Here is a 57,671-nt window from a genome sequence, read left to right on the forward strand (position 1 = left end):
CGTTTTCGCATCGGTTTTGCTATTCTTCAAATCACAGAAGACGTTGGATGAATCAAGGAACATCATTGTATTAATAATTCTTGGATTTTGTCTTCTCATATCAATTATATCACAATTTGTACAATAATGGCTATCTCATATAAATCACAAGACGAAGGAGTTCATAATGGATGGAAATACAATATCTCCTTAGACTGGAAAGACGATCTTGTCATAAGTATATCTCCATCATATTTTATTCAACTACCTCCGCAGGGTTCACCAAATTACGAGACAATTTCTGCGTTGAGGAACAAGATGATTAATATCAACATGGATAATACGCACAGGTTTACGAAGAAAATTAGATTTCTAGGAATTTTTTCTTCACCAGTTCCACAAACGCACAAAGGTCATGAATTTGCGAGGGAATACATCGATTCTAAATTGGGCAGATTTAATTTCGACCAAGTATATAGAGCGATACTGGACGACCTTAAAAAATACACTTAGTCAATAAATAGCCTTTTCATTTACGGGAAGGCTATTTTATCCCAAGCTTATGGCAGTTTATCAATCTGAAATTGTTTACTACAACAGAAGTTGCTTTTGGTCAATATATCAAGAGGACATAACAACGTCTGCAATTGCTGAAAATATAAAGGAATATTATCCAAATGTAAGTACTAGATGCTGGAAGAGATTCTCCGCCACTTGGGTCATTGAAGGACAAAAGCTCAATATTTTCAAATTGAGTGGTATTATCAATTATTCTGATTTCAATAGTTGTTCTCCTACAAATCAAGATGAGATTATAGATATTGATTTATCACATTGTCTGAATAACTGCAGGATGCATGCTAACTGGTATACAGGAAAAATTTACTTAGTTAAAAATCGGTCTCAAATAGAGCACATGGATAAAGATCGTATTCGGGTCTATGTCTTGACCTTTGTTAAAGGCCGATTGATAAACGAAGTAATCCGAGTAACTAGAGGTAAGAAGTCTTTTATTGCACGGCTATTCGATAAATTCCGTTTTCCATTGACCAATTAAAATAACAGATATGACAGCACAAACACCCGAAGAATTCATTTATAAAGGGAAAAGGTATCAAGGTCTCTATGCCGAACCATTGGATCAATACTTACAAACGCAGAATATTGAATTTTCACCCATAGCATCTAGTTGTTGGAGAGGTTATACATGTCTATGGATCATATCAGACAACAGGTTATATCTTACTGGTTTTTCAGGAACAATCAGAATTTATCAAATTGAAAAAAATGAATTCAGCCCTGAATTATGCTACGAGACCAAAAGTATTAGCCTTAATCATCTGTTCCCAAATCAGCAAAACATTTTTGCTGAATGGTTTTCAGGAGAGATAAGATTAGTACAGCGTGTAAAGCTTACTGGTGAGGATTATTGCGATACAGTGTACAAGAAAGTGATCCATTTAACCTTTGAAAAAGGAATTGTGATCAACGAAGAGATAATAAGAAATACAAAATCTTTTTTTTTCGAAATGGCTCCGTTTTTGGTAAGAGAAGATTTCGAGCATCCTACATCTACCTTTATAACTCGTCCTACATCTAACTAAAAATCCCACTCAATTGAAACTTGGAGGGTTTCGTGAGTGGGATTTATTAAATCAGTTGCTAATCTAGATACTTTTCTTCGTATCTTTTTAAGTCAGACTTTGTTTTCAAAAATTCAGATATCTCAAAAAAATTATAATTAGAATAAATTTCACGAATTAAATTCCCCTCTTTTGACGCTTTGTTTAAATAATGATTTTTGTAATTTTCCTTTAACTCTGAAGAACATTCTGAGGAAAAAATTTCTTGCAACTTATCAGACTTCGCCTTTTTAACGACTGGTTTCATAAACATTAGAACAACATTTTCCAATATGGAATGTCCATTTACATATAAATAGCAATTATCTGGAGTAACTCCCTTGTGAGTTAAATAATCTTTAAAGTCTTCCTTTTCTTTAATCAAATCCGAGAAGAGCTCGTTTAATTCTTCCATTTTTTTATTGATTCTTTCTCCTAGACATGAAAATGCTGATTCAAAACCATTATCAATATCACTATTATTATTCAATACTTTTATAGTATCAGAAAAATCTGAAATCGTAAAATATTTCTCTTTTTCTAAATGGTATAAAAAAACATTCCAGCAAAACAATTCATAAATCAAGTTAGAATACTTTAAAAGTAAAGTATTTAAATCAATACAGATATCTGTTTTTTTTACACACTGGATACAGAAGTTATTTAAACTTTCATGATAGCTATGTAAATTTTCAATCGAATACGCATAAGTATGAAAAATAAAATCACTGTCATTAAGCAATTTAGTGTTCTCTGTACGATTTGGCAGCAAGTAATCATAATCACTATCTAAACAGAGAATTAAGTGCTTACCTAAGTTCGATTTAAATAAATTTAATGCGCTTTGCTTACCTCTTTCATTTCCATTTTTAATTGGGAGGTCAACTTCAAATTTAAATTTTTTGGAGTTTTTGATGATAGATGTTAAAACCGTATTCCAATATGCTATATCGTCATCCGACTCGACATATACTTTTATAACTTTTGGCTCTCTATTACTTTTCATAAAATTCTGAGCTTCAATAAAGTCAGAATTTAAATTTTCTATTAGTGAGCTCGCTGTTAGCTTATTAATCGGTGAGCTCATTCGTTGTGTTGTTTTTATTTCCTAATGTTTTAATATCATCAATATTAACAATTTTATCAACCCAGCCGTTCATTACCATAGCAGGAGAATGTGTTGCAATAATTAATTGGGCATTAGGATTTAATGACCTCATTACCTCAATTAGTCTTTTTTGCCAATCAAAATGTAATGATATTTCAGGTTCATCTAAAAATACCACACTCGGCTTGCGATCTTGCAATAAGAAGACAAGTAATATTAACAGTAATTGCTTTTCTCCAGACGACAGGCTATAAATGTCCAGCTTTTTATTATTTGAGATCAATACAAAAGAAATATCATTTTTTTCTTCATCAAGCTTTTTACCGTAAAAAAAATCCTTCACGTAAGATTTAAACAAATTAAGCGAACTATACATCTCGTCATAGCTTTTTTGAATATTTTCACGATTATCTTTAAGTATTTCCTGAAAACCTTTAGCCAAATTTAATTGATAATCGAGATATTTTTTTTGGAGAAAATACAATTCCCTATCCAAATCAGTTCGAACTTTTTCATTAAATGTTTCTTCTTCGATAGTTATCGCCGTATCAAAGGTGCTTATCACATCAATATTTACTTTTCCTTTAAACTTGGATATACCGTTTTGATTCAGAAAATTAAACTTTACCGATGTTATTTTTTCTCTTTTTAATAACTCATTTTCTTCGATATCCTTTAAAATATCCCTGTATAATTCAGCATTTTTACCATCTTCCCCAGCAAGAAATCTTAATTTACTTATCGACTGTCTAAATTCTTCATAATGAAAAATCATTCCGTCATTGGAAAAGATTCTTATCTGTTTCATCCTGTCAGTCAAAAATTCTTTAGAATCTTTGTTTACGAAAGATGCCGCTAGACAGTCTAAAATTGTGGATTTTCCACTTCCATTAATTCCCGATAATATATTTACGTCTTCATTCAATTCCCAAAGAACATTATATTGTCCCCACAATTGATCTATCTCTAATTTTCTTATTTTGCAATCCATTTATTAATACTCCGTTATTGAAAAGTTTAATCTTGTTATGAATAGAACAAGATGGAAAAATGGCATTCCGTTTCGGAATCACTAGCATAAAGATATGCCAAACCAAGTTAAAAAAGAAATCGGATTACATCCCATTCTTTTTTAATGCTCCGCAGTTTGTCATACTTGATGCTTTCGTAATCCCTCCACTTCATAAAAGCACCTGAATCTTTTTAATACGTGCTGCGCACCTATTAAAAATCTTCAAGCTTTTAGAGTTTGGCTCGCCTGCTGTTCTCTCAGGCTTCGCTCTTGTCACTATTTTTGATAAGCCCAAGTCACAAGCCCCTATTTCAAAAATACCGCCAAGAAGCTTCGTCTATTTCATAGATATCGTTGAATCATGCTTCGCACTTTTCTTCAACGACCTTCGTTCAACTCGCAGGACGGCGAGCGAATAAGTTAGCTATGATATTCGTATTTTTGAGTATAACATTAGCAGGTTATTGATGCAAGAAAAAAATATAAACTCTCAGATTCAGGTTTTAATCGACTATTTTAATAAGTTGGCACCATTACTTAATGAAGATAAAATATTGATTTCAAAATTTTTTAAATCACGATTTTATCGAAAAAGACAATATATACTTCAACAGGGAGATATATGTAATTCCTTTAGTTTTGTGGTAAAAGGTTGCTTACGTATGTATAAAGCTGATCAAAAAGGAGATATTCATATAATTCAATTTGCGACCGAGAACTGGTGGATGATAGACTTAGGCAGTTTCCAAAACAAAGAAAAATCTGAATTAAATATTGAAGCTATTGAGGACACATGGACATTACAAATTGATTCCGATGATTTGATTAGACTTTATGAAATCGCACCAAAATTTAATTTTATTTTTAGAATACTAATTGAAAAGAGCTTTGTATCCCTACAGAAACGTTTATTACAAAATATCAGCTCAACTGCGGAAGAACGTTACAAAGGATTCGCAGAGTCTTATCCTCATCTAATTAATAGGCTTCCACAAGTTCAAATAGCATCCTTCCTTGGTATTACTCCCGAATTTTTAAGCCGTTTAAAAAGCAAGCTAAGCAAACGCACTTCTTAAACTAGATCAACGTTATTTCTTGATCTAGTTCATTGGTAAACGATTACCTTTTTGCGGACATTTGTATTGCAAAACTTATCTTAAAATTAAAGTGTCATTTCAATGAAAAAACTTCAAATCACATTCCTCATTATGCTTTTGGTAACAATTACCCAAGGGCAGGATATAATCTTTAAAAAACAAAAATTTGAATTAAAGAATGTTAAAGCATCAATAACCACAATGAACAAGGAGAAGGTTCTAAAAATTGAAAGGGATTTAAACCTTTTGCCTTTTGATATAAACAATATGAGTTCAACCGTGGATGAACCTACATATGCTAAATTGAAAAATTTTAATTTTCAAAATGGGGTTATTGAAGTAAAGGTAATGAGCCGTCTTCTAAAAAATGCTCCAGAACTTTCAAGGGGGTTTATTGGGCTTGCTTTTAGAATTGATAATGATGATACTAAATTTGAATCTATCTATCTCAGACCTACAAATGGCAGAGATGAAAATCAATTTCGCAGAAATCATAGTGTTCAATATTTCTCATACCCAACGTTTAAGTTTGATAGGTTAAGAAAGGAATATCCAGAAACATATGAAACTTACGCTGACATTGGATTAAATGAATGGATTCAGCTTCGAATTGAAATAAAAAATAAAACAGCTAAACTTTATATCAACAATCAAAAATATCCTTCATTTATTGTTAATGAGATGAAAGGTGGTTTACAAAATGGTGCAATAGGTTTATGGGTGGATATCGGTACCGAAGGATATTTCAAAGATTTAAATATTACTAATCTTTAAAGGAAATCTTTCGTCCCTCCAAAAGCTTTGACTTCATCACATATAGTGACTTAAAAATTATTTGGGGTGATTACATATCAAATTTGCAAGGAAGTATACTAGAATCCCTAAATTCTATTTAAGAAGAATGTTGAAGATAGAAAACCTTTGGATAATTTTGCCATGAGGTAAGAGAATAAGTTAGCTATGACTTAGAGGGTATTTATATAACGAAAAGCTTTCTAATAGAATAGGGGATATTACCCGATGGATTACGTATCCATATTATTTTTGAGGACTATTGAGAACTCATTTCTATATTTTATACCCCTTAAAAATTTTGGGTTCTCACAACTTTCTTGTCTTATTCAATTAGAGAGCATTTGGTTCGCTACTCGTTAAAATTAAAAAAAATAAAAAACCTCCTTAACTTTATACAAAGAGAAAGGAGGATATATCATGTAAACTAGCGAGAACAGTTGCGAGAACAGAAGCCTGTTTAAGGCTCAAAAAACAAGGTTAATTAACAATATTTTTAAACTACTGTTCTAACAATAGATTTGTCTATACATTTTGAAGTTTTAAGTATCCCAAAAGAAGTTCAATATTGATTTTTCACTATTTTGCGAGACAAAAGTGAGACAAAGTGAGACACTTTGCGAGACAAAAAGGCCCTAAAATGACCATTTTTTAGTATCTTTGAACAAAGAAGTAATTAATAGATTTTATAACTTCTCGGCATGGCATAAATGCAAAAAACCGCTTTAAAGGCACTATAAGGGCACAAAAAAGCCATCCTACATTTGTAAAACGGCTTTTTTCTAAGGTGACCCCGCTGAGGCTCGAACTCAGGACCCACAGATTAAGAGTCTGTTGCTCTACCAACTGAGCTACGAAGTCATTCGATAATCCAAATGTAAGGTTCACCGTAGAAAAAGTCAAGTGGAAAAGAATATTTTTTTGACTTTTATGACATTCAAGCGAGATTTTTGGCAGTTGATCGATAAAAAAACTGAGCAAAATAAGACCATCAAACTATTTATTCTTTCGCCCTATATTGCCTTGGGTTCCCACCACAGCGATCTTTCCCATAATCATTGGCTTAACTTCCATTTCTATTGGTTTATCCAGTTGCATTTTACTCCCTTTTTTGAATGGAATCACAACAGTTTTATAGCCAAACATCTGTGCACGGAGCTCTTGGTTTACCCGAAACAAAGATTGCGGTACCCAAAGCTGAAAATTTCCATTTTCATCCACTTTCGTACGATAATTTCCTAAGGATACCTCTGTGCCCACCATGCTTACATCGCTTCCAGCACAAACAACTTTACCTTTTATACTTACTTTAGTACTATCACGGCTTCCCTTTAACGCTGAATTATCATTTGTTGATGAGTTGCCCCAATCTTGCTTCTTTATCTGATCATTTTTCGTTTTTGTTTGGACAACGACAACTTCTCCAGTCAGTTTGTTTTGTGCTTGAGCAGCATGAAAACTCAAGGATCCAACCAATAGGAGGCCCGCAGCAATGCCTGTCCATCTACCTTGCCAAATGGGGTTTTTAGAAAAAGAAATAGTGGCATCCAATTCGCGCATCAACTGATCTTCATAAAATCGACCACATAACCCCCTACTGGCTTTTTTTATTTGATCCACAATTTCCTGATCATTCATCTGTGAAAAATCAACAACCATCTTCTCACATTGACCACAGAAACGGCCTTGTTCTTGTGGCGTCATCTTACCCCAATCTGCAGAGCAAGATTCTTTTACCTGTAATACAATCTTTTCCATATTGCCTTATATTTTCAGAAGGGATGCAGGAAAATCGCCAATTTCATAACGAAACAGTGCACAAAACCATTAAATACTGATAAACAGGAGATTAAAAAAAATGAAACCATTTAAAACCGTCTATTAACTTCCACAGAGCAAAGGGTGGGACCAAATGAAGTAAATGAACCGAATGAGGTAAATCATACGCTGAAGGGTAATAAATAGCAAAAATTAGAAGATCGTATTCATAAAAACATGAGACGTTAAAAAAATAGGCTGTCCAACAAAAGTTGGACAGCCTATTTTCAGTAAGTAATTCTAACTGTTACTTCCCTATTTGATATTGTCAAGAATTTCCTTTATTGCTCTTTCCAATTGCGGATCTTTATTTTCCATCCGATCTTGTACTGTATTTTTTACAAGAATATCGGGGGCAACTCCGGTTTGCTCGAGATCCTGACCATCAAGCGTATAACATCCCCAAGACGGAAGTCGATAGTTTGATCCGTCGACTAAGCCTTTAGCAGAAGTAAAAATAATCCAACGATAGGTCTCATTACCGATGATTTTCCCCAATTTAAGGGCTTTAAAGCCCGCAGCGGTCATTTCAGCATCGCTCAGCGATTGCTCATTAATCAATAAAACAATAGGTTTGGCAGATGGTGCAAAATTACTTTGTGGAGCAAGTTTACCACCTCGGTATTGCCATTGTAAGTAAGGGCGTTGTGACAGGAATCGTAAAACTTCGTCGTGCACATTTCCGCCTGTATTATACCGTAAATCTAAAATAATCCCTTGTTTGTTATTCTCCTGTTCAGCCATGTCGATCAAGAACCGCTGTAACTCAGTATCCGACATATTTTTCATGTGTGAATACGCTATCTTATTGCTACTCAACTGATCAACTCGGCTTCGGCTATCTCTAATCCATTGGTCGTAGAGGAGGTCTCTAAACACAGCGCTTGATACCGGACGAATGTTTGTCTGAATTTCCTTGCCATTACGATTCAAGGTCAATTGGATTTCTTCTTCCAGTGAAGGCCAAGTAAAATAACTATCGCGGTCTGCCTGCGTATTCAATTTTGTTCCATTAATCGCCATGAGAATATCACCCGCGTGAATATCAGCCTCTTTCTTTGCTGCGGGGCCATTCGGAACAATATAGCTAATCTGATAAGGGTTGCTTGTATCATAGATCACACCGATTTCATTCGTTACAAAACCAAACGGCTTACGTTCTTCCTGTCCCATAGAACTGAAACCCAAATGTGACGAATTGAGTTCGCCCAACATATCATTTAAGAGGATGCGCAAATCTGTCCTATCGTTGATACCTGGAAGATATTTCTCATATTTCTTTTTAACAGCGGTCCAATCTACACCATGGAAATTGCTATCGTAGAAATTCTCCTCCAGATTGGCCCATGTCTCATAAAACATCTGATTGAACTCTTTCTCAAGATCCCGATTGAATTTAAAACTCATTGTGACCGCATCAAGCTTATTCAAATCAAGATTATATTTCTGAATTGTTCCTCGACTCAACACAAAGTACTTGCCTGCAGACTCTACAAATTGCCCCATGCCTCCATCAGTGACTTTTTCGGTTTTGGCTGGTGTAAATAACTCATATGCGGTACGATATGTACTATATTTTCCTTCATGATTGGAAGCATAGAACAAATAGGATTTATCCCCTTTTTGTATCACCAAAGGATCAGATTGTGTTCCAAATGCTGGACTGACTTGCTCAATTCGGTCACGCAATCCTTCTAAATCCAATTGGACCAAAACAGCTTTCTTGGATTCGGCTACTGGTGTTGCGGTTGACTTTACCTTGTCGGCATCATTTTTCTTCTTATCCTTAGCAGCATCTTCCTTCTTAGTTGCACCAGTTTTATTTACTGTCGTATCTTTCTTTTCAGGTGTTACAAATAATTCATCAAACTTTGCGCTACGATAAGGTTGGTCAAAGTTGGTCAATGCCATTCGGAAAATGCTTGAGTTTTGCATACCAGTAGGATAAGAAGGCTTAGTCCTATTACTCGCAAAATAAATGTATTTACCATCAGGAGACCAATATGGTGCTGCCTCTGTAACACCTGTATTTGTCAAATTTGTCGTTTGCTCATTTTTCAGGTTATACACAAAGATATCCTGTTCAAAATTGCGTATAGCCGTGAATAAAAGATAATTTCCATCGGGAGAAAATGAGGGCGAAGAATTTTGAAATGCCCAGATTTCATCTCTAACTACTGTTTGGCTCTTCAAACTTGTCAAATCCAATAGACGAACTTCATCACGTCCACTGAGATATACCGCTTTTGTTTTATCCGCGTTGAATGTAATATCCCGATTGTTACGCAGATCTTGTGTCAATTGTTTTACCTCTCCTTTACCGTCTGCTGTGCGTGAAAACCAGTTCTGATACCCTTGATACGTTTGACTATAGAGCAATGTTTTACTGTTTTTAAGCCATTTAACTTCCATGATGCGCTCCCCTTGACTTGGCATCTGACGAACAAACTTTCCTTCGATATCCGAAACGAACAATTCCCCACGGGATACAAATGCCATCTTTTTCCCGTCCGGTGAAACGTCGAAATTACTGATGTTACCTGAAATGTTGAACTCCTTCAGCTTTCCTAGGACCTGATTACGGTTAAGTGCGATGTTGGGCTGCACGGTTTTCTTTCCATTAACATCGTAGATATAAAGCTGGTACCCTTTTTCAAATGCGATCTTACTACCATCTGCCGCGACAAACGGACGTTTGATTGATTCCGGAAAAGAAGTCAATTGGGTTTTCGCTTTTCCCGCAATTTGATAAAGATTGTATTCACCATTGCTTTCGTCGGACACATAGAATATGTTTCCTTTTTGGTCTACTGTCGGCCAAAAATCCTTACCTATATAATCTGTATACTGTTGAAAAGCTTTTGTTTTGGGATTATAGGACTTTATATCCGGATTGAAAGCACCTTTATATCGCTTGCGGTTGGCCGAGCTGTAGCCTTCCCAGCTATCATTGAATAATAATTCTCCTGAAGGTGTTGGCACCACATTACTGATATAATTAAAGACATGAGGAAACAACCTTGTTGCCGTTCCGCCATCCAAAGCGACTTGATAAGCACTCATTCTATTATAACGCGATGACGTAAAATAAAGCGTCTTACTATCCCAGCTCCAGCTGTCTACTTCATCCGAAGCATCGTGCGATGTCAGCTGTCGTATATCTCCACCAGCCAAAGGCATCACATAGACGTCCATGTTACCATTTTGATTGGCCGAAAACGCTAGCCATTTTCCATCGGGGGAAATTCGTGGATTGATCTCATTTCCTTCCATTCCTGTCAGCCGAACTGCAACACCGCCCTGGCTCCCTACTTTCCAAAGGTCGCCTTCGTAGCTAAAAACCATTTCCTTACCATCGGGACTCAACGCCGGATGGGACAAAAATGTGGGTTGCTGCGCAATAACACAGGTAGTTCCAGCATAAGCTAGTACTGTGCTTAAGATTAGTTTTTTTATCATTTTATCTAGGAGGCTAATAATTGTTTGCCAATACAAAGGTAGAATAGGTATTGAACAATACCAATATGAAATAGTGAAGAATTTTATATTTTTATTTCTTCAGCATTTATCGTAGACCTATTCCACTTATTCATAGGTGTTTATTTTCTAAAGAAGTAGAAGCTCCCACTCGACCTATTTTTGACTTCCACATCTAATATCTTTTTAAATTGAACCATGCTTGAAAATAGACTGAAACAAATGTGTGTCTTTCCTGTTCTTATACAAGGAATGGTTATGCAAAACATATCATTTTGAATACATATGTTTTAGCAAAATTCAAAAAGGACATCGTATTATTTTCTTACTGAAAGACTGAAACAGAAGATAATTATCGAATTAATCGCATATAATTATCAACAATCCGATGAGCAATTTAAATATAGGCATATTTCTGTATTCCTATTGCAACCTAAAAGCTGAAGTATTTTTTGAATCATTATATTTTTTAATGGGATACTTATCCTTAACTTTGCACCCTCAAATCAGAAACTATGGAAGCAACGTTAACTCACTCAGACGAAGATCTTTATAACAAACGAAATCGCATAAGAATCGCGGTATCACTTTTCTTTTTTTGCCAAGGGATCGCGTTTGCATCTTGGGCAAGTCGAATTCCCGTTATTAAAGCTCATCTCCATTTAAGTGAGGGGCAATTGGGTACAATTTTACTGATGCTTCCTGTTGGTCAGCTTGCAACAATGGCTCTCTCAGGAAAGCTGGTCACAAAATATGGCAGTGCAAGTGTTTTGCGTATTGTACCTATCGCTTACACCTTGGTCCTGTGCTCCATCCCCTTTGCACAGAATGCCTGGCAGTTGGGGGGCATATTATTTCTGTTTGGTGTCACTGGCAATATGTGTAATATTTCCGTTAACACGCAAGGCGTTGCAACTGAGCAGATTTTCAAAAAATCAATAATGACTTCTTTTCATGGGGCCTGGAGCATCGCTGGCTTCACAGGTGCACTAGTCGGCTTGTTAACGATGAATTTGGGTCTGAACACCTTTTATCATTTTTTAATCATATTAGTCATTGTCACAGCGAATACACTCATCAACCAAAAGTATTTGGTTCCGGGCAAATCTCCTCAAAAGGAAAAGCGTAGTTTTTTCTCTAAACCAGAAGGTGGCTTACTGCAACTCGGCATTATCGGCTTTTTCAGCATGGCAACAGAAGGGGCAATGTTTGACTGGAGTGGGGTATATTTCAAAGAGATCGTTCAAGCTCCCGAAAAATTTGTTGTCGTTGGCTACGCATCTTTTATGATTATGATGGCCACTGGGCGCTTTGTTGGTGATGCTGTCATTCGCAAATTAGGGAGAAAAAGAACCCTGCAATACAGTGGCCTGCTGATGTTTGTCGGAATGATGACATCGGTTATTTTTCCTGAATTTATCATCTGCACCCTCGCTTTTATGTTAGTAGGTATAGGTGTGGCCTGCAACGTCCCATCTATCTATAGCATTGCTGGGCAGAACAAAAATGTACCATCTGGAGTAGCCTTAGCCATGGTTTCAAGCATCAGTTACCTGGGTTTTTTAATGGGACCGCCTTTAATTGGATATATTGCTGAAGCTTTTAGCCTACGCTATTCCTACGGTGTTTTTGCCTGTTTCGGCCTATTGATGTTTGTGATGGTTGGGCGATTATCTCTATTTAAAGAAACACGCGCAGCCTAATCTATCAAAGCACATGTTTACCGAATTTGCACTTTAGATTTTGACCTGAAGAAATCTCAGTCCAAATGACATGCGTTTACGTCTTAAAACATAAGGCATTGCAAGTAAATAAAAACAAGCCGTACTGGTTCCTAAAATCGATCCAAACCATACATCTTCAACAAAATGCTGGCCCAAATACACCCGAGAGTAGCCTGTTAATACAGCAAGAACAAATAAAATTATACCAAAAGCTCTATTTTTTGAGATAATGGCTAACGTAGCAGCCATTGCAAAGGCCGACGTTGTATGTCCAGAAGGGAAAGAGTTAAAGTGCGCTACACGCAACCAAGAAACAACATGGAATGTTGGGTCTCCATGAAATACCGTTGCCGGTCTATCGGCATCGAAAAGGTTTTTCAATACACAACAGGTCAGCCCTGAAAAGATATAAGTCCCGAGGATAGCTCGAGCAAAATTCCACTGCTGTGTACAGCAGTAAGCAATAAAAACACCTATAACAAAAAAACCATCTCCAAAATAGGTCTGTATTGTAAAAAGAATATCGGCCCAAAATGCATGACGTGTATTCACAAAATGGAATGAATCTCCCTTCGGTATAAATACAACTACAGCTGTCATTAAGGCCATCCAAATGGCAAAGCAAACAAAAAAAGCAGGATTAGCCGCATATACCTTTCTAAATTGGTATAATAAAAATTTTCCCATTCAATCTATGTTACAGAATTACAGGCCAAAAGTAAAATTGCTGTATGTGTAAATAATGATCCCAAAATAAACATTCTATTAAAAATTTACAATTCTATTACGCATTTATTTTGATAAGAAAAGAAAAACTATTAATCACTTAACAAAAAAAGCGATGGAAATCCATCGCTTTTCTCAGTAGCCCCGAGCAGAATCGAACTGCTATCAAATGTTTAGGAAACATCTATTCTATCCGTTGAACTACGGGGCCTTTTCAGAAGCCAAACTTAGGTTTATTTTATATATAAGTCAATAGCTAGTCTAAAATCCTGTTATATTTTTTTCAAAAAGAGAGGTAACCCCTGTATAGACTGGTTATACTAAAGCGATTAACATCCACAATAGCGAAAATCTATTTTAAAGCCGTTTCATGTACGATGGAATAGTCACGAACAAACGCAAATTTAGAACCTGAAAGATAAACTGGATTTAGAAAATGAAAAATGGTGGAGGGAGAAGGATTCGAACCTTCGAAGCCGAAGCAACGGATTTACAGTCCGTCCCATTTGACCGCTCTGGAACCCCTCCAGCATTGTGTTGTTCTAGAATCGAACGTCGCAAAAGTAGCTTTTGATTTGCAAAACTGCAATTATTTTAGGCCATAAATTTGTAACTACCGCAGTATTAATTCATTTATTTTCAAGAAACATTCAAATGATCTGTTCATCATGAGATCAAGTTATCAATATTATAATAAAAACTTATTGTTATAATCTAGTCATAATAGATTTTGACGATAGTGTATTGGTAAAATCAATTCGCTTTTTGCATCGAGTTGCTGTATCTTTGTCTCAACAAAAAAAAAGAAAGATATATTATGAGTTTCACAGGTAAAAGTTTTCCAAGCATTACAGTAGATGCAATTGATTATTTAGGCGACAATTTACAAATCAACATTTTTGAAAAAGCAGTCAAAGAAGGTAAAAAAGTGCTTTTATTTTGGTATCCAAAAGATTTCACTTTCGTATGTCCTACTGAATTACACGCTTTCCAAGAAGCTGCTGCTGAGTTTGAAAAACGCAATACAATCTTAATCGGCGCTTCTTGCGATACAAATGAAGTACACTTTGCCTGGTTAAACACAGCAAAAGATAACGGTGGAATTGAAGGTGTTGAATATCCTCTTTTGGCAGACACTAACCGCAACTTATCAAGTATATTGGGAATCTTAGATGTTCAAGAAATCGAACACCCTGAATACGGAACATTGGCACAAGGTTCTGCGGTTACTTATAGAGCAACTTACTTGATCGATGAAACTGGCCGTGTATTCCATGAATCAGTAAACGACATGCCTTTGGGCCGTAACGTTAAAGAATACTTACGCTTGATCGACGCTTACGCTCACGTACAGAAATTTGGCGAAGTGTGTCCTGCAAACTGGGAAGAAGGTAAAGATGCCATGAACGCAGATAGAAAAGGTGTAGCTGATTATTTAGCGAAACACTAACAATACAAGACCACAGCGTCTTATCAACGGGGGCTTTTCCCGGCTCCTGTTGATTTCTCCAACAATCACCTTAATAATAAAATCATGTTACAAGAATTAGAAAACGATAATTTACAAGAAATTGTAAACAATAACGATATTGTTATGGTTCAGTACTCCGCCACTTGGTGTGGTAACTGCAAAATCATGAAACCAAAATTCAAAAAATTGGCTGGCGAAAATGATAGTGTACCTTTTGTTATTGCTGATGCAGAAAAATTTCCTGAATCCCGCAAACTGGCAAATGTCAATAACCTACCCACTTTTGCCGCTTTTAAAAACGGTAAATTAGTCAATCAGGTACAAACAAATAAGTTAGACGCATTAGTAGAATTATTCAATGAAACTACCAGTAATTAAGCATTTGACAGAGTTCATCGAGCAGAATGATGTAGATTATGTCTTGGAAACAATCGAGACACTGGAAGCATTAACCGAAGCTCCTTTGAAAGATGAAGAACTTGACGTTCTTGGTGAATTGATTTCAAACCTATACGGAGCTGTAGAGGTTGATAAATTAATTAAAGAAGGTAACTCAAAAAAAGACGCGTTAAATATGTTTATGAAGCGTGTTCTAGGTGCTATTGATAAATAGTCTTTGCAAAAAAAAGCATTCGTGTGAAACTTTCTTTAAAGGTTGTTCCTGTCGTTTTTGAGCATTTGAAGCATAGAAACTAACATCAATTGAAATTTGTCAAACAAATATGCAATTGGATTTAGACCAATCCAGATTTTTTTAAAGGTAGCGGAGAATCTATCTTATCCTAAATATCGTTGTATTGCAGCATCTTAAACGTATTACACCTATATATTACATGTTTTCCAAAAGCTAAAATGTTGACAAAATTTAGCAATGTGGAAAACTAATTAAAGTAATCTGACAGAACTAAATATTTTCTACATATATTTACTATGTTAAAGGTTGCCACTTGGAGCGAAGCGACAAAATAACTATTCTCTAAAAATTCGTTTCAGGAAAAAATATTTTAATTGTTAAACGGAAATTCCAACTTGATTGGGATTTCCGTTTTTTATTTATGCCCATATTTTACCTTTCAACGATCGATCCCTTTACCTCTTCGTTAAATATTGACCTAAGTTGAATCAGGTTAATGGTTAATATCCGTAAGTTAAAGCAATAAACCAACGTCATAAACGCACTACTTGAAGACTGTCAATAAAATTACAATCTCCAACAATCCGTTGTTCATCAAAATTTTTATCTTTAAACATGCGAAGACCTTTTCTATCTGTTATTATTATTTTGGCTGGTATCTTGTCAACTTCAATCGTTAAAGCACAGAATCCACAGTGGAATGCTGCTGAAATTAAAGTTAATCTAGAAAAACTGAACGTGTTGGGCTCAGTCCTTTATTTTGCGGCACATCCGGATGATGAAAATACTCGGCTAATCGCTTGGCTAGCTCAGGAAAAAAAATATAAAACAGGTTATTTATCCCTAACTCGAGGTGACGGCGGACAAAACCTCATCGGAACAGAACAAGGTATTGAACTTGGATTGATTCGAACGCAGGAATTACTGGCTGCTCGAAAAACCGATAAGGGTGAGCAATTTTTTTCCTCAGCATATGATTTTGGATTCTCAAAGACTCCAGAAGAAACTTTCGAATTCTGGGATAAACAGCGTGTTCTTCGCGAAGCCGTATGGATCATCCGCAAATTTAGGCCCGATGTCATTATCACACGTTTTCCTCCAGATCCAAGAGGCGGACATGGTCATCATCAAGCCTCTGCCATTCTAGCACATGAAGCCTTTAAAGCTGCTGCTGATCCGAATCAATTTCCAGAGCAGCTTCAATTTGTACGCCCCTGGAAAGCTAAACGCTTGCTTTGGAATACAGCTAATTTCGGAGGTCAAAACAATACACGTGAGGATCAATTAAAAATAGATATCGGGGATTACAATTCTCTTCTAGGAGCCTCTTATGGAGAAATTGCCGCACACAGCCGTTCATCACACAAAAGCCAAGGCTTTGGTTCGGCAAGCCAACGTGGCTCATCAATCGAATACTTTGAGTATGTAGACGGTGCACCTGCAAAAAATACACTCTTGGATGGTGTTGAAACCTCATGGAAAAGAATTCAAAACGGCAGTAAAGTTCAGTCCCTGATTGATCACATCAATCAAACATATCAAATTGATAAGCCCGAATTGATCATTGCTGAATTGATCCAACTGTACAGAGAACTGGATCAAATTGATGATGAATACTGGAAAACTGAAAAGAAAAAAGAGGTTGAAAAACTAATCCTTGCCTGTGGTGGAATTTGGTTCGAAAGTATCGCTAAAAATCCATCCTATGCCTTGGAAGATCAGATCAAAGTGGAACATTCCATTATTGTTCGGCGTCCAAATGTAACCGTTGAGCTGACCCAAATAAATGGAAATAGCATTCATGAAACACTAAAAATAAACAAACTACAAAGAGACTCTGTTCTTATACATGCCGACAGGACGACACAACCATATTGGTTGATTGAACCACATGGAAAAGGCAAATTTAATGTCAGTGATTTTAACCTGACAGGCTATCCAAAAAACCCCTATGCTCCAGAGGTATCATTTCAACTCCGGATCAATGGTGAAAATATCACACTCAATCAGCCCATAAAATATAAGTATACTGATCCTGTTCGTGGCGAAATCTACGACCCCATTGTGATCATCCCACAGTTGACTGCAAAAAGTTCCAGCCCTTTGGCACTTACACAAAATTCCCACACGGTCAAAGTGAATCTGACTTTTCAGAAAAACGGACAAGCAAACACAACCACGTTTAACGTCAGACCGAATGTACCTAAAGGCTGGGAAGTTTCACCGGCATCTTTTGACCTATCTTTTGACAAAGGCGAACGTACAATTTCCAGAGAGATCAGCATAAAACCATCAGATGCTTCTAAATCTTCCATTGATACCCTTGGGTTCCTCTTGGCAAACAAAGAACGTTTAAAAGAGATAAAAGCCATCGATTACAATCATATACCTAATATTGTTTATTTCCCCGATGTAGCTATAAAAATGAGCAATATCAACCTGATCAACGCGGTAAAAAAAGTGGCATACATCCATGGGGCAGGGGATCTAATTCCTGAATCGTTGACTGCCATTGGTATTAAAGTCGATGTATTAAGTAACGAACAGGCATTAAAAGCAGACCTTTCTAGCTACGATGCTGTAATCTTGGGTGTACGAATTTTCAACGTTAACAAGCAAATTGCGCAGCTCCAAAACAGACTACTTGCGTATGTGAACATGGGTGGAACGGTCCTGGAACAGTACAATGTAAACAATGGACTGTTCTCAAAAAACTTTGGTCCTTTTCCTTTTAGCATCGGCAGAAGCCGTGTAACAGACGAACTTGCAACGGTACATTTCGATAAAAATGACCCGATTTTTAATTACCCGAACAAGATCAGCGACGCCGACTTCGAACACTGGGTGCAGGAGCGGGGACTCTACTTTGCGGAAGATATTGATAAAAAATATCGCACCCCGATCACCATGCAAGATCCCGGCGAACCGTTACATAATGGCTCATTACTCATTGCTCAATATGGAAAAGGTAAATTTGTTTATACATCTTTGTCTTTTTTCAGACAATTGCCTGCCGGAATTCCCGGAGCTTACAGATTATTCGTAAATTTGCTATCAAAATCAAAATAATATAATAATGGAAAATCAGATTGACAACAGCTGCACGACAATTGATGCTGGCAAAGCAAAAGGAATCATTCTTTTAGTTGCTGTAGTATTTGGTGCATTAATTGGATTCACTGCAAACGAGACATTTTTAAGCATCTTTGGAGGTGCCGCTGTCGGATTGATTATCGCTGCTATTTTTAATAGCGTTATCTATCCTCAAAAGCCTTCAGATAGATAAGAAAGATGAATAGCTGGAAGCGTTTCTACTGGTTGGTCGTTATCTGGCTATTCGTATTCATCCTTTTTCTGTACATTTTCACGAACCACTATTCATGAGTACAGCAGATTGGATCGTGTTATTTCTGACACTCTTAGTTATTGTCATTTATGGCGTTTATAAGAGTAGAGGTATAAAAAATATTGATGGATATCTTCTAGGTAATCGTTCTTTACCCTGGTATCACGTCGGATTATCGGTAATGGCGACGCAAGCGAGCGCCATTACTTTCTTATCTGCCCCCGGCTTAGCTTATTCCTCAGGAATGAGTTTTGTCCAATTCTACTTTGGTCTTCCGTTGGCCATGATTGTGCTCTGCATTACATTTGTTCCTATTTTTCATAAGCTAAAAGTATTTACAGCTTACGAATTTCTAGAAAAACGGTTTGATGTCAAAACCAGAGGGCTCACCGCCATTCTTTTTTTGATACAGCGGGGAATATCAACGGGTATTACCATCTTTGCACCGGCTTTAATTATATCGACCCTCCTTCATATTGATCTAACATGGACCACATTGGCCATAGGAAGTTTTGTTGTTATCTATACGACCTATGGAGGAACCAAAGCCGTGTCTCATACACAGTTGCTTCAAATGAGCATTATCTTTGGATCATTACTCGTAGCAGGTATATTAGTTATCCATCTGCTGCCAGAGTCCATTGGATTATCAAAAGCGCTTCATATTGCAGGAAAATCAGGAAAAACCAATGCATTGGATTTTACTTTTGACCTCAATAATAACTATACACTTTGGACAGGACTAATCGGTGGTTTTTTCCTACAGCTTTCCTACTTCGGGACCGACCAAAGTCAAGTAGGTCGTTATTTGACAGGGGCTTCGATCAAAGAAAGTCGCATGGGATTAATTATGAATGGTCTATTGAAAATCCCTATGCAATTTGCTATCCTGTTGATTGGAGTTCTGGTATTTGCCTATTATCAATTCCATCAGCCGCCCATTTTTTTCAACCAAGTCGAGATCAAGAAGCTCAAAGAAAGCAAATATGCTCCTGACTACCAGCTTCTCGAACAAAAGCATAGTGAGCTATTTAAAACACGTGAATCTGTTGTTCAGCAGCTTAATACAGCATTGGATCACGACGATGAAAAAAGAATTGCTGATTATCGATCCTCACTCGGTCAACTTAATGCAAAAATGCAGGTCGTAAAAGAAGGGACATTGGACTTAATCAAAAAAAACAACCCAACAGCGGAAACGAATGACAATAATTATGTCTTTCTTTCTTTTGTGACAAGCGTCTTTCCAAAGGGCCTAATTGGGCTACTCATAGCGGTCATTTTTCTCGCATCCATGGGGTCTACGGCAAGTGCTATTAACTCATTGGCCTCAACAACGACCATTGATATCTACAAAAGATTTATTAACCCTAACTCATCTGAAAAACAAGATCTTTTGTGGTCGCGTTTATTTACGTTGATCTGGGGTACATTTACTGTTATTGTTGCTTTGTATGCGAACAGATTGGGTAATCTCCTCGAAGCGGTCAATATCTTGGGCTCACTATTCTATGGTACTATCCTAGGGATTTTTATCGTCGCCTTCTACATGAAGAAAATTCAAGGCAAAGCTGTTTTTCTTGCAGCCATTCTTTCCGAAATTATAGTGATAGCAGTATGGACGATGAATAAGATTCCTTTTCTTTGGCTAAATCTTATTGGCTGCCTAGCTGTCATGTTAATCGCCTATATCGTACAACTGGGGGTGAAAGCACCTCGTCCTATAGAGGACAAAAGGGATCTTGAATAAAAAAAGCCTGATTGATCAGGCTCAGTATTTTTTATAGATATTGTACAATACACTCTTATCATATATGGTCAATTCGGGGGTTGTATCCCGAACGACAAATTTTCGCTTAAAGGCAACGATAGCGGCTTTTAGATTGGACGTATCATAACCAATAATTTTTAGCGCGTCTATCGCATTAAAGCTATCAGGAGGGGCCACAAGCTGTCCTTCATCATACCATATTCCAAAACCCCGTTCTGCAAGCTTTTTCCACGGGAAAAAAACGCTTGGATCATTCTTGCGTGATGGAGCGATATCAGCATGGCCAATAAAATTATTTGCTGGAATTAAATAACGCGATTTCAAGGTATCAAGCACAGTCATCAATGAATTAATTTGTGCCTCAGGAAAAGGCTCCCTACCATTATTATCCAATTCTATACCAATAGAACAGGAGTTCATGTCGACAATAGAACCCCATTTTGCCACCCCTGCATGCCAAGACCGAACATAATCGTTCAACATTTGTATAATCTCCCCATTCCGGCCAATGACATAATGTGAACTCACTTTAGTTCTTGGAATCTGAAAGGTTTTGATTGTCTGCCCAATACTATCTTGTGCTGTATGATGAATAATGACATAGTTAGGTTTACGAACATCATAATGTATGGCTTCCTCTTGGCGCCAATAAGGATGGTTTCCAGACTTCTGTAAAAAAACAACCTTTCTTTCCTCCGGTGTCAATAAATTGGTATCTGGCTTAGCTTCGACCTTTTCTTCCACAACCAATGCAGAAGCAAATGACGCAACTAGCGGTTTTGCAACCACTGGCTGTATCTTCGACTTGCAGCTTGCCAAAGACAGCAATGAACAAAGCAATATCCCTATTGACACAGGCCTTAACATTATTTTGGTAAACTATAGACTATACCCATCGCCAACGACTGGCTTAACTGTACTCTTGAAATGACATCTGGATCATAGATCATAATACCATTTAAGTTCACATTGATGACTCTCGTGACTTTTGCTGTTACAGTTACATCCAAACGGTGTGTAGGGTCGGAAAGTTTCTCGTAGTCAGCAAAAAGGTTATAACGAGCCTTTACATTCAGTTTATCTGTGAAGTTTTTGTCTAGGTTACCCGTTAGCTGAAATGCCAGTGCATTGGCAAAAGCCCGATCTTCCTTTACACCAAATCGTTCACCAGTACCCGCACTTGGATTGTTAGGATCTCTATAATAGCCATATTTCTCAAAGAAACCTTCTCCAGAACGAGGCTTAACACGCTCATCCAAAATAAAAGTTTGACGAGCAGTACCCGTACCAAAACGCAAGGAAAATTCGTTACTAGGCTTATACTCAAGACCGAAAGATTCTGTCAGATAAGCTGGAGCCATAAAAGCATTCTCAATATAGTCTATTGTATCTCTGCCGTTAACCGTTTTATACTTATAACCCGCATCAAATTGCGACTCAAATGTCACCGACGTAAACAATGCCCAATTGGCAGACAATTTATAAGAAAGCTTATTATCCCAAAATATACGGTCATTATTCTTCTTCGCAATATTATTGGTATTCTTTATCTTTCCATAACGTAAATCAACTTCGGTCACAAAATTGAAATTGTCCTTCGTATAATCCGATTTATGATTAGCATTCAATCCTACAGCAATAGAACCAACACCACCACCTTTCCAATTATCATTAAATGACGCCTGGTTTAAATTGATCCCGAATTTTGTCCAATGTTTCCAATAGTCTACCTCCAAGTTTAGTTTTGGAACTATAGGACGAATCGTTTTAATATTTAATGGTTGCTCTTTCTGTACAGAAATTACGGTATCTGGTTTTGCTCGAAGATCTTTCAGATCCTGTGCTTTTAAGCTGGTAATAGAAAGGCAAAGCAGAGCCATGCCGACAAAATTGAATAACTTCATTCTGAAAACGTCTATTTTTTGTTTACGGTACTAATTTATAATTAATTGTTGGAAAAGGCTCAATAAAATATTGCGAAGGGTTCAATTGATACCGTGAATAACAATCTTTGATATAATTCACCAATTCATAATCACTCGCTGAGAGAATAAAGAAATAGGAAGGTCTAAATATCCTTCTAAATCGTTCAGCTTCTTCACTATTTAATCCTGTAATCTTACTGATAAGCTCTTTCGTAAATTTGTAATCGATCACATTTTCCTTATAATCGTTTTCAATGGTTTTAGTTAGTCGACGTGCTCTTTTAGCCTCCTTGCTAAATAAACTATAAATTGAATTGATGCTTAATCCAGCCCCATTTGGGCCAACAGAAAATACGTCTCCATAACCCGCAAGACGATACGCTTTCTCATAATCCTCTTTTGCTTTTTTCAGAATTTCTTCTGGCGTCTTGCGTGCAAAAACTTGAACCTCATCAATATAAAACGATTCACGTACCAAATGAAACAGCAACAATCCACGGTTATCCACCTGAAGAGTATCTGAAAAATAGCCTTTACATATCGCAACAATATGATCTCCTAGTTGTGCATTAAAGACAAATTCTCCTTTGATAGTATTATAATTGACCTCCCCAGTACGTAAGTTGGCCAGCTTTACATTTCCAATACGTTGTTTGGTATTTTTATCAAAAACGATACCCTCTACTTTTTTATCTTGGCAAAAAAGTGGAGAAGTAAAGCCCACAAGGGCAATAAGTAGAAAAATATATCGCAATAGTATCACTTTCGTAAAACTACTATATCGCTGTACAAAAGCGAAATATTTAACATCTTTTAAAGCGTAACTATTTAGATATAACCAATAGCTGCCCTAAAGATAGCGCATCATCGGTAAGACCGTTTAGGGATTTGATCTGATCAACGGATACATTGTACAGCTTACTGAGCGAATATAACGTATCCTGAGCTTTAACCTCATGAATACGCATAGCTATCGGGCTCTTGATTTCTTCTGTCTTTACGACGGTAGGAGGTGTTTCTTGTACATTCTGCACGATCTCGACCTGAACAGTCTCTTCACGTACAACCTTTTCACGTGGCGATTCACCGCGATCGTATTGATCAAGATGATATCTTTCGATCATTTCGATCAGCAATTCAGGATAACGCGGATTGGTGGCGTATCCAGCCGCTTTCAAGCCTTTGGCCCAGCCTTTATAGTCGTTCTTATCCAACTTAAAGAGTGCCGCATATCGCGGTCGTAACAGAAACTCTGAGTGATCCCGAAAAGATTGTTCGGGATTTTCATAAACACGAAAGCAGTCATTGATATTATCATCGGGACGAGTCACGGATTTTCCTTTCCAAACTCCGCCACATTTAATACCGAAATGATTATTAGCCTCACGCGCAAGATAACTGTTACCATTACCGGATTCCAGTAAAGCCTGAGCAAGTTTAATACTCGCAGGAATACCATATTTATTCATTTCTGCAACGGCCACATCTTTGTAATGAGCAATATAGTCGTTGCCAGCCATGGTCGGTCGTCCCACAGAAGAGGATGAAGAAGTTTTTGAATTGGAGCCAGATTTAGAGGAGGATATTGTGCCTCTCCGGCTTGAACATGATGTAATCAACATCATGAATACAAACATGCCATAAAAAAACTTCTTCATGCAATAATGTCGCGCTTATTTTTTTGTTGACGAGAATCTATTTTGCTTAGCATCATTATCAAACATATCCAAATGATATTGTCTAATAGTAGCGAGTACTTTTGCTGTCCAACCTTTACTCGTGGAGTAACCCGAACGAGCAATCGCTTTTACCCAAGCTTCGTATTTTTCACCAGGATGTTTTTCAAAAAGACTCTGAGTAGTCTTTTTTCTTTTTACTATTCCTACAAAATCATCATACGAGTCCATTACAGACCGATAACCTTTGTAAGCTGACCGAATAACGGTACTGTTGTTTTTTCCTTTGACACCAAAATGGTTATTCAAATTTTTTGCTACCCTGCTACCACCATTTCCGCTTTCATGCATAGCGATGGCTAAGATAACCGATGCTGGAACACCGTGTTCCTCCATCATTTCTTTTGCTATTGGACTGTACTTATCGACATATGCCGCATTACTTTGAGCTGAAACTTTTGTTAATCCAAAAGTTCCCAAAGCTAGTAACAGTACAAAGCTTTTTAATTGTTTTAAATTCATGAAGAATGTTTTAGTTCACAAATTACTTCTTGCGTAAGGCAAAAAGTCCGTCTCGAATCGGTAATATTACCTTTTCTACGCGCTTGTCCTGAGCTAAACGTGCATTCAAATCAATGATCTGCTTTGTTTGGTTGTCTGGTTTTGAATCTAACACCTTACCTTTCCATAAGACATTGTCAATCAAAATAAGTCCCCCAGACGGAACTTGATTTATTATCGTTTCGAAATAATATAAATTTCTCTTTTTGTCCGCGTCGATAAATACCAAATCAAATGTTTCATCTAATGTAGGTAGTATTACCGCTGCATCTCCAATATGATAGTTGATTTTATCAGCAAATGCCGATTCATCAAAATAACCTTGGACGCGTTCTTGTTGCTCTGCATTGATATCGATAGTATGTAATATCCCATCTTCCTGCAGCCCTTCTGCGAGACACAACGTTGCGTATCCCGTAAACGTTCCTATCTCCAAGATACGTTTCGGAGCAACCAATTTACTCAATAAAGAAAGAACTCTTCCCTGGTAGTGTCCAGATAACATATGGGGCATTGTTTCCTTCAAATATGTCTCCCGATTTACCCTTTTCAGTAACGAATTTTCCTCGTCTGTAGTATGTTCCAAATAGGACTCTAAATCGTCGGCAACAATTTCCATAACCACAAAGGTACCAAAAAACATTTTTATGATAAAAACTTTTTTTTACAAAAAGCTGAATACCAGCTAAATACAATTATCCTTTTGTAAAGAGCATTTTTCGGAAATCGCGTCAGATGCATAAAAAAGCCATATTGCCATTTTTTGATTTTCTATTTTGTTTCCAAATTTCATCAAAAAAAAGTCCCCCTAAAAGATGATCTTTTAGGGGGACTTTTTTTATTATTAAACAACAAATATATTAAGCAAGATCAGCAGTGATCAAGCGTAAAAATTCGGATCTTGTGACATCATTTTGGAATGCTCCAGTAAATGCAGAAGTAGTCGTTACAGAATTCTGTTTCTGAACTCCACGCATCGCCATACACATGTGCTTGCATTCCATAACCACAGCTACTCCACGAGCGCCTAAAGTTTCTTGAATACAATCTCTGATCTCATTGGTGAGACGTTCCTGAACCTGCAGACGACGCGCAAAAATATCAACGACACGTGGTATCTTGCTTAAACCTACAATATGGCCATTTGGAATATACGCGATATGGGCTTTGCCAAAGAAAGGTAACATATGGTGCTCACAAAGAGAATATACTTCAATATCCTTAACGACGACCATTTGACTATAGTCTTCCTCAAACATAGCACCACGTAATACCTCCGCAGCATCGATATCATAGCCATGTGTCAAAAATTGCAATGCCTTTGCAACACGTTCTGGTGTTTTCACTAAACCTTCGCGTTTTGGATTTTCCCCCAGACATTCCAATATATCTGTATAATGAGCAGCGATGCGATCTACCTTTTCAGTATTGTATTTGTCGATCTTAATATATCCATCCAACTCTTCGTTGTCAAATGAGTGTTGACTCATAGTTTCTACTATTTAAATGTATTAAAGATTAATCGCCAAAATATTCGACGTAATTATTTTCTGTTTCATGCAAACGGACACTATGCAAGATCACACCCTGTTCATCAAATAACGGTTTTAAGATCTTAAATATTTCGATTGCGATATTCTCCGTAGAAGCCATGACTCCTTTCATAAAATCAACATCTAAATTGAAATTACGGTGATCGACTTTGTCAATGATACTACGATTGATTATTTCTTTCATGATCTTTAAATCTATTAAAAAACCAGTTTCCGGATTGACTTTTCCTTTAACTGTTACATAAAGATCATAATTATGTCCATGCCAATTTGGATTGGAGCAAAGACCAAATACCTGTTCATTCTGCTCCTTACTCCAGTCTTCACGATAGAGCTTGTGCGCAGCACAGAAACGTTCACGACGAGTTATAAATACCATAATAATACAAAGATAAGGCTTTAAGTGCAATTAAAACATCTCAATTTAAGGAATGCCGTCAGAATATAGTAATATAATGAAGTGCTTTCTCTTTTGTTGAACAAACAGACAAAAATCTAAGCACTTTATCCTTATTCATAACCCGCTTTCAAGAATGATTTGATATAAAATTTTGTAGCAGAGTGTAAATACTCCCTGTTTAAAAAGAACGACAACGAATGCTGATTTTTAAGGCCAATTTTCTTCTACTTTTAGTTAGGGTTTACTTAGGGTTTAGTTAGGGTTAGTTTAGGTTTTATATAGCTTTTACCTAAAGTACCCCTAACTAAACCCTAAACTAAGAGTATATAAAATCTAAACTAATTCAAGCGATTATATCGATCGATTAGCATTGTTTCCAATAACATCAGGACAAAAACTAAACAGTTCGTACAGGATTATAAAAGAGGAGATCATATCAAAAAAACAGTTAGCCCTATTAACATCAAGCTCGGGTTTCTAAGCAGGACTCATTGCAAGCATGATATTTTTATGTTAAAAAGAGATGCGCTTGCAAGATAATTTGTAATTTTCAATCCAAAACGAGCTCGTCATGCAAATATTAATTATTGCGGCTACTTCATTTGAATTGCAGCCTTTTCTGGAAGTGGTATCAAATTACGATCAATGCGATACCCTAGTAACTGGTGTAGGCATGGTTGCCACAGCATTTGAGCTGGGAAGAATGCTTCACGAAAAAAAATATGATCTCCTTATTAATGTCGGGATAGGAGGATGTTTGGATCGTACGATTGAAATAGGCTCGGTTATTCAGGTCGTTTCAGAGTCGTTTGTTGAACTAGGTGCGGAAGACGGTCATAATTTTATTCCAATAGATCAATTGGGCTATGGGAGGTCTACATTTACCTCGTGTTTACTGAATGACAAGGAGCTTAGGCTTCCTTTTCTAAAACAGGGGGAAGGAATTACCGTAAACAAAGTCCATGGTAGCACAGAAAGTATCGAAAAAATTAAAAAACTGCATCCCAATAGCCTTGTTGAAAGTATGGAAGGAGCTGCGGTTTTCTATGCAGCCGATAAAATGACAATTCCCGTGATTGAGATTCGCGGTATTTCAAATTACGTGGAAAGAAGGAACCGTGCCACGTGGAACATTCCGTTAGCGATAATGAATAGTAATAAGGCACTTATAAAAACATTGGAATATCTGAACAACTTATATTCAAAAATTTAATACAAAAGTCATTTACTTATTAAAAAATGACATAAAACTATAGAATTAGCGGGTTCAAATCTTCAAAATATCAATTTTAAATAGTAGATTTGTAATCTAAAAATTGACACTATTTTACAACTGATGAGAGAAATACAATTCAGAGAAGCACTTCGTGAAGCAATGAACGAAGAAATGCGTAAAGACGACAAAATATTTTTATTAGGAGAAGAAGTTGCTGAGTATAACGGAGCTTACAAAGTAAGTCAGGGTATGCTTGATGAATTCGGTGCAAAGCGTATCATTGATACACCTATTGCGGAACTTGGTTTTGCTGGTATTGCTGTTGGTGCTGCAATGAATGGTTTGAAGCCAATTGTTGAATTCATGACATTCAACTTCTCACTTGTTGCAATTGACCAAGTAATCAATGCTGCAGCTAAAATTCACTCGATGAGTGGTGGACAGTTCTCTATTCCGATGGTCTTCCGTGGTCCTACAGGAAATGCGGGTCAGCTTGCAGCACAACACTCTCAAAACTTTGAGAACTGGTTTGCAAATACACCAGGTTTAAAAGTTGTGGTTCCTTCGAACCCATATGAAGCTAAAGGTTTATTGAAATCAGCTATTATCGATCCAGATCCTGTTATCTTCATGGAATCTGAGGTAATGTATGGTGATAAAGGACAAGTTCCTGAAGAAGAGTATTACTTAGAAATCGGAAAAGCTAATATTATCCAAGAAGGTACAGATGTAACTGTTGTATCTTTTGGTAAAATGCTTCCTCGCGTTGTCATTCCTGCAGTTGAAGAATTGAAAAAAGAAGGTATCAGCGTTGAATTAATTGACTTGCGTTCGGTACGTCCTATCGATTACCCTACAATCATCGCGTCTGTTAAGAAAACAAACCGTTTGGTAATCGTGGAAGAAGCATGGCCATTGGCGTCTATTTCTACGGATTTAGCATTCAATGTACAACGTAACGCATTTGATTATTTAGATGCCCCTGTTATCCGCGTAAATTGTGCAGACGTACCTCTTCCTTATGCTCCAACATTGATCGAAGCTGCTTTACCTAGCGTTGAGAAAGTTGTTAAAGCTGTGAAAGAAGTATCTTATATCAAGAAGTAATACGAATTACATTCTTAAAAAAATTAAAATCCCTTTTACCCTGTAAAAGGGATTTTTTTTATATTTAAGCTGGCCGATTGTTGCTTATTAAAAAAATTAAAATTCCATATATGAAAAAATTAAGAATTGCCTCTTTGATGGCCGTATTTGTATTTCTAGTGATATCTGCTTCCGCACAAAAGAAATACACACTACGTGTAAATCCCGATTCAGGGAAAAAAATATCGCAAAACCTTGTGATGACAATGGATATTGACGCTGCTGGCCAAAAAATGGTTACAGACCTTAATATGGGCTTTGATATCACCAATACAACGAAAAAAGACAATATCTTCGCGTTTGACCTTAAATATACCGGAATAAACATGAAAATGAATATGGCGGGAATGGACATGTCCTACGACTCGAAAAACCCCGAAGCCAATGAGTTTTCCAAACAGATGCATGCTACTTTAGGCAAATTGCTAGAAAATAGCATTAGCTTTAATGTTGATCAACTTGGCAAATCTTCTGACATCAAGTTACCTGAGGGTATTAACATGCCGTTTGATAAAAGTATGTTCGAAAATATAAGTACAGTATTACCTGAACAGCCTGTTAAAATCGGTGACTCATGGACATCCAAAACGGAATCTGATGATTCAGGCATTTCGGTGGAGAGCACAATGACTTTAATAGAAGCAAATGAGCTAGGCTATAAAGTAAATGTTGAAGGAAAAATGTTCGGCCCGGATGCAAATCAGGTAGGCAACGTACAGGGGTTCTATGTCTTGGATAAAAAAACCTGCCTTACCAAGATAACAGAAATGACAAGTGCCGTGGATATGCCTGAAGCAAAAATAAAGACCACATTAAAAAGTCAATAAATGACTATAACAAAAAAATAGGGGCCAATAGGCCCCTATTTTTTTTGTTATATATCAAATTTATGCGTTGATCTCTTCTTTGTATTGATCAGCAGATAACAAAGCATCTACATCAGCAACATTGTTCAATTTAATACGAACAATCCAACCTTCACCATAAGGATCAGAATTGACCAATTCAGGAGATGCATCAATAGCTTCATTAACCGATAAAATCGTAGCTGATACAGGTAAAAATAGATCAGAAACTGTTTTTACAGCTTCAATTGTACCGAAAACTTCATTAGCGGCAACTTCCTCACCTACAGTGTTTATGTCAACAAAAACGATGTCACCCAATTCACGTTGAGCGAAATCGGTAATCCCTACAACTGCTTCATCACCTTCAACACGAATCCATTCGTGATCTTTGGTGTATTTCAATTCTGCTGGAAAATTCATTGTATTTAATTTTTTGATTTTTAATGCCGTGAAGTTACAAAATATCTTTAATTGTCAAAAATGATATTCATCATAACATTTTTGTGTTTATTTTTAAGCTATGAATCCTCAAATCGAAAGACTTTACCAAATTTCACAAAAGAAAGAACGTCGTATTATTGGCCTGATGTCCGGAACTTCTCTGGATGGTCTTGATATCGCAGTATGCCGCATAGAAAATGCAGGTAAAACAACGAAAATACAGCTAGAGAATTTTACCACAATGGATTATGAGGATGATTTTAGAGCACGAGTACGTGAAGTCTTTGCAAAACGAAATATCGACCAACAGTTATTTTCGGGACTCAATGCTTATATTGGAGTCACACATGCCAAATTAATCAATACAGCATTACAACAATGGAATATACCAAGCTGCGAGATTGATTGTATAGCCAGCCATGGGCAAACCGTATACCATGCTCCCCAATCATTGACCAAAGACCGCAACTGGCCCAATAGTACCTTACAGATCGGCGATGGAGATCATATTGCCGTAAATACCGGCATCATAACCCTGTCTGACTTTAGACAGAAACATGTTGCTGCGGGAGGGGAAGGGGCACCTTTGGCGGCGTATGGCGACTATCTACTTTTCTCGCATGCGACAGAGAATCGATTCTTACTGAATATTGGCGGTATTTCTAATTTCACATTTATCCCAAGCCATCAAACAAAATTGAAAGCCTATGCAACAGATCTCGGTCCAGGCAATACAATGATGAACCAATACATGAAGGCTAATTTTAATCAGGAGATGGATAGAGATGCCTATATGGCCAAAAAGGGAGAAGTAAATGATGCGCTATTAAATCAATTATTAACAGAAGAATTTCTAACACTGCCCTTTCCAAAAACCACCGGGCCCGAACTATTTAATCTCGCTTATCTCGAAAAGGCGCAAGAGCGTTCGAAAACAACTCATATTCCACATGAAAACGTCATGGCGACCCTCAATCGCTTTGCGGCTCTTGCGATGGTCAACGGCATCCGAAAGCAGTCAGAAGGACTATCTGATGTGGCTGTATATATAAGTGGTGGTGGACTGCACAATCCATTGCTGTTTGATTACATCAAAAGGAGCTTACCTACCTGTAAAGTTGAAAGCTTTGCAACATTAGGTATCAATCCAGATGCAAAAGAGGCCGTCCTATTTGCTTTGTTAGCAAATGAAACTTTGGTAGGCAACAAATCCAATGTAGCGCAAATTAAAGATTCGCCCGCTGTCTGCATGGGCAAAATCAGCTTACCGGAATAATTAGTCCGTATCGATGGCTTCTTGTAAAAACTCTTTAAAAGGAAGCATACTTTTATAGGAAGCCACGATATTATCTAACGCATTTTTTGCAGATAAATCCTTAATAGTTAAAGATCTATCCAACACAAAACTTTTCAATTTGATAAAGTCAATAAAAGGATTATCCTCACTATAGCCCGCAGGGGCACGCTTCAGTAAATCTTCTTTGAAAAGTGCAATATTACCGCCTGTCAATACTGTTTTTAAAATTTCATCCAATTTATTACCGCTGTAATCAATTTCTTGTCTTATTGCCTCTAAATGTTGCTTTTCTGGACGCCAATACCCACAGGCAATAAATGAATTTTCTGCTCCAATATGAATATAGTACTCTGGTCCCTGCAACTTTCTTCCATCAACTGAAATTCCTGCCCCAAACCAACTTTTATAAGGTGTTTTATCATTTGAAAAGCGTGTATCACGGTAAATCCGAAACAAACATTTACTTGCTTGTATGGAAGTATTGATTTTAGGGTCAAACTCGCTCAAAGCGGCAATTAAATCTGTCAAAAAATTTCTCACATCGACCAATGCAGCTTCATATTTAGCTCTGTTATCGGCAAACCATTCCCGAGAATTATTGGCTTTCAATTCCGTTAAAAAATCAAATGTAGATTTTTGAATGTAACTCATAATACAATCAATTGATTAAAATTAAGAAAACATAGACCATAGGTGCCGCTAGTAACAATCCGTCAAATCTATCTAAAAAACCACCATGTCCGGGCAATATATTTCCGGAATCTTTCACGTGCAAACTACGCTTTAACATCGACTCCACCAAATCGCCCAATGTTCCAACAATACTAATAATTGCCGCTATACTTACCCATTGCCAGAGCGGTAGATAACCAAAATACTTCTCTAGATTCACTGCAGCAACAATTGCCAAAATCAATCCACCGAAAAAACCCTCCCATGTTTTCTTTGGCGAAATACGTTCGAATAATTTACGTTTCCCGAAGCTTCGTCCAGCGAGATATGCCCCTGTATCGTTTGTCCACAATAAGATCAAAAAACCTAAGGGCAGCACATAGTTAAAAGCACTTTGCATAAACCCTAATTTGGAAAATAGGAAAAAAGGTAATGTAACATAAGCTATTCCCAAAAAAGTATAGGCAATATCATTAAAAGGAAAAGCTCTCTTCTGAAAAAGTGAAATAATATAAGTCGCACTTATAAACGGAATAATCAGTGCTAAAAATTTTACCGCAAGCAGATCCATCGAAATTAAGGATCCCAAAACAAACAGTACCAAGGCCAGAGCGATACCAATCACTTTATTTGGGGCACGTTCTTCGGATGAAACTATTCCATAGAATTCATAAAGACACCATGTACTTAGCAGGGTAAAAAAGATGGAATAAACATAAGCTCCCAAAAGAGTAGCCGCTATCATAACAGCCACAAAGATTACTCCGGTTATTGCCCTTGTTTTCATAAACTAAAATCCCCTTCCGATTCCTCAATTAACCTTTCGGCTGCTTCGATAGATCCTTCGCTGACATAAAGTTCAATTTTTCCAAACAGATAAGAAGAATCTTGTTTATTCAACGCGACAGCCGGAATACCATTCTCTTCCAACATTTGTTTGACTATCTCGGCTTGAATAGCATTTGTATATGTTTTAATTTTTTTCCAATCGTTCTCCATTGTTTTCTTTTTGCGTTGATCGATAAAATAAGAATACAAAAATAAGAGTAAAAATGAAGGCTACAAGATATATCCACCAAGATTGTAACTCAAATGCATTGAGTTCATCATAACTCTTTCCCTGTCTTACGTAATAAAATGCTCCAATTGTGGCTCCGGCATTATTAACAAAGTGCCCAAATATGGGCAATATGATGTTCTTGCTCCATACATAAAGATAGCCAAAAAAAGCGCCCAATAACATGCGGGGAACAAAACCAAAAAATTGCAGGTGTATCGCACTGAAGATAATAGCAACGAGCCATATAACCACATGCTGATTGCTCAACCATCTTCCTATTATTTTTTGCAAAATACCACGAAAAAGCAATTCTTCACCTATGGCCGGAATTAAGGCGAGTACAACAATATTGTACAAAAAGCCGGATATACTCGACTCCATAATGATGCCCTTGATTAAATCACCCGATTCCTTTTCGCTACGCTCCATCCAACGCTGCAACGATTGCATATTGTCGGGTAATTGCAAGGATTCATTCCAGTGACCGATCAGACTCATCAAAGGCATAAAAGAAAGCATTGCCAAAAATATATAGCCAAATTGCATTCCACTAGGCCATTTTTTCAGTTTAAAATAAGTAATGCCATATCCTTCGCGTGTATTCATCAGATAAGCTGGTACAACAAAAGATCCCAAGCTGCTCATTAACAACATAAAGCGCATCTCATTGGCCGATCCATTCATTAAGGATTCCAATGAGAAGACCTGCCTAGTGTATGTATAATAACTTGCAATAATCAGAATAGCAATAATCTGCGAAAGAATGGTAAAACCGATAACCATTAAGATCAATCGTAACAAAGATTGAAACGGATGGGGTGTTTGTTCAGGAAACATAGCTATTAAATATCAGTTAAAGATAGCAATAAAAGCAAGATTTATTAAAATTGTCGCATTCAATCAAATTCTGCCGTCTAGTTTGTACTAGCCGAATGGCAACGCGCGATATCATCCAAATACAGGAAAAACTCCAACAGAGGTATTCGATCATCACGAATATGAATACATTTGACACAGCATATATGATCAAAAAAAAAGGCTTTGGAAAAATCCAAAGCCTTTTTTTAATATAGATTATCCTAATTCACTCGAATTGGATCTGCCGGTTTCTGCAGATTTTTATACGGATATGTTTTCATTTCTTCCAACAATATTTTCACCGTTCTTTCAAGCTGTGGATCTCGGCCTTCCAAAAGATCTTTTGGTAATTGTTCGATAAATACATCAGGAGCGACCCCTTCATTTTCGATAATCCAATTTCCTTTAAGGTCATAAACACCGAAGTTTGGAGAAGTAATACGGCCTCCATCCAACAAAGGAGGATAACCACTTATGCCAACCAAAATCCCCATTGTTGTACGACCGACCAATTTGCCAAGTCCTTTAAAACGGAACATATAAGGCATCATATCGCCACCTGAGCCTGCATTTTCATTAATAATCATGGCTTTTGGTCCATAAATACCATTTCCCGGAGTTGTAAATCCTTTTCCATCACGAATTCCCCAGCCAGCGATTAAGTCGCGAGATAAAAGGTCGATCACATAATCGGCAACCCAGCCACCACCGTTGTTTCTTTCGTCCATTAGAAGAGCCTTTTTATCCATCTGAGCGAAGTAATACCGATTGAAATAGGTATACCCTTCAGGACCGGTATTCGGCATGTACACATAGGCTATTTGCCCATTGCTCAATTCATTTACTTTTTTACGGTTCCTTTCGACCCATTCCATGTTACGCAAGTTCATTTCATCACTAAACGAGATCGGTTTAACGATTACTTCACGTGCGCCAACCAAAGAAGGTTTTGAATTGACCTTCAACGTCACTTGTTTACCAACAGTATTGTCAAATAAACTATAGATATCCTTATCCTCAGTCAGTTCAGTACCATTAACAGCAACAATATAGTCTCCTTCTTTTATGTTTAATCCCGGTTCAGCCAATGGGGCTTTGAACGATGGATTCCATTCAAGACGCGTAAATAATTTGACGATCTGATAATAACCATTCTTTAGCGTATAATCTGCTCCCAGCACACCAACTGAAACGGATGGCGTGGAAGGTTGATCTCCTGGATAGATATAATTGTGTCCCACGACCATTTCTCCCATCATTTCGTTCAATAAATAACCAAGATCAGAACGATGGTTTACAAAAGGTAAGAATTTTTCATATTTGGTTTTCATCGCTTTCCAGTCAGCACCATGCATATTTTCTACATAGAAATAGTCTTTTTGCATCGACCAAACTTCATTGAATACTTGTTTCCATTCGGCTGCGGGATCCACCAATTGCTGAATTCCACCTAGCTTAACTTCGCCAGCAGTAGGAGAGGCTACTTTTTGCCCAGCTGTTACAATATTGAAGCCATTTCCCGTTTGATATAACATCTTTTTACCATCGGCACTAATAACAAAACTACGTGCATTCTCCACTAAAGTTTTATTTTCAAGATCCTTAAAATCATAGGCACCGATTGTTCCACCACGTTGATAAGTCAATTGATTTGGAACCAAACCATTTAAATTCCAGTAAGGACCGGCTGGCAAAGGGAGGGCAACAATTCGATTCTCTATACGATCGAAGTCTACCTGAATAGATTTGTCAACCGGCTTGCTTGCAACTGACTCTTCCTTCTTATCCTTTTTAGGAGCTTTTTTATCATTCTCTTTTACACGTTCCTTTTTATTATTCTCTCCCTCTTCCTTTTTATCAGGTTTATCTTCACGGATTTGCTCATCATCACTATCGTTTTTAAAGAATGATGGTGTTTTGCTCGACAGGATAAAAGCATAGACTGCATAATCTACATTACGCTGTACAGCGGACATATGTAAACCAGAATTTGTTAAACCTGTATTTGTACTCGCCGTGAAAAATAAATATTTACCATCTTGCGAAAATGCAGTACTGCGGGCAGAACTCATACCATCCGTAATTTGCTGAGTTTTCTTTGTATCTAAGTTATACATGAACACAGCAGGCGCCCCGTTTTCCAGTGTACGTATAAAGGATATCCATTTTGAATCTGGAGACCAACTTGGTTGGAAATGATTGGATACACGCCCGGTCTGACCACTTAATTTGTCATCGGCAACTTTGACAACAGCCTTGGAAGCAATATCAATATAATACAGATTAAGATGCGCATCATTGTAAAAAAGCTTCTTTGAATCTGGCGACCAAGTGGGTTCAAAATAGAAATTGGTTTCCCCTAAATTAAAGTATAAGGGCTGATCTTTTCCGAACTGATCCATCAATACCAACTGATAAGATCCATTTTTATCTGAAATATAGGAGACCCATTTACCGTTAGGAGACCAATCTGGAAAACGTTCATGTGAACCTGGTGAATTAGATAAATTTCGAGCTTCTCCTTTTTCCTTTGGTACGGTAAAGATCTCCCCACGTGCTTCAAATAACGCTCGCTGCCCCGTAGGAGATAATGTAGCATAACGTATATCGTCCTTGATATCTTTATAATAAGGTCTTTTGTACATAACATCTGTATTCACAGTGATGTGCAAAGGAGTAATTTTATTTCCGTTTAGATTCAGTGTATTCAATACTCCAGCATATTCAAAAATCAAGTCGTTACCATTCCCATTCAAGGAACGTACATCATAATCTTTGAAATCTGTTAGTTTTTCAACCTTTTTAGTTTTGGTGTCGTAGCTAAAAATATTGACAATTTTATCGCGGTCAGATAGGAAATAAACCTTCGTTCCCAACCATAATGGCTTAACATCATTACTTTTAACATTCGGAATAGTCTCGATTTCTTTTGTTTTGGTGTCAAAGATCCAAATGGTTGGCATACCACCACCCCGGTAACGCTTAAAGGCTACTCGATCTCTTTCAGTAGGATCAGTATTCTTGATGTAAGCCCAATAACGACCATCGGCAGAAGGGCTTCCTTGAGTAGCCTCAGGCATAATGAGCGCCTTGTCCATTCCCGACATTTGAATATTGGAACTGTATAATCGTGGACTTAAAGCATAGGTGAAATCACGAGATGTAGTATAATATACTTCATCATTATTGAGCCATCCGCGCAATACATCGGACGAGGGATGATAAGTGATACGTTTTGGCTCTCCACCCGTTACAGGGATTACATATACGTCTGTATTTCCGTCATAATTGCCTGTGAATGCTACTTTCTTGCCGTCTGGAGAAAACATTGGATTCTGTTCCACCCCTGGATTTGTTGTAAGGCGTCTCGGATTTGCTCCGTTTTTGTCGGCAATCCAAATGTCTCCACCATAGACAAAAGCGATATTATTGGCGCTGATACTTGGGTTTCGAAGTAATAGGGTTTCTTGCGCTTTTGTTTGCAGAAAGGATGTCCCGAGCAAAAAGGCAGCAAATAACTTGAAATGAGTTTTATTCATAAACGTTTAAAGGTTAAATTTACCACACACAAAACTACACTTTTGTAAAGTGGACCTAGTTAGTATATCCACAAAGTTGCATAAAAAATATGACAAAAAAAAAGTCCCGCTTTCAGCAGGACTTTTCTTTAGCTATTGAAGATTAGAAACCGTATTCTTGTTCGATTTCTAACACAATTCCTTCATCGACCAAAACGCGACCACAGTGCTCACAAATGATGATTTTCTTACGTTGACGTATTTCTGATTGCATTTGAGCAGGAATCTTATTATGACATCCTGAACAGCTATCGCGATCAATCGACACAACAGCAAGTCCGTTTTTGAACGAGTTACGTAAACGGTAATATACCTTTACCAAACGTTCTTCGATATTAGCTTCAGCCTCAGCAGCTTTAGCCAATAATGCATCTTCTTCCTTTTGAGTTTCAGAAGTAATTGTTTCCAATTCTTTCTTTTTTCCCTCAAGCTCGTTTTTGCTATACTCAAGATTACCTACAGTAGTATCGTAGTTTTCTGTCTTGTTGCGAATTTCGAATTCTGCTTCTTTAATTCTTTTTTCACAAACCTGAATCTCAAGACCTTGAATTTCGATTTCTTTCGAAATAGCGTCGTATTCACGATTATTTTTTACCTCATTTAACTGCGACTCATATTTTTTGATAGCAGCTTGGGCATCCTTAATCATGTTTTTACGCTTAACGATCGAATCTTCTAAATCGTCTAAGTCTATTCTGATCTTCTCAATACGAGTTTCTAAACCCGCAATCTCATCTTCAAGATCTGCAACTTCCATAGGCAATTCACCACGAACTTGGCGAATCTTGTCTATTTTAGTATGTATGGCTTGTAAAAGCCATAATGCTTTCAATTTTTGTTCTACGGTTTGTTCCATCAACTGTAGTATTTTATAGGATTTGTATCTATTTCTGTTGTTAAGGTTGCAAAGTTAGGAAATTTTTTTCGTAATAATGTCGTACAATAATTCTTGCGTAAATTGTTCGCTCTCAAAATGTCCCGTATCTGCAATCACTATTTCACCTTCAGCATCAAAAAATTCATGATATTTATAGTCTGCTGTAACAAAAAAATCAGCGCCAGAACGTTTGGCTGCACCAAGTAAAAATCCACCCGAGCCACCACAGACAGCTACACGACTAACTTTTTTATCTAATAAGGCTGTATGACGAATGACATTCAACCTCAGTTTGTCCTTAAGATAAGCTAAAAATTCCAATTCAGCCATTGGTTCAGCCAAATTTCCAATCATTCCAGCACCAATTTCAGTGGCCGTATTTTGAATATCAAACAAATCATAAGCTACTTCCTCATAGGGATGAGCTTCATAGAGTGCTAAAAGTAACTTCCTTTCATTAGATTTCAGGTAGATAACCTCAATTCGTGTTTCCTCTACACGCTCTTGAACATCAATCTCCCCAATGGTAGGATCGGCCCCTTTTAAAGGTCTAAAACTACCATAACCTGCCGTATTAAAACTACATTGATCATAGTGTTTTCCGATTTTACCTGCACCCGCATCAAACAATGCCTGTCGGACATCTTCAACATGACTCCTTGGTACAAAAACGACCATTTTTCGCAATACATCTGTTTTAGATTCCAGTATAGCCTGATTTTCTAATCCCAATTTATCGGCAATTTTCGTGTTCACTCCACCGGTAACATTGTCGAGATTTGTATGAATGGCATATAATGCAACTTTATGTTCAATTGCTTTAATAACCGTACGCTCCACATAATTTTTTCCATTAAATTTTTTTAGGCCCTTAAAAACAATAGGATGATGCGAAATAATTAAATTACATCCTTTATCAATGGCCTCTTTTACAACAGCTTCTGTGCAGTCCAAAGAAATGAGCACTTTTGTAATCTCTCTATTGGCGTCGCCCACAATAAGCCCAGCATTATCATAAGACTCCTGCAAATCTAAAGGAGCCAATTGCTCCAAATAATCAATGACTTCTTTAATTTTCATGGTCTACAATTACCTCCTTTTCTCTAAATTTATTATGTTCTTCCAAAATTCTTCTATTCGCGTTAATTTCAAACCAATAATTAGCCAAGGTCACAAAATGCATAATGATCGGTACACCGGAAATGGAAAGTGGGAGTGGAATATTTGTGGCCAAGTAAATCCATGCATATAGCGATCCTTTCCTAAACGTAGGGTTTTCTTCCACAGCTATTTTCCGATCATAAAATTCATTGATCAAAGAATCCCTTAGACGCGATGCAACCTGAAAATTCCAATAAATATTAACCAGCGGAATGGCAGCTAACCAGGATTGGTTAGGCGTCATTAATCTATTTTCTTTGGCGACCAATTTTAAGGTCTTTCGAATTGTATTTGCAAATAAAAGCCATACAATAATACGTATAGCCACAATACCCATAGCGGTATAAATTACTTCAGGCTTACTTAACTCTTTTATTAATTCCTCTTGCGTCATTGAACTATTTATTGCTTATTTATTATTCCTGTTCCAACAAATCTACTAATTCTTTCAACCTTTTTATTTGTGGATTATGATCTCCAACAAATTCGATTGTTTTAAAACCCATGGTTTTAGCTTTCTTATAAAATGGGTAAAAATCGTCCTCCTCAATTGCTGTACCATCCATATAAGTCAAAATGTATGTACCTGGGATCTTAAGTCGTTTCGGATTTTTTAAGATAATCTTATCTGTCATTGTTTTTAGCGGGTGGGGGACATCTCTAGGAAGCTTCTTAACGTCCTTCACCCAGAAAGGAAAAATATAACCATCCTTTTCTAATCTTAGCAGTCCATTTGCTGCAGTAGATTTCCCCATTAAGTTTATTACCGATTGTTGATCCTCCGGAAGTATAGCATCCAAGTAAACCAATTTACGTATTCTATCCGGAAGACTGTCGGCCACAGCCGTAATTACCATACCACCATAACTATGTCCCACCAGTATAATATCATGAAGATCTTCAAACAGAATCGTATTTACAACATCATTAACGTGAGTTTGCAATCGAATAGAAGTATCTGCTAAATGATAACGCTCACCCAAGCCTGTTAGTGTAGGGCGGTAAACCTCATTTCCCTTCTTCGCTAACTCAACAGCAGTATTTTTAAACTGCCAAGCTCCACCCCAAGCTCCATGGACGATCACATACGTAGAAGACTGCGCAGAAACATCTTTACCGAATCCAACTAATGAAAAGAAAAATATAATAAATAGTAATCTACAGTGATTCATGGTTTTATATATTTAATCATTCTCGACACTTAACAAAAACTATTCAGAAACTATTCAGAAACTGTATTGATAAGCCAGTTTACATTTTATTTAAAACTAAATGTGACCACTCACTTACTTTGTTAAAACATAATTCAATCTGCTAAAAACAGCTTTTAGCTGCTCAACTAAGCCTCATCAATGAAGATAGGGTAGGGGGGAGCTATAAAAACATCATGCATAAAGTAAAAAAATAGTAGGCTTTTTATGATAATCATACGATCGTTTTCTCCACTCAGCAACCGTCAAACTTTGGATATTTTCATCGGCCGCAGTTACATTTGACGCAACACAGAGTAAGCTGGAAGGTTTACATATTTTTAGTAGATCAGCCAAAAGCTGATTATTTCTAAATGGAGTTTCGATAAAAATCTGAGTCTGCTTTTCGCGTGCTGATTGTTGTTCGAGATTTTTAACTTCCTTAGCTCGATCAATTTTATCGATAGGTAAATACCCATGAAAAGCAAATTTCTGACCGCTAAATCCAGAAGCCATAAGCGCTAGTAAAATAGAGCTTGGTCCAACAAGAGGAACTACTTTAATACCCAATTGATGTGCCCGTGCTACAATAGAAGCTCCGGGGTCAGCAACACCAGGACATCCTGCTTCAGACATTAAACCAACATTTTTGCCCTGTTTCAAGCCGCCAAAAAAGTCGTTTATATTTCCCTTATCCCGCGCATGTTTTCCATAATCATGAATTTTTAGTTCGCTCTGCGGAATCTTTAAACCTGCAAGTTTTAAAAACTTACGAGCCGTTTTTTCATTTTCTACAATATACTCGTCCAATGAATTGATTGTTTCCACTAAATATGCAGTAAACGATTGGAAAGCTGCGTCATCACTCAATGGAACAGGAATTAAATATAAGATACCATTTGCCATAATACAAACCTACTAATTAAGGTCCATTTGGCTATACTAATTTTAAACTTAGCATTATTTAACCTTTTAAAATGATTATAATTTCGATTTTTAAACTCATTATTAGTATTTTAGCGTAAATATTCATTGCAACAATAAACATCATTCAAATGATCACACAAATTACAGAAGGCGTAAAAATCTCGGTTGAAACCATCTATCAATCAGAGTATTCGAATCCGGACCGTGAACATTTCATGTTTGCTTATCATATCAGCATAGAAAATCTCAGCGATTACACGGTTCAATTGATAAGTCGCTATTGGAAAATCTTTGACGCAAAAGGAGACTATAGGGAGGTATCTGGAGAAGGGGTAGTAGGCGAACAACCTATTATAGAACCTGGCCAGACTCATCAGTATACCTCAGGTTGCAATCTCAATAGCGAATTCGGATTCATGGAAGGATATTACAATATGATCCGAACACTGGACAACGGCAGCTTTCAAGTTGAAATACCACGTTTCAATCTGATAGCTGATTACGCATTGAATTAATTTTATCAAGGCAGTATCATTATTGCCAATTAATCAAATAACGAAGCTTTTTTCGCATCGAATAAGAAACTATTTCTTTATTTTTGCGAGCATTCCAAATGAACAAGCTAACCTCGGGGTATTATTATTTTACCCGATGGCAAATGCTAGCATTTGATCGTATGCCACCCGATAGATTAAATTAGTCAGCAATCAAAACGATTATTGATTCAATATATAAATAAATGATAATCAGCAATAAATTATTAAAACACTGATTATCAACACAGTATGCGCAACCAAGGGTAGAAACCTCTTGGTCGTGTTTTGACGTGTAAATTGACTGAATATAATTTAGGGTGATATAACGTGAGTATTTTAGCTACAGAACAAGTAAGCCATTCCTTCCATGATCGATGGCTTTTTAAAGATTTACATTTTGGTCTCCAAAAGGGTGACCGTGTGGCCTTGGTCGGAATCAATGGCACAGGTAAATCAACCTTACTCGCCATTTTAGCAGAGCGAATCTTACCAACCTCAGGAAAAGTTGTAAAAGAAAAAGGTATAAAAATTGGTTTCTTAGAACAGGATCCTGATTTCACAGGATTAAAATCAATCAATGATTTTATTTATAGTACAGACAACGATCAACAACGTCTTATTCGAGAGTACGAGGAGCTGCTATTGGAGACTGATATCGATCAGAAAAAATTAGAAGATCTTACAGAAAAAATAAGTTCATTGAATGCCTGGGAGTATGAGCATAATATTAAGACGATTCTTAATCGTTTAAATATTATGGATTTCCATCAAGACATCAAAAGTCTATCAGGAGGCCAACGAAAACGCCTTGCACTAGCCAAGCTTTTGATAGACGAGCCGGATATTTATATATTAGATGAACCCACCAACCATTTGGATATAGAGACTATTGAATGGCTTGAAAAACTACTAACAACAGGTAGCAAAACCGTTCTTTTAGTAACGCACGATCGCTACTTCTTGGATAATATCTGTACTGAGATTCGAGAGCTGGATAGGGGCAATCTCTTTACCTATAAAGGTAACTATTCTTATTTTCTAGAAAAGAAGTCCGAACGCGAAACTATTGATGCGGTTATGGTTGAGAAAAGCAGAAATCTACTTCGCCGTGAATTGGAGTGGATGCGTCGTCAACCACAGGCACGTGGTACCAAATCCAAATCGCGTATTGAAGCATACTATGACTTGGAAGAAAAATCTAAAGCAATTAAAGGAAACGACTCGGTACAACTCAGTGTAAAAGTAAGCCGACAGGGCTCAAAAATTCTCGAACTAGAACATGTTGCCAAACGTTATGGAGCAAAAGAAATCATACATGATTTTTCATACACCTTTAAAAAAGGTGATCGTATTGGTCTAGCTGGAAAAAATGGTACTGGAAAATCAACCTTTCTTAATTTAATCACGGGAGAAGAAAAACCTGACACAGGGTCTATAGCGGTAGGGGAAACCACAGTATATGGCTACTATAAACAGGGAGGATTGGAAGTAAATGAAAACGATCGAGTACTAGATGTTGTAAAAAATATAGCAGACTATATTGAAATGGCAAATGGGGAAGTAATCACGGCTTCACAGCTGCTAACCCACTTTTTATTTCCTCCTGAAAAACAATTTGGTTTCGTTAACAAATTAAGTGGAGGGGAGAAAAAAAGACTTCAATTAATGCGTGTTTTAATGAAGAATCCAAATTTTCTAATCCTGGATGAACCATCCAATGATTTGGACATTGATACATTAAACGTACTGGAAGATTTTCTTGACAACTACAAAGGAGTACTCATATTAGTATCACACGACAGGTATCTATTAGATAAATTAACGGATCAACTTTTCATTTTTGAAGGAAAGGGGATCGTGCAGATATACAATGGAAATTATGCCGACTTTAAACTTGAACAGGAAGAAATTCAAAAATTAGAAAAGGAAAAACAAAAAAGGATAAGCCAAGAACAGGTAAAGCCAATTGTAAAAGAGGAAAAGAAAAAACTCTCGTACAAGGAACAATTGGAATATAACAAACTAGAAGAAGAAATCGAGAAACTGGAAACACAAGTAGCGTTAAAAACGGAGGAACTAAACCAGGTAACAGATCATCTAAAACTTTCTTCCTTAGCGGAAGAAATTCAATCTATCCAAAAACAGATAGACGACAAATCCGAAAGATGGTTATATCTTGCTGATTTTATGTAAAATTTCACCAGAGGTTTCACGTGGAACACAAAGAAAACGTAAATTTACAAAGAAATAAAAACACCACGTTTCACGTGGAACAAGAATAGAACAATGTTTAAAAAATATAATGTAATTGTCGTTGGTGCGGGGCATGCCGGATGTGAGGCAGCGGCGGCGGCAGCTAACTTAGGCTCGTCCACTTTACTCATCACAATGAATATGGGAGTAATAGCCCAAATGAGTTGCAACCCCGCTATCGGTGGTGTAGCAAAAGGACAAATTGTAAGAGAAATTGACGCTATGGGCGGGTATACGGGTATCATAGCAGATAAATCAACCATTCAATTCCGAATGCTCAATCTTTCGAAAGGTCCTGCTATGTGGAGCCCACGCACGCAAAATGACCGAATGCGTTTTGCTGAAGAATGGAGATTACAATTGGAGTCTCTTCCAAATTTAGATATGTGGCAAGATACCGTAAAAGAAGTTATCGTCAAAAATGGAAAAGCTTGCGGTGTCATCACTGCGATGGGAATAGAAATAGAATCGGACGCCGTGGTACTGACCAATGGAACTTTTCTAAATGGTGTAATTCACATTGGCGATAAAAAATTTGGAGGTGGTAGAACAGGAGAGAAGGCAGCCACAGGTTTAACCGAACAACTTGTTTCCCTCGGTTTCGAATCAGGAAGAATGAAGACAGGGACTCCACCACGCATAGATGGGAGAAGCCTCAACTATGCATTAATGGAAGAACAGTGGGGCGACGTAAAAAGAGGGCGGTTTTCTTATAAAGATGTAGAAATACCTATAGAACAACGCTGTTGTTGGATTACCTACACAAACGATAAAGTTCACGAAATGCTTCGTACTGGGTTTGAAAAATCACCTATGTTTACGGGACGTATCAAAGGATTGGGTCCCCGTTATTGCCCTTCTATAGAAGATAAAATAAATCGTTTTGCCGAGCGTGAAAGACATCAGATATTCGTTGAGCCCGAAGGTTTTAAAACAGTAGAAATCTATGTCAATGGATTCTCGACTTCATTGCCGGAAGATGTACAATTAAAAGCTCTGCAATTAATCCCTGGTTTTGAAAATGCAAAGATGTACCGACCAGGTTATGCCATAGAATACGACTACTTTCCACCAATGCAATTGGATCTAACCCTAGAAACCCAATTGGTGAAACATCTATTTTTTGCAGGACAAATCAATGGGACTACTGGTTATGAAGAGGCCGCCGCTCAAGGTTTCCTAGCCGGGATAAATGCGCATCAACGCATCAACGATGATAAGGAACTTATTCTAAAACGATCCGAATCTTATATAGGTGTATTGGTCGATGATCTCGTAACAAAAGGAACTGAAGAGCCGTACCGTATGTTTACATCAAGAGCAGAACATCGTCTACTTTTGCGCCAGGACAATGCTGATATTCGCCTAACCCCATTAGCTTACAAATTGGGATTAGTAGGAGAAGAAAGGCTCAAAAAAGTGCAAGACAAAATTGATAACTCAACTAAAATAATTGAGTATCTAAAACAAAATTCAACCAATGTCGAAAAGATGAATGCAGTGTTAGCAGAAGTTGGCTCGAGCGCTCTTCCTCAGAAAACAAGGTTGAGTAATGTACTTGCGAGACCACAAGTTGGTATCCAAGATATTCTGAAAGGAGATGAAGGCTTTGCACACTATGTATCCCAATTTGATAACGACACCGTCGAACAAGCAGAGATCAATCTCAAATATGAAAGCTATTTCGATAAAGAAATGGAAATAGTTAATCGTATGAAGAAGATGGAAGATAGAGAAATAAACCCTGACTTCGACTACAGCTTGCTAACGTCATTATCCATTGAGGCAAGACAAAAGCTGTCAAAGGTTAAACCACGTACATTGGGGCAAGCTTCAAGAATCTCGGGTGTCTCACCCTCTGATATCACAGTATTGATGGTACATATGAGCTAAATAACTGATATACAAATATTTACATAATAAACATTACATAGCTTAAAATAAGCGATTTAAGACAATATTCTATTTTTTATGACAACTTCTTTAAGAGAAAATAAAAGTGGTTCAAAAAGGCTAAAAAGTAGCTTAAAAACAAGATTACTTATTTTAAGCATGTTTATTATGCTTATTGGCTTGTCTATACAATGTGCAAGCATACAGCAACCTACGGGAGGACCAAAAGATTCCATTCCGCCGAAAATACTACTGGAAAGCCCTACGAATTTTTCGAAGAATTTTACAGCAAAAAAAATAGTTATCACTTTCGACGAATATATCAAACTGGCAAATCAACAAAAAGAATTTAGTATCACACCAGACATGGGGAGTAACCCAGAATTCAAGGTCAAGAAAAAAAAATCTAGAAATTACCTTACCTGATTCCCTAGAAAAAAATACAACTTACAGCATATATTTCGGTAAAGGACTAGTCGACTATAATGCAGGAAATGCACTGGTCAATTATGCTTATGTATTCGCAACAGGAGACAAAATAGATTCACTCAGTATATCCGGTAATGTAAAAAGCGCTGTGACCAAAGAGGTCCAAAAAGATGTTAAAGTCTTATTGATCCCAATTAGCCAAGACTCCATTTTCGGGAAGAAGAAAGCGAATATATTTACGACAACGGATACTGCAGGCAATTACAAACTAAACAATTTAAGAGAAGGAACCTATCGCATTTACGCACTTCAAGAAAAGAACAATGATAGGATCTATAATGGCGCTGATGAAGAAATAGGTTTCCTAAAAGACTCTATCGTGCTAACGCGGGACTTAAACAATATCAATTTGGAGATATTCAAAGGAACCCCAAAAAAGTTTAGAACGCAAGAGAAGAAATTTGAAAAAAATGGAAGTATACTACTTATTTTTAACAGGCGAGTGGACAAACCCAAACTCAATATCCTAAATGATGAAGTAAACAACAAGGATAAAATAGTACGCTTTTCAAATACATCAGACTCCGCTACTTTGTTTATTCCAAATTTAAAAATAGACTCCCTAAAGTTAGTTCTGACAGAAAATGAAAAACCATTGGACACCATTCTAATCAGAAAAGGGAATGTAAAAATAGAGCAGACAATTGAGCCAATTTTTACCCCAAATAATGGGCGAGTCGATCGGATTACACACCTTCAGGTATCTGCATTTACACCGATCAAGAATATCGATAAAACCAAGTTGAAATTCAAAGAGGACTCATTGGTCCGAACCAATTACCAACTTGCCGTTGATACAGCGAATACCAATATCTACCATATTCGATATAATTGGAGAAAAGATAAAAAGTACCAAATTGAGTTTACAGAAGGCGCCATAACAGGCTATTTTGGCGAGCAAAATAAAGAGAAAAAGCTGGATTTGACTTATGACGATAGTGAAAACTATGGGGATCTGACATTTGATTTTACAGATCTAGATAGCAATACCACATATCTGGTAGAGCTAATCAATGAGAAAAAAGATAAAGTCTATCGCGTCGACAAAATAAACATGAACAATCCGACCGTCGTATACAAACAGTATCCAGGAGGAAAGTATAGCATACGTGTAATTCGCGACGACAATGATAATGGAATCTGGGATACCGGAGATGTCGAAAAGAAAACCTTTCCGGAACCTGTAATATATCTAAATAAAGTATTTACGATACGTGCTAATTGGGAACAAAAAGATAGCTTTTCATTGAATGGCCTCAAAAAAGAATAAGTGAGGCCATTCTAAAATAATAATTTAAAATATTGCTAATTCGATTAAGCTAAAACCAAGAGCTATACAGAACATAATTATGTGGTAGCTGCTGCAATAGATCTTTCTGCTCTTCAGTAAGTGCCTTTATCTTTTTCGCAGGTACCCCGGCATATAGAAATCCCGATTCACAGCGGGTGTTTTCTAACACCACTGCTCCAGCTGCTACAATAACATTCGATTCAACAATAGCATTATCCATAACGATAGCTCCCATACCAATGAGCACATGGTCTTCCAAAATACATCCATGTACCATAGCCTGGTGGCCTATACTTACATAATTTCCAATCGTTGTACCGCATTTCTTATAGGTACAATGTATAACAGCACCATCTTGAATATTCGTATAATTACCAATACGAATATAATTGACATCTCCACGTATTACAGCGTTAAACCATACCGAACAGTGATGCCCAATCTCTACATCGCCTACAATCGTTGAATTAGGTGCTAAGAAGCATTCTTCGGCTATCAATGGAGATTTATCCAAAACAGGTAAAATAAGTGCCATATTCCTTAAAAAATTGTATCCTGTAGTACTTCCGAATGTTTCGGGTAGTCCGTTGTATAATGCAATCCCCTACTTTCTTTCCTCAACATAGCTGATTTTGTCACAATATAAGCTACTTGAATAACATTACGCAATTCACACAATTTAACAGAAAGCCTGGTATTTCGATAGAATTCTTCTGTCTCCTCATACAATAAATGTAAACGCTTTAGGGCTCTTTCCAGCCTAAAATCGGAACGCACAATACCAACATAGTCACTCATAATCTTTTGGCATTCGCGCAAATTATGACTTACTAAAATATCCTCATTTGAAAGTGAAGTTTTAGAATCATCCCATTCCGGAACGTCAACAATATGGTTAATCAATCCTATCGACTTTGTGGCGTCTAAGAAAATACGATGCGCATAAACAAGTGCTTCAAGAAGTGAATTAGAAGCCAATCTGTTTGCACCATGTAGTCCAGTAGAAGAACATTCACCGCAAGCATATAAATTAACAAGGCTACTGCGTCCAAAATCATCGACATAGATACCCCCGCAGAGGTAATGGGCCGCCGGTGTAACTGGTATAAAATCCTTCGCCATATCCAGCCCGATCGAAAGGCACTTTTCATAAATGTTTGGAAAATGCTTGATAATATCCTGTTTATCCCGATGCGTAATATCGAGGTAAACATAATCTATACCTGATTTCTTCATCTCGGCATCAATAGCTCTAGCAACGATGTCTCTTGGTGCCAAAGAAGCACGTTCATCGTACTCCTCCATAAAAGATTCACCATTGACCCTCCTTAAAATCCCCCCAAATCCACGTACAGCTTCGGATACCAAAAATGCAGGCGAATCCTTTGGATTATATAAAGAAGTAGGGTGAAATTGCATAAACTCCATATTACGTACCTTACCTTTTGCCCGATACACCATTGCTATACCATCTCCAGTCGCGATAGTTGGATTTGTTGTACTTGAATAAACATGACCGGCTCCGCCAGAGGCCATCACGGTGACCTTACTCAAAATCTGATCTACTAAATGTGATGAGGTATTAAAAGCGTAAATTCCATAACAGGTAATGTCTTCCCTATTTTTATCCACGTACTCACCCAGATGATGCTGTGTAATCAAATCAATGGCAAAGTAATGTGTTACAATTTCAACATTGGGATCACTATGTGCTTGAGCCAATAATGCACGCTCTATTTCGTAACCAGTTATATCTTTATAATGTAAAATACGATGAGCTGAATGTCCCCCCTCTTTTGCCAGGTCATACAAGCCCGATTCCTCCTTGTCAAATGATGTCCCATATGAAATAAGTTCTGCTATCCGTTCCGGTGCTTCTCTTACTACGTTTTCCACAATTTCAACATCGCATAAACCATCCCCAGCAATCTGAGTATCAATGATATGCTTTTCAAAGCTATCTGACTTATCCACAACGGCAGCCACTCCCCCTTGCGCATATTTTGTATTAGACTCATCCTCATTGGACTTAGTGACTATCAATACTTTACCGAATTTCGATGCCTTTAAAGCAAAGCTCAATCCAGCAATACCTGATCCAATGACCAAAAAATCTACCTTTCTATCTGCCATATAAATTAAAATTCACAAACTATCCCCAAAAGTGACGATTCAAATTAACGAAAAATGTGGAAAACGTGTAAATAAAAGGTTAAATAAAAATGAAAAGTATTTAACAATTCACAAATCCCCTATTTTGAAGCCTTATTTCTAAAATTTTTCCGCACAAAAATCCATAGATTTCCACATTTTCTAAACAAAAACTATTCAACAAAAATATATGGAAAATAAAAAATGCGATAAATTAGAATTTTAGAAATCAGCTCTTTAATAGATAAATCCTGTTGAAAAATTGTTGAAAACTCTTTAAAAACCTAAAATCAAAATTGAAATAACCTAATTTATACCACTTTTCCACACCATAATAAACAATAAGAGATTTTCTATTTTAAATAATTAGTATTTATTGAAAAAAAAAGATTGTGGAATACGTTCGAAAATCTTTTTTTAGTTTTGTCAAGTTCGATTAGAGCCCGTTAGGTTTCGATATCCGGGAATTATGGAGTCCCCTATTGAAATATTTAATTCTAATTGAGTTTATATTATTTTTTTAATTTCCTATTGACTTTTAAAGCGCTTTAGGATCGGATATTTATTTTATTTTTTTTTACATATGGATTTAAAGTAATTTCAGCGCGTTATTTATAATTTTTTTAAGAAAAAATTCATTTAAGCCGTTTTATACTTGGATATTTTCCCTTATGGGATCTTATTTCAATTTTATCGGATTGTAACTGATGGAAATCGATAAAGAAAAGGTTTGACTTTCATTTTCGTGCTATGAGATATCAATATTTCTGGCTTTCAACGAGATAAATTCTTTTATTGAATTCTAATAGCTACTAATCTATGCTTTAAAAATTTCTTTGAAAAAGGCAATTTAGTTGATTTTACTATTTGGATTTTAAGTCGCTTTAGGTTTGCTTATTTGCTTTTTTTTTAAAAAAATATTTGAATATGGTCTTGTCAACGAGTTAAAATTTGAGTACGGAATTTTTATAACTTTATCAGCAAATTTTTCAAAATGAACGGTAATGCTTATTGGAATTTTTTATTCCTGATCGGGTTATTGTATTCGGATTGGCTATAATATCCGTTTGGTTTTGGCGTAATTGAATTTTAAACAGAATCTCAAGGTTATTGTTTGAAAATAAACCCGCTCAAAATTGGATATTTTTACAAAATTTGTTTTCAGTGCTTTTTATTGCATTCTATGCGTTTAAATGGTGAACTGCTTGCGATCTAAGTGAAATTTTAAGATTAGCTTGTTTATAATGTTGGATTGCAAATAATTTCTTCAAATAATTTATTGTAGAACAAACAATCTTACTATATTTGCAGCCCAACATCCATTAGATGGAGTAATTATCCAAATTTGGATCTGTGAGATTCGAATATTCTGGATCATTGTTATAAAGAATCTTTTTATATCATTCTCAGGGCGTATTTTTCTAAAATAAAGCTCTTATAGATTGAATATATTGACTTCTTTCGCTGTTTGTTTTGAATATTTAATTCTAAGCGACTAACTTGCATTGAAATTGTTTTGTCAATCCCATATTCAGTGTTATCTTTTAATATTATTTATCTATTTAAGTATGAAGCGGTTTAGTTCACCAAATTTAATATAAATTTGAGAATTTATATTTTTTTAAGAATTTAAATTTCGTTCTTATATTAATTAATTACTTTTAAGTTTTATTTACTGTTTTTTTGTAATTTATTCGATAATTATCGCTAAATGCTCGGTCTAGCCGGATATACGTTCCGATTTTGTTATATTGAGCTTTGAGGGGGCTATTTACTGGATTTTTATCCGGATACTAGGTATAATTGATTTTATTTTGGCAGAATTCATCATTGATTCTTAAATTTTGTAAAATTAAATTGTAAAAATTTTATCAAACCCTCTTAGAATTAGATAAATGCACAATCTTAGCTTATGGTGGCCAATATTTAATTCTCATCCACTTTATTTTGGATGTTGTACGTGTCATTTAGTTGTTTATTTCAATTTCCGCGAATTAGTCTCTTTTAGATTCGCTTCTACTCGACTCTTTTAGATTTTCTTATAAATATTCAATTCTTATAGGGTTTATTTGAACTATTTGATTCAACGCTATTGACCCTGAATTAGCGTAAATTTACCTCGCTACATTCCTATATTCATTTCTACAAGCTGCTAGTATTTTTATACGAAAATGTAACAGCGCTTATTCCAGATTATTGTTTTGTATTGATTGTCTCTGACGTATTTTTATTGCTGAAATTAGATTTTCGCCCAATTCTGGCCTTCGTTGCTGTTTGTGGTTGGTAAACAGAAAATATATAAACTTCAAATATTTGCGATTAGAATGGCATATTTAGGGAAGGTAATGATACAATATGCTATAGACGATTCTCAGAGCGTTTATTTTGTTTTCGAAGATATTTTGTAGGCGTTCAATGCTGCAGGCACCTACAGTTTGCTCCAATTTTACAAAATAAACCCGCTGAGAATTTAATATAAAATTTTAGATCAATCCAGAATCCATTAATCTCTCCTATATGAGCTTAAAAACGTTTTTTAAGCAGAAATGTTAATAAATAAAGCTTCCTTTTGTGCTATATTTTTCATTGTTTTGTAATATGCCTAAAAACGTTCCTTAGGCTATGAAGGTTGGATCTGGATGAAACTGATTTTCGAAGATCGAAATAATGTGAAATAAACCCCTTCAGCTTTTGCTATAAATGAAGAGTTTGAATAGTTTCCTAAATATTCAAGTCTAAAAGAGTTTATATGGGCGTAATATTGTGTAATTAAACTTTATATAAATTAATTTAACTATTAATACTTATAAACGTTTGTTTTGTATTTTTTAATAGGTATTTCGCTGTCAGTGCTGCAAGATCATTTAATTGGGCAACAGTTGCAGTTGTTCGATCAAATTTCAAAACTGACATTATCCAGTAAGCTGAGCTTGGAAGATCCGCTGTAATCTATTATTGATTAATAAGAGGCTTTATATCAGTATTTTATCTGTTATTATCTAATAATGAATCACATCCAGGCAAGCGGTATATTACCACGACCTGATTAATTTGCTTTTAATTGACTTTTATATATCTAACAATGCTTATTTTTGCTGTTCATAAAAGTTGAAACTACTCGCATGGAAATTGTAAATTATGAGCTTCAAGCAAAAGGTTATATCGATGCTCCGATTGATCCCTCACTGGATTTGATTAAAGAGATCCAACGGTTAAAGAAAGAAAAGAACGCTGTCATCTTGGCTCACTATTATCAAGAGTCTGAAATTCAAGATATAGCGGATTATATAGGAGATAGCCTTGGTTTATCCCAGGAAGCTGCGAAAACTGATGCAGATGTAATTGTTTTTGCTGGAGTACATTTCATGGCTGAGACGGCTAAAATACTTTCACCAACGAAAAAGGTTCTTCTGCCAGATGCCAAAGCGGGTTGTTCGCTATCAGATTCTTGCCCACCGCATCTTTTCGCTAAATTTAAGGAACAATATCCTGATCATTTGGTCATCACTTATGTAAACTGTACGGCGGAATTGAAAGCGCTTTCCGATATCGTATGTACCTCTAGTAACGCTGTTCAGATCGTAGAGAGCCTGCCAGCGGATCAGAAGATCATTTTTGGCCCCGATCGTAATCTCGGAGCATACGTTAAAAAGAAAACAGGACGAGATCTTGTGCTTTGGAATGGTGCATGTATGGTCCATGAAATTTTTTCTCAAGATAAAATTGATCGTTTGAAAAGCGAGCATCCGGAGGCTAAGTTTATTGCCCATCCGGAGTGTGAAGATCATATACTGGCGATAGCCGATTATGTAGGATCGACTGCGGGCATGCTTAAATTTACCCAGACCGATTCGGCCCAAGCTTATATTGTTGCTACAGAATCAGGTATTCTCTACCAAATGCAAAAAGCAAGTCCACATAAGACTTTTATTCCTGCGCCTCCTAATAATGCCTGTGCATGTAATGACTGCCCGCATATGAAGCTTAATACGCTTGAGAAGCTATACAACTGTCTGAAGTATGAATCGCCCGAAATCCTCCTTCCAGAGGATGTTATTCTCAGAGCCCAGCGTCCTATTGAACGTATGTTGGAAATATCGGCAAGTTTAGGCTTATAGAAATTTGCATAATTTTTGATCATAACCAAGATAATAACTGATTGGTTTTCAATGATCATCAACAGCTTCATTAAGCCGCTTATATGTGCTGCAATGAAAAGAGTCTAATGTATAAGCAGGGGAGCCATTGGTCTTATAGTAAAACTTATTTTGTAATGCCATCCGGATATATCTCTGGGAGATGATTATCAGCTGGCATTATCCATATTAAACTTTTAAACTTTTTAACATGTTTGATTTTGATAACACCGAGCGAACCAATTTGGAAGAAATGGGTGAGTTCGGTTTGATTGATTATATAAAAAAAGCTGTAGAATTAACAGAAAAATCCACAATTAAAGGGATTGGCGATGATGCTGCTGTTCTAGATTTTGGAGGTAAAAAAACCTTGATATCTACTGATCTACTGTTGGAAGGGATTCATTTTGATCTTAGATATGTTCCGTTAAAACATCTAGGTTACAAAGCTGTTCAGGTCAATTTGAGCGATATTTACGCGATGAATGGAATAGCTTCGCAAATTACCTTTTCAATAGGTCTGTCCTCAAAATTTCCATTGGAAGCTGTAGAAGAGATTTATCAGGGAGCATTGATTGCCTGTAAGAAATATAATGTCGACTTAATTGGCGGCGACACCTCGGCTTCAGCCCAAGGCTTGGTTATTTCTGTGACAAGCATAGGTTATGCTGATGCAGATCAGATCGTTTATCGTAGTGGTGCGCAGGAAGGTGATCTCTTGTGTGTGTCTGGTGATCTAGGGGCAGCTTATATGGGCTTACAGCTCTTGGAGCGTGAAAAGGATATCTATTTAGAAAATCCCAATGTACAGCCAGATTTAGAGGGAAAGGATTATATCGTTGAACGTCAATTGAAACCTGAAGCCCGGAAAGACATTATTGAATTATTTGCCAAGCTAGGGATCAAGCCAACAGCGATGATGGATATTTCAGACGGGCTTGCATCGGAAATTCTACATATTTGCAGGCAATCTGACAAAGGTTGCAGATTATATGAGGAAAAGATTCCATTGGATCAGATGACTTATGATACGGGGCGGGAATTTGGTATTGATCCAACCGTAGCTGCACTTAATGGTGGTGAAGATTATGAACTACTGTTCACAATAGCTCAGGCTGATCATGATAAAATCAAAAACTTACCGGATATTAGCATTATTGGTTATATGACCCCAAGTACTGAAGGCTGTGAAATGATTTCCAAATCAGGGAATCTTTATCCGATAACAGCCCAGGGTTGGAATGCTTTTAAGAAAAAAGATTAATACGAAAAAGACCTGTTCAAAACAGGTCTTTTTTTATGCTTCTTGCTCCTCAAGCCGGAGTTCCTCTACCTCATTTGGATCTCTTTGCCCTACATTGAAATTGTTATAGCCTAAGCCGACTTCGATCTGTAATAATCTCTGTTGCAGCATTTCAAGAATTGCTAAAAAGTTATAGACAAACTGTATTTTATTTTCTGAGTTTTTAAGAATTTCTTGAAAATCTAATTTTTTATTGATTTCAATTAGTTCGGCTATTGCTTTCTTCTGTTGTTCAATGGTGTATGGATATTTGACAACTGTATGTGTTACTTCTGGGGGACGATTACGGAATTGATACATCATTTGCTCGTAAATCATCATTAGACTATAAAGGTCGAAGCTATCCAAATTTTCTCCGGTAGAATCTAATTTTAGTCTTTGTTGGATATCATAGCGTATGTTGCCTCGATTGTATAGTTTGAGACGATCCTCCTCCAAGACTCTCAAATCTTCACAGGTCTCTTTAAATTGCTTATAGAGAATAAGTTTTTGAACAAGATCTTCTCTAAGATCGATTTCATTCTCATTTTCATCTAGATCTAGACGAGGCAAGAGCATTTTAGCTTTAATACGCATCAATGTCGAAGCAACAAAGATAAACTCGCTTGCCATTTCCATATTGAGCGCTTGCATTTGGCTCACATACGATAAAAAGTCATCTGTAATCTTTGAAATCGGTATATCGTGGATATTTAATTCATCCCGTTCGATAAAAAATAATAATAAATCAAAAGGTCCCTCAAATTGAGGAAGCTTGATTTCGTAGCCTTCTTCTACTTGCATATCTTATACAAATTTACATATAAAATCTTTTGGAATAACTTCGATACAAACTATTCATTATTTTATTTGTTGTACCTCAATATGTAAATGCGATTTAATTTTAAAGATTAAATAAAATTGTCGTTACTTTGTACGAACATATCATGTAAATAGCAGTACTATGCAGTTTGAGGCTGGAGAACTATTAAGTAAAATAAACGATCCCTCTGATCTTAAAAAGCTAAAGGAAGACCAATTAGAACAGTTAAGTCAGGAATTACGTCAATTTATTATTGATCAGGTTTCGGTTAATGGTGGTCACTTTGCAGCAAGTTTGGGAGTCGTCGAGTTAACGGTGGCGTTACATTACGTAATGAATACCCCATACGATCAATTGATCTGGGATGTAGGTCATCAGGCTTATGGACATAAAATCCTAACAGGTCGCCGGGATATATTTCATACAAATAGAATTGAGAACGGGATTTCGGGCTTTCCGAACCGTTTTGAATCTAAATACGATGCATTTGGTGTTGGTCACTCATCAACATCTATTTCTGCTGCGCTGGGTATGGCTGTTGCCTCTCAGATAAAAGGCGAGAAAGACCGTCAGCATATTGCTGTAATCGGTGATGGTGCCTTGACGGGAGGAATGGCATTTGAAGCATTGAATCATGCTGGAATTTCTAAATCAAATCTTTTGGTGATCTTAAATGATAACTGCATGTCGATAGATCCGAATGTTGGTGCATTAAAGGAGTATTTGACAAGCATTACCACCTCTAAGCGATACAACAGATTTAGAGACGATATAGCAGCAGTATTGACAAAGATTTCAGAAGTTGGTCCCAATGCACTTGGCATTGCCAAAAAGCTTGAAAAAAGCATAAAGGG

At 36.7% G+C, this 57,671-nt stretch carries 50 protein-coding genes and 3 tRNA genes (1 of these 53 only partly in view); 23 read left to right on the forward strand and 30 right to left on the reverse strand.

What is annotated here, in order from left to right; translation table 11 throughout:
• Nucleotides 1–541 precede the first annotated feature (541 nt).
• Both BV902_RS01015 and BV902_RS01020 read left to right on the forward strand, forming a co-directional pair.
• Nucleotides 542–1,036: a hypothetical protein gene (locus BV902_RS01015; protein ID WP_075990392.1), complete on the forward strand. Its 495-nt coding sequence runs from the start codon at nucleotides 542–544 to the stop codon at nucleotides 1,034–1,036.
• A 10-nt stretch (nucleotides 1,037–1,046) separates the two neighbouring features.
• Entirely contained in the window at nucleotides 1,047–1,583 is a 537-nt protein-coding gene (locus BV902_RS01020) for a hypothetical protein (protein WP_075990393.1), read from the forward strand.
• Between the two features lie 58 nt (nucleotides 1,584–1,641).
• Here the strand turns inward: BV902_RS01020 and BV902_RS01025 are convergent, their stop codons facing one another.
• Both BV902_RS01025 and BV902_RS01030 read right to left on the reverse strand, forming a co-directional pair.
• The gene (locus tag BV902_RS01025; RefSeq protein WP_075990394.1) at nucleotides 1,642–2,688 is read right to left on the reverse strand and encodes a DUF4435 domain-containing protein; all 1,047 of its coding nucleotides are present in this window, start codon (nucleotides 2,686–2,688) and stop codon (nucleotides 1,642–1,644) included.
• The gene (locus BV902_RS01030; RefSeq protein ID WP_075990395.1) at nucleotides 2,672–3,700 is read right to left on the reverse strand and encodes an AAA family ATPase; all 1,029 of its coding nucleotides are present in this window, start codon (nucleotides 3,698–3,700) and stop codon (nucleotides 2,672–2,674) included. The genes BV902_RS01025 and BV902_RS01030 overlap by 17 nt, the downstream gene beginning before the upstream one ends.
• A gap of 488 nt (nucleotides 3,701–4,188) precedes the next feature.
• Between BV902_RS01030 and BV902_RS01035 the strand changes: the two genes are divergently transcribed.
• Together BV902_RS01035 and BV902_RS01040 are read left to right on the forward strand one after the other, a co-directional pair.
• Complete coding sequence (locus tag BV902_RS01035) at nucleotides 4,189–4,797, forward strand: Crp/Fnr family transcriptional regulator (RefSeq protein ID WP_075990396.1); 609 nt, start codon at nucleotides 4,189–4,191, stop codon at nucleotides 4,795–4,797.
• Between the two features lie 102 nt (nucleotides 4,798–4,899).
• Nucleotides 4,900–5,592 carry a hypothetical protein gene (locus BV902_RS01040; RefSeq protein WP_216640417.1) on the forward strand — a complete coding sequence of 231 codons (693 nt, stop codon included), beginning with the start codon at nucleotides 4,900–4,902 and terminating at the stop codon, nucleotides 5,590–5,592.
• An 806-nt stretch (nucleotides 5,593–6,398) separates the two neighbouring features.
• Here BV902_RS01040 and BV902_RS01045 read toward each other — a convergent pair.
• The 3 genes from BV902_RS01045 to BV902_RS01055 all read right to left on the reverse strand — a co-directional run bounded on the left by BV902_RS01045 (nucleotide 6,399) and on the right by BV902_RS01055 (nucleotide 10,887).
• Nucleotides 6,399–6,471 (reverse strand) — tRNA-Lys (locus BV902_RS01045).
• Between the two features lie 135 nt (nucleotides 6,472–6,606).
• Nucleotides 6,607–7,368: a hypothetical protein gene (locus BV902_RS01050; RefSeq protein WP_075990397.1), complete on the reverse strand. Its 762-nt coding sequence runs from the start codon at nucleotides 7,366–7,368 to the stop codon at nucleotides 6,607–6,609.
• A 315-nt stretch (nucleotides 7,369–7,683) separates the two neighbouring features.
• Complete coding sequence (locus BV902_RS01055; RefSeq protein ID WP_075990398.1) at nucleotides 7,684–10,887, reverse strand: S41 family peptidase; 3,204 nt, start codon at nucleotides 10,885–10,887, stop codon at nucleotides 7,684–7,686.
• A 533-nt stretch (nucleotides 10,888–11,420) separates the two neighbouring features.
• On the opposite strand from BV902_RS01055, the gene BV902_RS01060 reads away from it, so the two are divergent.
• Nucleotides 11,421–12,608, forward strand: a complete 1,188-nt coding sequence (locus BV902_RS01060) for an MFS transporter (RefSeq protein WP_075990399.1) — start codon at nucleotides 11,421–11,423, stop codon at nucleotides 12,606–12,608.
• Nucleotides 12,609–12,641: 33 nt separating this feature from the next.
• On the opposite strand, the gene BV902_RS01065 is transcribed toward BV902_RS01060, so the two are convergent.
• The 3 genes from BV902_RS01065 to BV902_RS01075 form a co-directional block, all read right to left on the reverse strand.
• Nucleotides 12,642–13,316, reverse strand: coding sequence for a phosphatase PAP2 family protein (locus BV902_RS01065; RefSeq protein ID WP_075990400.1), 675 nt, complete (start codon nucleotides 13,314–13,316; stop codon nucleotides 12,642–12,644).
• 178 nt (nucleotides 13,317–13,494) lie between these two features.
• Nucleotides 13,495–13,566: transfer RNA gene (locus BV902_RS01070), tRNA-Arg, on the reverse strand.
• Nucleotides 13,567–13,799: 233 nt separating this feature from the next.
• A tRNA-Tyr gene (locus BV902_RS01075) sits at nucleotides 13,800–13,883 on the reverse strand.
• A gap of 289 nt (nucleotides 13,884–14,172) precedes the next feature.
• Here BV902_RS01075 and BV902_RS01080 point away from each other — a divergent pair.
• From BV902_RS01080 to BV902_RS01105, 6 genes are all read left to right on the forward strand, one after another.
• Nucleotides 14,173–14,805: a peroxiredoxin gene (locus BV902_RS01080; protein ID WP_075990401.1), complete on the forward strand. Its 633-nt coding sequence runs from the start codon at nucleotides 14,173–14,175 to the stop codon at nucleotides 14,803–14,805.
• An 84-nt stretch (nucleotides 14,806–14,889) separates the two neighbouring features.
• Entirely contained in the window at nucleotides 14,890–15,204 is a 315-nt protein-coding gene (locus BV902_RS01085) for a thioredoxin family protein (RefSeq protein WP_046673204.1), read from the forward strand.
• Nucleotides 15,185–15,439: a DUF6952 family protein gene (locus BV902_RS01090; RefSeq protein WP_046673203.1), complete on the forward strand. Its 255-nt coding sequence runs from the start codon at nucleotides 15,185–15,187 to the stop codon at nucleotides 15,437–15,439. Before BV902_RS01085 ends, BV902_RS01090 begins: the two co-directional genes overlap by 20 nt.
• A gap of 636 nt (nucleotides 15,440–16,075) precedes the next feature.
• On the forward strand, nucleotides 16,076–18,529 hold the full coding sequence (locus tag BV902_RS01095) for a PIG-L family deacetylase (protein ID WP_075990402.1): 2,454 nt from the start codon (nucleotides 16,076–16,078) through the stop codon (nucleotides 18,527–18,529).
• Nucleotides 18,530–18,536: 7 nt separating this feature from the next.
• A complete protein-coding gene (locus tag BV902_RS01100) occupies nucleotides 18,537–18,746 on the forward strand; it encodes a hypothetical protein (protein WP_075990403.1) in 210 nt (69 codons plus the stop codon).
• Nucleotides 18,747–18,840: 94 nt separating this feature from the next.
• Nucleotides 18,841–20,556 (forward strand): sodium:solute symporter, encoded by a 1,716-nt coding sequence (locus BV902_RS01105; RefSeq protein ID WP_075990404.1) that lies wholly within the window; start codon nucleotides 18,841–18,843, stop codon nucleotides 20,554–20,556.
• A 21-nt stretch (nucleotides 20,557–20,577) separates the two neighbouring features.
• On the opposite strand, the gene BV902_RS01110 is transcribed toward BV902_RS01105, so the two are convergent.
• The 8 genes from BV902_RS01110 to BV902_RS01145 form a co-directional block, all read right to left on the reverse strand.
• Complete coding sequence (locus BV902_RS01110) at nucleotides 20,578–21,432, reverse strand: N-acetylmuramoyl-L-alanine amidase (RefSeq protein WP_232475646.1); 855 nt, start codon at nucleotides 21,430–21,432, stop codon at nucleotides 20,578–20,580.
• Between the two features lie 11 nt (nucleotides 21,433–21,443).
• A complete protein-coding gene (locus BV902_RS01115) occupies nucleotides 21,444–22,481 on the reverse strand; it encodes a DUF3078 domain-containing protein (protein ID WP_075990406.1) in 1,038 nt (345 codons plus the stop codon).
• 22 nt (nucleotides 22,482–22,503) lie between these two features.
• Nucleotides 22,504–23,256, reverse strand: coding sequence for a hypothetical protein (locus BV902_RS01120; protein WP_220801722.1), 753 nt, complete (start codon nucleotides 23,254–23,256; stop codon nucleotides 22,504–22,506).
• A 70-nt stretch (nucleotides 23,257–23,326) separates the two neighbouring features.
• Entirely contained in the window at nucleotides 23,327–24,160 is an 834-nt protein-coding gene (locus BV902_RS01125; RefSeq protein WP_075990408.1) for a glucosaminidase domain-containing protein, read from the reverse strand.
• A 15-nt stretch (nucleotides 24,161–24,175) separates the two neighbouring features.
• Nucleotides 24,176–24,700 (reverse strand): glucosaminidase domain-containing protein, encoded by a 525-nt coding sequence (locus tag BV902_RS01130; RefSeq protein WP_046673195.1) that lies wholly within the window; start codon nucleotides 24,698–24,700, stop codon nucleotides 24,176–24,178.
• A gap of 22 nt (nucleotides 24,701–24,722) precedes the next feature.
• Nucleotides 24,723–25,358 carry an O-methyltransferase gene (locus BV902_RS01135; RefSeq protein ID WP_075994564.1) on the reverse strand — a complete coding sequence of 212 codons (636 nt, stop codon included), beginning with the start codon at nucleotides 25,356–25,358 and terminating at the stop codon, nucleotides 24,723–24,725.
• A gap of 241 nt (nucleotides 25,359–25,599) precedes the next feature.
• Complete coding sequence (gene folE / locus BV902_RS01140) at nucleotides 25,600–26,229, reverse strand: GTP cyclohydrolase I FolE (RefSeq protein WP_075990409.1); 630 nt, start codon at nucleotides 26,227–26,229, stop codon at nucleotides 25,600–25,602.
• Between the two features lie 28 nt (nucleotides 26,230–26,257).
• Entirely contained in the window at nucleotides 26,258–26,671 is a 414-nt protein-coding gene (locus BV902_RS01145; RefSeq protein WP_070562714.1) for a 6-pyruvoyl trahydropterin synthase family protein, read from the reverse strand.
• Nucleotides 26,672–27,263: 592 nt separating this feature from the next.
• Here BV902_RS01145 and mqnB point away from each other — a divergent pair.
• The 3 genes from mqnB (at nucleotide 27,264) to BV902_RS01160 (ending at nucleotide 29,881) form a co-directional block, all read left to right on the forward strand.
• Nucleotides 27,264–27,905, forward strand: coding sequence for a futalosine hydrolase (gene mqnB / locus BV902_RS01150; RefSeq protein ID WP_075990410.1), 642 nt, complete (start codon nucleotides 27,264–27,266; stop codon nucleotides 27,903–27,905).
• Between the two features lie 123 nt (nucleotides 27,906–28,028).
• Nucleotides 28,029–29,015, forward strand: coding sequence for a pyruvate dehydrogenase complex E1 component subunit beta (locus tag BV902_RS01155; RefSeq protein ID WP_046673190.1), 987 nt, complete (start codon nucleotides 28,029–28,031; stop codon nucleotides 29,013–29,015).
• A 110-nt stretch (nucleotides 29,016–29,125) separates the two neighbouring features.
• A complete protein-coding gene (locus tag BV902_RS01160) occupies nucleotides 29,126–29,881 on the forward strand; it encodes a DUF6263 family protein (protein WP_157625820.1) in 756 nt (251 codons plus the stop codon).
• Between the two features lie 60 nt (nucleotides 29,882–29,941).
• Here the strand turns inward: BV902_RS01160 and gcvH are convergent, their stop codons facing one another.
• Nucleotides 29,942–30,322, reverse strand: a complete 381-nt coding sequence (gcvH, locus tag BV902_RS01165; RefSeq protein ID WP_075990412.1) for a glycine cleavage system protein GcvH — start codon at nucleotides 30,320–30,322, stop codon at nucleotides 29,942–29,944.
• A 100-nt stretch (nucleotides 30,323–30,422) separates the two neighbouring features.
• Here gcvH and BV902_RS01170 point away from each other — a divergent pair, with 100 nt between their 5' ends.
• Entirely contained in the window at nucleotides 30,423–31,619 is a 1,197-nt protein-coding gene (locus BV902_RS01170; protein WP_075990413.1) for an anhydro-N-acetylmuramic acid kinase, read from the forward strand.
• Here the strand turns inward: BV902_RS01170 and BV902_RS01175 are convergent, their stop codons facing one another.
• From BV902_RS01175 to BV902_RS01220, 10 genes are all read right to left on the reverse strand, one after another.
• Nucleotides 31,620–32,291, reverse strand: a complete 672-nt coding sequence (locus BV902_RS01175; RefSeq protein ID WP_075990414.1) for a DUF2461 domain-containing protein — start codon at nucleotides 32,289–32,291, stop codon at nucleotides 31,620–31,622.
• Nucleotides 32,292–32,298: 7 nt separating this feature from the next.
• Nucleotides 32,299–33,099, reverse strand: coding sequence for a phosphatidate cytidylyltransferase (locus BV902_RS01180; protein ID WP_075990415.1), 801 nt, complete (start codon nucleotides 33,097–33,099; stop codon nucleotides 32,299–32,301).
• Complete coding sequence (locus tag BV902_RS01185; protein WP_083663420.1) at nucleotides 33,096–33,311, reverse strand: putative signal transducing protein; 216 nt, start codon at nucleotides 33,309–33,311, stop codon at nucleotides 33,096–33,098. The genes BV902_RS01180 and BV902_RS01185 overlap by 4 nt, the downstream gene beginning before the upstream one ends.
• On the reverse strand, nucleotides 33,286–34,209 hold the full coding sequence (locus tag BV902_RS01190; RefSeq protein WP_075990416.1) for a CPBP family intramembrane glutamic endopeptidase: 924 nt from the start codon (nucleotides 34,207–34,209) through the stop codon (nucleotides 33,286–33,288). Before BV902_RS01190 ends, BV902_RS01185 begins: the two co-directional genes overlap by 26 nt.
• Nucleotides 34,210–34,451: 242 nt before the next feature.
• Nucleotides 34,452–37,769: a S41 family peptidase gene (locus tag BV902_RS01195; RefSeq protein ID WP_075990417.1), complete on the reverse strand. Its 3,318-nt coding sequence runs from the start codon at nucleotides 37,767–37,769 to the stop codon at nucleotides 34,452–34,454.
• A 142-nt stretch (nucleotides 37,770–37,911) separates the two neighbouring features.
• Nucleotides 37,912–38,664 carry a zinc ribbon domain-containing protein gene (locus BV902_RS01200; RefSeq protein ID WP_046673181.1) on the reverse strand — a complete coding sequence of 251 codons (753 nt, stop codon included), beginning with the start codon at nucleotides 38,662–38,664 and terminating at the stop codon, nucleotides 37,912–37,914.
• Nucleotides 38,665–38,718: 54 nt separating this feature from the next.
• Nucleotides 38,719–39,765, reverse strand: coding sequence for a Nif3-like dinuclear metal center hexameric protein (locus BV902_RS01205; protein ID WP_335682254.1), 1,047 nt, complete (start codon nucleotides 39,763–39,765; stop codon nucleotides 38,719–38,721).
• Nucleotides 39,755–40,240, reverse strand: coding sequence for a hypothetical protein (locus BV902_RS01210; RefSeq protein WP_075990418.1), 486 nt, complete (start codon nucleotides 40,238–40,240; stop codon nucleotides 39,755–39,757). The genes BV902_RS01205 and BV902_RS01210 overlap by 11 nt, the downstream gene beginning before the upstream one ends.
• Before the next feature lie 22 nt (nucleotides 40,241–40,262).
• The gene (locus BV902_RS01215; protein WP_075990419.1) at nucleotides 40,263–41,018 is read right to left on the reverse strand and encodes an alpha/beta hydrolase; all 756 of its coding nucleotides are present in this window, start codon (nucleotides 41,016–41,018) and stop codon (nucleotides 40,263–40,265) included.
• A 213-nt stretch (nucleotides 41,019–41,231) separates the two neighbouring features.
• The gene (locus BV902_RS01220; RefSeq protein ID WP_075990420.1) at nucleotides 41,232–41,942 is read right to left on the reverse strand and encodes an SAM-dependent methyltransferase; all 711 of its coding nucleotides are present in this window, start codon (nucleotides 41,940–41,942) and stop codon (nucleotides 41,232–41,234) included.
• A gap of 149 nt (nucleotides 41,943–42,091) precedes the next feature.
• Between BV902_RS01220 and apaG the strand changes: the two genes are divergently transcribed.
• The 5 genes from apaG to BV902_RS01240 all read left to right on the forward strand — a co-directional run bounded on the left by apaG (nucleotide 42,092) and on the right by BV902_RS01240 (nucleotide 48,404).
• Nucleotides 42,092–42,478 carry a Co2+/Mg2+ efflux protein ApaG gene (gene apaG, locus BV902_RS01225; protein ID WP_046673176.1) on the forward strand — a complete coding sequence of 129 codons (387 nt, stop codon included), beginning with the start codon at nucleotides 42,092–42,094 and terminating at the stop codon, nucleotides 42,476–42,478.
• A 348-nt stretch (nucleotides 42,479–42,826) separates the two neighbouring features.
• On the forward strand, nucleotides 42,827–44,692 hold the full coding sequence (locus tag BV902_RS01230; RefSeq protein WP_075990421.1) for an ABC-F family ATP-binding cassette domain-containing protein: 1,866 nt from the start codon (nucleotides 42,827–42,829) through the stop codon (nucleotides 44,690–44,692).
• Between the two features lie 93 nt (nucleotides 44,693–44,785).
• Complete coding sequence (mnmG, locus tag BV902_RS01235) at nucleotides 44,786–46,645, forward strand: tRNA uridine-5-carboxymethylaminomethyl(34) synthesis enzyme MnmG (protein ID WP_075990422.1); 1,860 nt, start codon at nucleotides 44,786–44,788, stop codon at nucleotides 46,643–46,645.
• A gap of 78 nt (nucleotides 46,646–46,723) precedes the next feature.
• Nucleotides 46,724–47,071, forward strand: a complete 348-nt coding sequence (locus BV902_RS27920; RefSeq protein ID WP_237241903.1) for an Ig-like domain-containing protein — start codon at nucleotides 46,724–46,726, stop codon at nucleotides 47,069–47,071.
• Complete coding sequence (locus BV902_RS01240) at nucleotides 46,980–48,404, forward strand: Ig-like domain-containing protein (RefSeq protein ID WP_443019320.1); 1,425 nt, start codon at nucleotides 46,980–46,982, stop codon at nucleotides 48,402–48,404. The genes BV902_RS27920 and BV902_RS01240 overlap by 92 nt, the downstream gene beginning before the upstream one ends.
• A 49-nt stretch (nucleotides 48,405–48,453) precedes the next feature.
• Here the strand turns inward: BV902_RS01240 and BV902_RS01245 are convergent, their stop codons facing one another.
• Together BV902_RS01245 and nadB are read right to left on the reverse strand one after the other, a co-directional pair.
• The gene (locus tag BV902_RS01245) at nucleotides 48,454–48,960 is read right to left on the reverse strand and encodes a gamma carbonic anhydrase family protein (protein ID WP_075990423.1); all 507 of its coding nucleotides are present in this window, start codon (nucleotides 48,958–48,960) and stop codon (nucleotides 48,454–48,456) included.
• 5 nt (nucleotides 48,961–48,965) lie between these two features.
• Nucleotides 48,966–50,558, reverse strand: coding sequence for an L-aspartate oxidase (gene nadB / locus BV902_RS01250; protein ID WP_075990424.1), 1,593 nt, complete (start codon nucleotides 50,556–50,558; stop codon nucleotides 48,966–48,968).
• Nucleotides 50,559–53,698: 3,140 nt separating this feature from the next.
• On the opposite strand from nadB, the gene nadA reads away from it, so the two are divergent.
• Nucleotides 53,699–54,694 (forward strand): quinolinate synthase NadA, encoded by a 996-nt coding sequence (nadA, locus tag BV902_RS01255; protein ID WP_075990425.1) that lies wholly within the window; start codon nucleotides 53,699–53,701, stop codon nucleotides 54,692–54,694.
• A 229-nt stretch (nucleotides 54,695–54,923) separates the two neighbouring features.
• The gene (gene thiL, locus BV902_RS01260; RefSeq protein WP_075990426.1) at nucleotides 54,924–55,976 is read left to right on the forward strand and encodes a thiamine-phosphate kinase; all 1,053 of its coding nucleotides are present in this window, start codon (nucleotides 54,924–54,926) and stop codon (nucleotides 55,974–55,976) included.
• 33 nt (nucleotides 55,977–56,009) lie between these two features.
• On the opposite strand, the gene BV902_RS01265 is transcribed toward thiL, so the two are convergent.
• Nucleotides 56,010–56,798: a segregation and condensation protein A gene (locus BV902_RS01265; protein ID WP_075990427.1), complete on the reverse strand. Its 789-nt coding sequence runs from the start codon at nucleotides 56,796–56,798 to the stop codon at nucleotides 56,010–56,012.
• Between the two features lie 160 nt (nucleotides 56,799–56,958).
• Here BV902_RS01265 and dxs point away from each other — a divergent pair, with 160 nt between their 5' ends.
• Nucleotides 56,959–57,671, forward strand: partial view of a 1-deoxy-D-xylulose-5-phosphate synthase gene (dxs, locus tag BV902_RS01270; protein WP_075990428.1) — the start only. It continues 1,216 nt past the right edge of the window; the window shows 713 of its 1,929 coding nt (coding positions 1–713); its start codon is at nucleotides 56,959–56,961; its stop codon lies off the right edge, out of view.

This window comes from Sphingobacterium sp. B29 (assembly GCF_001952815.1).
In the GTDB taxonomy this organism is placed as follows: Bacteria; Bacteroidota; Bacteroidia; order Sphingobacteriales; family Sphingobacteriaceae; genus Sphingobacterium; species Sphingobacterium siyangense.

What these genes read in the sequence shown, in the direction of transcription:
- BV902_RS01015 (WP_075990392.1), top strand. Translation starts at nt 542, where the DNA reads ATGGCAGTTTATCAATCTGAAATTGTTTACTACAACAGAAGTTGCTTT.
- BV902_RS01020 (WP_075990393.1), top strand. Translation starts at nt 1,047, where the DNA reads ATGACAGCACAAACACCCGAAGAATTCATTTATAAAGGGAAAAGGTAT.
- BV902_RS01025 (WP_075990394.1), bottom strand. Translation starts at nt 2,688, where the DNA reads ATGAGCTCACCGATTAATAAGCTAACAGCGAGCTCACTAATAGAAAAT.
- BV902_RS01030 (WP_075990395.1), bottom strand. Translation starts at nt 3,700, where the DNA reads ATGGATTGCAAAATAAGAAAATTAGAGATAGATCAATTGTGGGGACAA.
- BV902_RS01035 (WP_075990396.1), top strand. Translation starts at nt 4,189, where the DNA reads ATGCAAGAAAAAAATATAAACTCTCAGATTCAGGTTTTAATCGACTAT.
- BV902_RS01040 (WP_216640417.1), top strand. Translation starts at nt 4,900, where the DNA reads ATGAAAAAACTTCAAATCACATTCCTCATTATGCTTTTGGTAACAATT.
- BV902_RS01050 (WP_075990397.1), bottom strand. Translation starts at nt 7,368, where the DNA reads ATGGAAAAGATTGTATTACAGGTAAAAGAATCTTGCTCTGCAGATTGG.
- BV902_RS01055 (WP_075990398.1), bottom strand. Translation starts at nt 10,887, where the DNA reads ATGATAAAAAAACTAATCTTAAGCACAGTACTAGCTTATGCTGGAACT.
- BV902_RS01060 (WP_075990399.1), top strand. Translation starts at nt 11,421, where the DNA reads ATGGAAGCAACGTTAACTCACTCAGACGAAGATCTTTATAACAAACGA.
- BV902_RS01065 (WP_075990400.1), bottom strand. Translation starts at nt 13,316, where the DNA reads ATGGGAAAATTTTTATTATACCAATTTAGAAAGGTATATGCGGCTAAT.
- BV902_RS01080 (WP_075990401.1), top strand. Translation starts at nt 14,173, where the DNA reads ATGAGTTTCACAGGTAAAAGTTTTCCAAGCATTACAGTAGATGCAATT.
- BV902_RS01085 (WP_046673204.1), top strand. Translation starts at nt 14,890, where the DNA reads ATGTTACAAGAATTAGAAAACGATAATTTACAAGAAATTGTAAACAAT.
- BV902_RS01090 (WP_046673203.1), top strand. Translation starts at nt 15,185, where the DNA reads ATGAAACTACCAGTAATTAAGCATTTGACAGAGTTCATCGAGCAGAAT.
- BV902_RS01095 (WP_075990402.1), top strand. Translation starts at nt 16,076, where the DNA reads ATGCGAAGACCTTTTCTATCTGTTATTATTATTTTGGCTGGTATCTTG.
- BV902_RS01100 (WP_075990403.1), top strand. Translation starts at nt 18,537, where the DNA reads ATGGAAAATCAGATTGACAACAGCTGCACGACAATTGATGCTGGCAAA.
- BV902_RS01105 (WP_075990404.1), top strand. Translation starts at nt 18,841, where the DNA reads ATGAGTACAGCAGATTGGATCGTGTTATTTCTGACACTCTTAGTTATT.
- BV902_RS01115 (WP_075990406.1), bottom strand. Translation starts at nt 22,481, where the DNA reads ATGAAGTTATTCAATTTTGTCGGCATGGCTCTGCTTTGCCTTTCTATT.
- BV902_RS01125 (WP_075990408.1), bottom strand. Translation starts at nt 24,160, where the DNA reads ATGAAGAAGTTTTTTTATGGCATGTTTGTATTCATGATGTTGATTACA.
- BV902_RS01130 (WP_046673195.1), bottom strand. Translation starts at nt 24,700, where the DNA reads ATGAATTTAAAACAATTAAAAAGCTTTGTACTGTTACTAGCTTTGGGA.
- BV902_RS01135 (WP_075994564.1), bottom strand. Translation starts at nt 25,358, where the DNA reads ATGGAAATTGTTGCCGACGATTTAGAGTCCTATTTGGAACATACTACA.
- folE (WP_075990409.1), bottom strand. Translation starts at nt 26,229, where the DNA reads ATGAGTCAACACTCATTTGACAACGAAGAGTTGGATGGATATATTAAG.
- BV902_RS01145 (WP_070562714.1), bottom strand. Translation starts at nt 26,671, where the DNA reads ATGGTATTTATAACTCGTCGTGAACGTTTCTGTGCTGCGCACAAGCTC.
- mqnB (WP_075990410.1), top strand. Translation starts at nt 27,264, where the DNA reads ATGCAAATATTAATTATTGCGGCTACTTCATTTGAATTGCAGCCTTTT.
- BV902_RS01155 (WP_046673190.1), top strand. Translation starts at nt 28,029, where the DNA reads ATGAGAGAAATACAATTCAGAGAAGCACTTCGTGAAGCAATGAACGAA.
- BV902_RS01160 (WP_157625820.1), top strand. Translation starts at nt 29,126, where the DNA reads ATGAAAAAATTAAGAATTGCCTCTTTGATGGCCGTATTTGTATTTCTA.
- gcvH (WP_075990412.1), bottom strand. Translation starts at nt 30,322, where the DNA reads ATGAATTTTCCAGCAGAATTGAAATACACCAAAGATCACGAATGGATT.
- BV902_RS01170 (WP_075990413.1), top strand. Translation starts at nt 30,423, where the DNA reads ATGAATCCTCAAATCGAAAGACTTTACCAAATTTCACAAAAGAAAGAA.
- BV902_RS01175 (WP_075990414.1), bottom strand. Translation starts at nt 32,291, where the DNA reads ATGAGTTACATTCAAAAATCTACATTTGATTTTTTAACGGAATTGAAA.
- BV902_RS01180 (WP_075990415.1), bottom strand. Translation starts at nt 33,099, where the DNA reads ATGAAAACAAGGGCAATAACCGGAGTAATCTTTGTGGCTGTTATGATA.
- BV902_RS01185 (WP_083663420.1), bottom strand. Translation starts at nt 33,311, where the DNA reads ATGGAGAACGATTGGAAAAAAATTAAAACATATACAAATGCTATTCAA.
- BV902_RS01190 (WP_075990416.1), bottom strand. Translation starts at nt 34,209, where the DNA reads ATGTTTCCTGAACAAACACCCCATCCGTTTCAATCTTTGTTACGATTG.
- BV902_RS01195 (WP_075990417.1), bottom strand. Translation starts at nt 37,769, where the DNA reads ATGAATAAAACTCATTTCAAGTTATTTGCTGCCTTTTTGCTCGGGACA.
- BV902_RS01200 (WP_046673181.1), bottom strand. Translation starts at nt 38,664, where the DNA reads ATGGAACAAACCGTAGAACAAAAATTGAAAGCATTATGGCTTTTACAA.
- BV902_RS01205 (WP_335682254.1), bottom strand. Translation starts at nt 39,765, where the DNA reads ATGAAAATTAAAGAAGTCATTGATTATTTGGAGCAATTGGCTCCTTTA.
- BV902_RS01210 (WP_075990418.1), bottom strand. Translation starts at nt 40,240, where the DNA reads ATGACGCAAGAGGAATTAATAAAAGAGTTAAGTAAGCCTGAAGTAATT.
- BV902_RS01215 (WP_075990419.1), bottom strand. Translation starts at nt 41,018, where the DNA reads ATGAATCACTGTAGATTACTATTTATTATATTTTTCTTTTCATTAGTT.
- BV902_RS01220 (WP_075990420.1), bottom strand. Translation starts at nt 41,942, where the DNA reads ATGGCAAATGGTATCTTATATTTAATTCCTGTTCCATTGAGTGATGAC.
- apaG (WP_046673176.1), top strand. Translation starts at nt 42,092, where the DNA reads ATGATCACACAAATTACAGAAGGCGTAAAAATCTCGGTTGAAACCATC.
- mnmG (WP_075990422.1), top strand. Translation starts at nt 44,786, where the DNA reads ATGTTTAAAAAATATAATGTAATTGTCGTTGGTGCGGGGCATGCCGGA.
- BV902_RS27920 (WP_237241903.1), top strand. Translation starts at nt 46,724, where the DNA reads ATGACAACTTCTTTAAGAGAAAATAAAAGTGGTTCAAAAAGGCTAAAA.
- BV902_RS01245 (WP_075990423.1), bottom strand. Translation starts at nt 48,960, where the DNA reads ATGGCACTTATTTTACCTGTTTTGGATAAATCTCCATTGATAGCCGAA.
- nadB (WP_075990424.1), bottom strand. Translation starts at nt 50,558, where the DNA reads ATGGCAGATAGAAAGGTAGATTTTTTGGTCATTGGATCAGGTATTGCT.
- nadA (WP_075990425.1), top strand. Translation starts at nt 53,699, where the DNA reads ATGGAAATTGTAAATTATGAGCTTCAAGCAAAAGGTTATATCGATGCT.
- thiL (WP_075990426.1), top strand. Translation starts at nt 54,924, where the DNA reads ATGTTTGATTTTGATAACACCGAGCGAACCAATTTGGAAGAAATGGGT.
- BV902_RS01265 (WP_075990427.1), bottom strand. Translation starts at nt 56,798, where the DNA reads ATGCAAGTAGAAGAAGGCTACGAAATCAAGCTTCCTCAATTTGAGGGA.